60 protein-coding genes and 4 tRNA genes (1 of these 64 running past the window's edge) are annotated in these 57,671 nt (G+C 39.7%); 33 read left to right on the top strand and 31 right to left on the bottom strand.

Annotated features, from left to right (window positions below):
• Positions 1–661, top strand: the 3' portion of a protein-coding gene (locus FWE23_04025; GenBank protein ID MCL2844603.1) for a prephenate dehydrogenase/arogenate dehydrogenase family protein. Its footprint begins 434 nt before the window's first position; 661 of the gene's 1,095 nt are visible here — the last part of the coding sequence; its start codon lies beyond the left edge, outside the window; it ends in the stop codon at positions 659–661.
• 15 nt (positions 662–676) lie between these two features.
• On the top strand, positions 677–1,246 hold the full coding sequence (locus FWE23_04020; protein MCL2844602.1) for a hypothetical protein: 570 nt from the start codon (positions 677–679) through the stop codon (positions 1,244–1,246).
• Positions 1,247–1,254: 8 nt separating this feature from the next.
• Here FWE23_04020 and FWE23_04015 read toward each other — a convergent pair whose 3' ends face one another.
• Positions 1,255–2,232: a hypothetical protein gene (locus tag FWE23_04015; GenBank protein MCL2844601.1), complete on the bottom strand. Its 978-nt coding sequence runs from the start codon at positions 2,230–2,232 to the stop codon at positions 1,255–1,257.
• Between the two features lie 221 nt (positions 2,233–2,453).
• Between FWE23_04015 and mgtE the strand changes: the two genes are divergently transcribed.
• Positions 2,454–3,788 carry a magnesium transporter gene (gene mgtE, locus FWE23_04010; GenBank protein ID MCL2844600.1) on the top strand — a complete coding sequence of 445 codons (1,335 nt, stop codon included), beginning with the start codon at positions 2,454–2,456 and terminating at the stop codon, positions 3,786–3,788.
• 15 nt (positions 3,789–3,803) lie between these two features.
• On the top strand, positions 3,804–4,868 hold the full coding sequence (corA, locus tag FWE23_04005) for a magnesium/cobalt transporter CorA (GenBank protein ID MCL2844599.1): 1,065 nt from the start codon (positions 3,804–3,806) through the stop codon (positions 4,866–4,868).
• A 22-nt stretch (positions 4,869–4,890) separates the two neighbouring features.
• On the opposite strand, the gene FWE23_04000 is transcribed toward corA, so the two are convergent.
• The 3 genes from FWE23_04000 to yajC are packed head-to-tail and all read right to left on the bottom strand — an operon-like array spanning position 4,891 to position 7,259.
• Complete coding sequence (locus tag FWE23_04000; protein MCL2844598.1) at positions 4,891–6,378, bottom strand: SpoIID/LytB domain-containing protein; 1,488 nt, start codon at positions 6,376–6,378, stop codon at positions 4,891–4,893.
• Positions 6,375–6,896: a peptide deformylase gene (gene def, locus FWE23_03995; GenBank protein MCL2844597.1), complete on the bottom strand. Its 522-nt coding sequence runs from the start codon at positions 6,894–6,896 to the stop codon at positions 6,375–6,377. Before def ends, FWE23_04000 begins: the two co-directional genes overlap by 4 nt.
• Before the next feature lie 3 nt (positions 6,897–6,899).
• Positions 6,900–7,259: a preprotein translocase subunit YajC gene (yajC, locus tag FWE23_03990; protein MCL2844596.1), complete on the bottom strand. Its 360-nt coding sequence runs from the start codon at positions 7,257–7,259 to the stop codon at positions 6,900–6,902.
• A gap of 167 nt (positions 7,260–7,426) precedes the next feature.
• On the opposite strand from yajC, the gene FWE23_03985 reads away from it, so the two are divergent.
• From FWE23_03985 to FWE23_03975, 3 genes are read left to right on the top strand one after another with little or no spacing between them, the layout of a single operon-like run.
• Positions 7,427–8,008, top strand: a complete 582-nt coding sequence (locus FWE23_03985; protein ID MCL2844595.1) for a hypothetical protein — start codon at positions 7,427–7,429, stop codon at positions 8,006–8,008.
• A 23-nt stretch (positions 8,009–8,031) separates the two neighbouring features.
• Positions 8,032–9,345 (top strand): homoserine dehydrogenase, encoded by a 1,314-nt coding sequence (locus FWE23_03980; GenBank protein MCL2844594.1) that lies wholly within the window; start codon positions 8,032–8,034, stop codon positions 9,343–9,345.
• Between the two features lie 48 nt (positions 9,346–9,393).
• Positions 9,394–10,107 (top strand): hypothetical protein, encoded by a 714-nt coding sequence (locus tag FWE23_03975; protein ID MCL2844593.1) that lies wholly within the window; start codon positions 9,394–9,396, stop codon positions 10,105–10,107.
• A 131-nt stretch (positions 10,108–10,238) separates the two neighbouring features.
• Here the strand turns inward: FWE23_03975 and FWE23_03970 are convergent, their stop codons facing one another.
• Genes FWE23_03970 through FWE23_03960 form a run of 3 tightly spaced genes read right to left on the bottom strand, consistent with a single transcriptional unit; the run spans position 10,239 to position 13,318 of the window.
• Entirely contained in the window at positions 10,239–11,249 is a 1,011-nt protein-coding gene (locus FWE23_03970) for a D-alanine--D-alanine ligase (protein MCL2844592.1), read from the bottom strand.
• 58 nt (positions 11,250–11,307) lie between these two features.
• Positions 11,308–12,276 (bottom strand): response regulator, encoded by a 969-nt coding sequence (locus FWE23_03965; GenBank protein ID MCL2844591.1) that lies wholly within the window; start codon positions 12,274–12,276, stop codon positions 11,308–11,310.
• A complete protein-coding gene (locus FWE23_03960; protein MCL2844590.1) occupies positions 12,266–13,318 on the bottom strand; it encodes a response regulator in 1,053 nt (350 codons plus the stop codon). The genes FWE23_03965 and FWE23_03960 overlap by 11 nt, the downstream gene beginning before the upstream one ends.
• Before the next feature lie 108 nt (positions 13,319–13,426).
• On the opposite strand from FWE23_03960, the gene FWE23_03955 reads away from it, so the two are divergent.
• From FWE23_03955 to FWE23_03920, 8 genes are read left to right on the top strand one after another with little or no spacing between them, the layout of a single operon-like run.
• Positions 13,427–14,341 (top strand): fumarate hydratase, encoded by a 915-nt coding sequence (locus FWE23_03955; protein ID MCL2844589.1) that lies wholly within the window; start codon positions 13,427–13,429, stop codon positions 14,339–14,341.
• Positions 14,342–14,358: 17 nt separating this feature from the next.
• Positions 14,359–15,141, top strand: a complete 783-nt coding sequence (locus tag FWE23_03950) for a site-specific DNA-methyltransferase (GenBank protein MCL2844588.1) — start codon at positions 14,359–14,361, stop codon at positions 15,139–15,141.
• Positions 15,138–15,806: a restriction endonuclease gene (locus FWE23_03945; protein ID MCL2844587.1), complete on the top strand. Its 669-nt coding sequence runs from the start codon at positions 15,138–15,140 to the stop codon at positions 15,804–15,806. Before FWE23_03950 ends, FWE23_03945 begins: the two co-directional genes overlap by 4 nt.
• A 3-nt stretch (positions 15,807–15,809) precedes the next feature.
• Complete coding sequence (locus FWE23_03940; GenBank protein MCL2844586.1) at positions 15,810–16,814, top strand: DNA adenine methylase; 1,005 nt, start codon at positions 15,810–15,812, stop codon at positions 16,812–16,814.
• Between the two features lie 13 nt (positions 16,815–16,827).
• Positions 16,828–17,358: a Fe-S-containing hydro-lyase gene (locus FWE23_03935; protein ID MCL2844585.1), complete on the top strand. Its 531-nt coding sequence runs from the start codon at positions 16,828–16,830 to the stop codon at positions 17,356–17,358.
• Positions 17,359–17,364: 6 nt separating this feature from the next.
• Positions 17,365–18,639, top strand: coding sequence for a U32 family peptidase (locus FWE23_03930; protein MCL2844584.1), 1,275 nt, complete (start codon positions 17,365–17,367; stop codon positions 18,637–18,639).
• Entirely contained in the window at positions 18,627–19,964 is a 1,338-nt protein-coding gene (locus FWE23_03925) for a dihydroorotase (GenBank protein MCL2844583.1), read from the top strand. Before FWE23_03930 ends, FWE23_03925 begins: the two co-directional genes overlap by 13 nt.
• Positions 19,961–20,812, top strand: coding sequence for a glycosyltransferase (locus FWE23_03920; protein MCL2844582.1), 852 nt, complete (start codon positions 19,961–19,963; stop codon positions 20,810–20,812). The genes FWE23_03925 and FWE23_03920 overlap by 4 nt, the downstream gene beginning before the upstream one ends.
• 52 nt (positions 20,813–20,864) lie before the next feature.
• On the opposite strand, the gene FWE23_03915 is transcribed toward FWE23_03920, so the two are convergent.
• The 6 genes from FWE23_03915 to rho form a co-directional block, all read right to left on the bottom strand.
• Positions 20,865–20,939: transfer RNA gene (locus FWE23_03915), tRNA-Cys, on the bottom strand.
• Between the two features lie 12 nt (positions 20,940–20,951).
• Positions 20,952–21,026: transfer RNA gene (locus FWE23_03910), tRNA-Gly, on the bottom strand.
• Between the two features lie 5 nt (positions 21,027–21,031).
• Positions 21,032–21,107 (bottom strand) — tRNA-Met (locus FWE23_03905).
• 13 nt (positions 21,108–21,120) lie between these two features.
• A tRNA-Gly gene (locus tag FWE23_03900) sits at positions 21,121–21,195 on the bottom strand.
• 67 nt (positions 21,196–21,262) lie between these two features.
• Complete coding sequence (locus FWE23_03895; GenBank protein ID MCL2844581.1) at positions 21,263–21,544, bottom strand: hypothetical protein; 282 nt, start codon at positions 21,542–21,544, stop codon at positions 21,263–21,265.
• A complete protein-coding gene (gene rho / locus FWE23_03890) occupies positions 21,545–22,795 on the bottom strand; it encodes a transcription termination factor Rho (protein ID MCL2844580.1) in 1,251 nt (416 codons plus the stop codon).
• Positions 22,796–22,980: 185 nt separating this feature from the next.
• Here rho and FWE23_03885 point away from each other — a divergent pair, with 185 nt between their 5' ends.
• The 5 genes from FWE23_03885 to larE are packed head-to-tail and all read left to right on the top strand — an operon-like array spanning position 22,981 to position 27,824.
• On the top strand, positions 22,981–23,193 hold the full coding sequence (locus tag FWE23_03885) for a hypothetical protein (protein MCL2844579.1): 213 nt from the start codon (positions 22,981–22,983) through the stop codon (positions 23,191–23,193).
• Between the two features lie 24 nt (positions 23,194–23,217).
• Entirely contained in the window at positions 23,218–24,975 is a 1,758-nt protein-coding gene (locus FWE23_03880; GenBank protein ID MCL2844578.1) for a hypothetical protein, read from the top strand.
• A gap of 6 nt (positions 24,976–24,981) precedes the next feature.
• Complete coding sequence (gene larB, locus FWE23_03875) at positions 24,982–25,734, top strand: nickel pincer cofactor biosynthesis protein LarB (protein MCL2844577.1); 753 nt, start codon at positions 24,982–24,984, stop codon at positions 25,732–25,734.
• 1 nt (position 25,735) lies between these two features.
• Positions 25,736–27,076, top strand: coding sequence for a nickel pincer cofactor biosynthesis protein LarC (gene larC / locus FWE23_03870; protein MCL2844576.1), 1,341 nt, complete (start codon positions 25,736–25,738; stop codon positions 27,074–27,076).
• A 1-nt stretch (position 27,077) separates the two neighbouring features.
• Positions 27,078–27,824: an ATP-dependent sacrificial sulfur transferase LarE gene (larE, locus tag FWE23_03865; GenBank protein ID MCL2844575.1), complete on the top strand. Its 747-nt coding sequence runs from the start codon at positions 27,078–27,080 to the stop codon at positions 27,822–27,824.
• A gap of 6 nt (positions 27,825–27,830) precedes the next feature.
• Here larE and FWE23_03860 read toward each other — a convergent pair whose 3' ends face one another.
• From FWE23_03860 to FWE23_03840, 5 genes are read right to left on the bottom strand one after another with little or no spacing between them, the layout of a single operon-like run.
• Positions 27,831–29,123: an MFS transporter gene (locus FWE23_03860; protein ID MCL2844574.1), complete on the bottom strand. Its 1,293-nt coding sequence runs from the start codon at positions 29,121–29,123 to the stop codon at positions 27,831–27,833.
• Entirely contained in the window at positions 29,120–30,076 is a 957-nt protein-coding gene (locus FWE23_03855; GenBank protein MCL2844573.1) for a DUF4340 domain-containing protein, read from the bottom strand. The genes FWE23_03860 and FWE23_03855 overlap by 4 nt, the downstream gene beginning before the upstream one ends.
• 2 nt (positions 30,077–30,078) lie before the next feature.
• A complete protein-coding gene (locus FWE23_03850) occupies positions 30,079–31,773 on the bottom strand; it encodes a GldG family protein (GenBank protein ID MCL2844572.1) in 1,695 nt (564 codons plus the stop codon).
• Positions 31,774–31,776: 3 nt separating this feature from the next.
• Positions 31,777–32,493 (bottom strand): ABC transporter permease, encoded by a 717-nt coding sequence (locus tag FWE23_03845; GenBank protein ID MCL2844571.1) that lies wholly within the window; start codon positions 32,491–32,493, stop codon positions 31,777–31,779.
• A complete protein-coding gene (locus tag FWE23_03840) occupies positions 32,490–33,386 on the bottom strand; it encodes an ABC transporter ATP-binding protein (protein MCL2844570.1) in 897 nt (298 codons plus the stop codon). Before FWE23_03840 ends, FWE23_03845 begins: the two co-directional genes overlap by 4 nt.
• 234 nt (positions 33,387–33,620) lie before the next feature.
• Between FWE23_03840 and FWE23_03835 the strand changes: the two genes are divergently transcribed.
• Positions 33,621–35,000, top strand: a complete 1,380-nt coding sequence (locus FWE23_03835) for an O-antigen ligase family protein (GenBank protein MCL2844569.1) — start codon at positions 33,621–33,623, stop codon at positions 34,998–35,000.
• Positions 34,987–36,252, top strand: coding sequence for a glycosyltransferase (locus tag FWE23_03830; protein MCL2844568.1), 1,266 nt, complete (start codon positions 34,987–34,989; stop codon positions 36,250–36,252). Before FWE23_03835 ends, FWE23_03830 begins: the two co-directional genes overlap by 14 nt.
• Before the next feature lie 129 nt (positions 36,253–36,381).
• Here FWE23_03830 and FWE23_03825 read toward each other — a convergent pair whose 3' ends face one another.
• The 5 genes from FWE23_03825 to FWE23_03805 all read right to left on the bottom strand — a co-directional run bounded on the left by FWE23_03825 (position 36,382) and on the right by FWE23_03805 (position 40,755).
• On the bottom strand, positions 36,382–37,197 hold the full coding sequence (locus FWE23_03825) for a glycosyl transferase (protein ID MCL2844567.1): 816 nt from the start codon (positions 37,195–37,197) through the stop codon (positions 36,382–36,384).
• 1 nt (position 37,198) lies between these two features.
• Positions 37,199–37,642 (bottom strand): hypothetical protein, encoded by a 444-nt coding sequence (locus FWE23_03820; GenBank protein MCL2844566.1) that lies wholly within the window; start codon positions 37,640–37,642, stop codon positions 37,199–37,201.
• 406 nt (positions 37,643–38,048) lie between these two features.
• Positions 38,049–39,554, bottom strand: a complete 1,506-nt coding sequence (locus FWE23_03815) for a lipopolysaccharide biosynthesis protein (GenBank protein MCL2844565.1) — start codon at positions 39,552–39,554, stop codon at positions 38,049–38,051.
• Positions 39,555–39,598: 44 nt separating this feature from the next.
• Entirely contained in the window at positions 39,599–39,778 is a 180-nt protein-coding gene (locus FWE23_03810) for a hypothetical protein (protein MCL2844564.1), read from the bottom strand.
• Positions 39,775–40,755 (bottom strand): glycosyltransferase family 2 protein, encoded by a 981-nt coding sequence (locus FWE23_03805; protein MCL2844563.1) that lies wholly within the window; start codon positions 40,753–40,755, stop codon positions 39,775–39,777. Before FWE23_03805 ends, FWE23_03810 begins: the two co-directional genes overlap by 4 nt.
• 136 nt (positions 40,756–40,891) lie before the next feature.
• Here FWE23_03805 and FWE23_03800 point away from each other — a divergent pair, with 136 nt between their 5' ends.
• Both FWE23_03800 and FWE23_03795 read left to right on the top strand, forming a co-directional pair.
• The gene (locus FWE23_03800; GenBank protein MCL2844562.1) at positions 40,892–41,329 is read left to right on the top strand and encodes a hypothetical protein; all 438 of its coding nucleotides are present in this window, start codon (positions 40,892–40,894) and stop codon (positions 41,327–41,329) included.
• A 152-nt stretch (positions 41,330–41,481) separates the two neighbouring features.
• Positions 41,482–41,829, top strand: a complete 348-nt coding sequence (locus FWE23_03795; GenBank protein MCL2844561.1) for an FkbM family methyltransferase — start codon at positions 41,482–41,484, stop codon at positions 41,827–41,829.
• A 22-nt stretch (positions 41,830–41,851) separates the two neighbouring features.
• On the opposite strand, the gene FWE23_03790 is transcribed toward FWE23_03795, so the two are convergent.
• The 4 genes from FWE23_03790 to FWE23_03775 are packed head-to-tail and all read right to left on the bottom strand — an operon-like array spanning position 41,852 to position 45,391.
• Entirely contained in the window at positions 41,852–42,931 is a 1,080-nt protein-coding gene (locus FWE23_03790; GenBank protein ID MCL2844560.1) for a hypothetical protein, read from the bottom strand.
• Positions 42,932–42,944: 13 nt separating this feature from the next.
• Positions 42,945–43,778 carry a polysaccharide biosynthesis protein gene (locus FWE23_03785; protein MCL2844559.1) on the bottom strand — a complete coding sequence of 278 codons (834 nt, stop codon included), beginning with the start codon at positions 43,776–43,778 and terminating at the stop codon, positions 42,945–42,947.
• Positions 43,775–44,593 carry a polysaccharide biosynthesis protein gene (locus FWE23_03780; GenBank protein ID MCL2844558.1) on the bottom strand — a complete coding sequence of 273 codons (819 nt, stop codon included), beginning with the start codon at positions 44,591–44,593 and terminating at the stop codon, positions 43,775–43,777. Before FWE23_03780 ends, FWE23_03785 begins: the two co-directional genes overlap by 4 nt.
• A gap of 39 nt (positions 44,594–44,632) precedes the next feature.
• Entirely contained in the window at positions 44,633–45,391 is a 759-nt protein-coding gene (locus FWE23_03775) for a glycosyl transferase (GenBank protein ID MCL2844557.1), read from the bottom strand.
• Between the two features lie 257 nt (positions 45,392–45,648).
• Here FWE23_03775 and FWE23_03770 point away from each other — a divergent pair, with 257 nt between their 5' ends.
• The gene (locus FWE23_03770) at positions 45,649–47,208 is read left to right on the top strand and encodes an AAA-like domain-containing protein (protein ID MCL2844556.1); all 1,560 of its coding nucleotides are present in this window, start codon (positions 45,649–45,651) and stop codon (positions 47,206–47,208) included.
• A gap of 89 nt (positions 47,209–47,297) precedes the next feature.
• Entirely contained in the window at positions 47,298–47,708 is a 411-nt protein-coding gene (locus tag FWE23_03765) for a VanZ family protein (GenBank protein ID MCL2844555.1), read from the top strand.
• On the opposite strand, the gene truA is transcribed toward FWE23_03765, so the two are convergent.
• Genes truA through FWE23_03750 form a run of 3 tightly spaced genes read right to left on the bottom strand, consistent with a single transcriptional unit; the run spans position 47,626 to position 50,536 of the window.
• Positions 47,626–48,492 (bottom strand): tRNA pseudouridine(38-40) synthase TruA, encoded by an 867-nt coding sequence (gene truA / locus FWE23_03760; GenBank protein MCL2844554.1) that lies wholly within the window; start codon positions 48,490–48,492, stop codon positions 47,626–47,628. The two genes, FWE23_03765 and truA, sit on opposite strands and share 83 nt — an antisense overlap.
• A gap of 1 nt (position 48,493) precedes the next feature.
• Entirely contained in the window at positions 48,494–49,615 is a 1,122-nt protein-coding gene (locus FWE23_03755; protein ID MCL2844553.1) for a hypothetical protein, read from the bottom strand.
• 27 nt (positions 49,616–49,642) lie between these two features.
• Entirely contained in the window at positions 49,643–50,536 is an 894-nt protein-coding gene (locus FWE23_03750) for a homoserine O-succinyltransferase (protein ID MCL2844552.1), read from the bottom strand.
• A 159-nt stretch (positions 50,537–50,695) separates the two neighbouring features.
• On the opposite strand from FWE23_03750, the gene FWE23_03745 reads away from it, so the two are divergent.
• Together FWE23_03745 and FWE23_03740 are read left to right on the top strand one after the other, a co-directional pair.
• Positions 50,696–51,868, top strand: coding sequence for a glycosyltransferase family 4 protein (locus FWE23_03745; GenBank protein ID MCL2844551.1), 1,173 nt, complete (start codon positions 50,696–50,698; stop codon positions 51,866–51,868).
• A complete protein-coding gene (locus FWE23_03740) occupies positions 51,856–52,398 on the top strand; it encodes a pseudouridine synthase (protein ID MCL2844550.1) in 543 nt (180 codons plus the stop codon). Before FWE23_03745 ends, FWE23_03740 begins: the two co-directional genes overlap by 13 nt.
• Positions 52,399–52,468: 70 nt before the next feature.
• Here the strand turns inward: FWE23_03740 and FWE23_03735 are convergent, their stop codons facing one another.
• A complete protein-coding gene (locus tag FWE23_03735) occupies positions 52,469–53,191 on the bottom strand; it encodes a hypothetical protein (protein MCL2844549.1) in 723 nt (240 codons plus the stop codon).
• Positions 53,192–53,556: 365 nt separating this feature from the next.
• Between FWE23_03735 and FWE23_03730 the strand changes: the two genes are divergently transcribed.
• From FWE23_03730 to FWE23_03710, 5 genes are all read left to right on the top strand, one after another.
• On the top strand, positions 53,557–54,573 hold the full coding sequence (locus FWE23_03730; protein MCL2844548.1) for a virulence RhuM family protein: 1,017 nt from the start codon (positions 53,557–53,559) through the stop codon (positions 54,571–54,573).
• Positions 54,574–54,612: 39 nt separating this feature from the next.
• Complete coding sequence (locus FWE23_03725; protein MCL2844547.1) at positions 54,613–55,323, top strand: SagB/ThcOx family dehydrogenase; 711 nt, start codon at positions 54,613–54,615, stop codon at positions 55,321–55,323.
• A 7-nt stretch (positions 55,324–55,330) separates the two neighbouring features.
• Positions 55,331–56,578 (top strand): tRNA 4-thiouridine(8) synthase ThiI, encoded by a 1,248-nt coding sequence (thiI, locus tag FWE23_03720; GenBank protein MCL2844546.1) that lies wholly within the window; start codon positions 55,331–55,333, stop codon positions 56,576–56,578.
• 149 nt (positions 56,579–56,727) lie between these two features.
• Positions 56,728–57,135: a hypothetical protein gene (locus FWE23_03715; GenBank protein MCL2844545.1), complete on the top strand. Its 408-nt coding sequence runs from the start codon at positions 56,728–56,730 to the stop codon at positions 57,133–57,135.
• Complete coding sequence (locus FWE23_03710; GenBank protein ID MCL2844544.1) at positions 57,129–57,461, top strand: type II toxin-antitoxin system PemK/MazF family toxin; 333 nt, start codon at positions 57,129–57,131, stop codon at positions 57,459–57,461. Before FWE23_03715 ends, FWE23_03710 begins: the two co-directional genes overlap by 7 nt.
• Positions 57,462–57,671 lie beyond the last annotated feature (210 nt).

Raw genomic sequence — 57,671 nt, 5'->3', positions numbered from 1 at the left:
GGTTTGGGTTTTGCACTCCGAAGATAAGCGCGCCGCCGAAGAACTTAGTGATTTTTTAGAGAAATATTTGCAGTGTAAAGTAAAATTTATCGCTCCCGAAACACACGATGCAATGGTAGCTATGGTTAGCCACGTTCCTCATATTGTAGCCGTGGGTTTGGTTAATACGGCTGAAAAAATCAATGAAAAAATATGCGGAACGCTTGACCTTGCCGCAGGTGGTTTTAAGTCCCTTACTCGAATAGCTTCTTCGCCTTATAAAATGTGGCACGATATTTACAATACAAATCAGGGCGCAAACATCGAAATTTTGGACTGTTTTATTGAAGAAATGAAAGAACTTCGACAAAATTTGAAAAAAGGAACGCTTGAAGGCGCATTTGATAACGCTGCAAATGTGCGCGCGCAACTTACTGAAAATCAAAAGGGCTTTGTCAATAAATTGTATAGAATAATCGTTATAGCGGAAGATAAAAAGGGCTTTTTGGCGAAAATATTTACAATTTTGGCAGATAACAATATTAACGTCAGCGATATAGAATTGCTTAAAGTTCGCGAGGGCGACGCGGGTAGTTTTATGTTTGCGTTTGCCGACGAAGCGATTGCGCAAAAAGCGATTGGTTTATTGCAATCGGCAGGCTTTTCGGCTCGGTTAGGATAAAAAAAGGAAAAAATTATGCAAACAGCAAAGACTTTAATCTTTATTTTTATGGTGTTTTTTTTAGCTTCGGCGCAAGTTTCTGTCGGCGGTTTTTCGAGTATCGGCGCATTTGTCGAAAACACGCCCGATATTATTGACAGCACGTTCATACTTTCCGTAATAGCAAAATCTACCGACATAAACGACCCGGATTTTCGCTTGGAACATCATAACGAGCGTGGGAGAATGCGCCTTTTTCGAGGCGATATTTTTGCTTTTACCGACGGAACGCATTTTTATATCGCCGATGGAACGCACGGACTTGGCTCGCCGCGATTTCGTCGTCTGACGAGGTGCGAGGACTTTTCGTATTTTCGTCGAGTGCAAAAAATGCCTGCGGGAACGGAAAGGCATTCCGAAAATAATACCAGCGAAGTATGGGTAATCGTCGAGCATTCAAACGGAGAATTTGCGTCGCTTACCGACAGAGCGACGAGGGCGTTTCTGATTAGGCGCAATCCGATGCTTTATCACGAATTCAGCGACAGAAACAGGCGCGACGGCAGTATAATTGATTATGTTCGACGAGTTTGCAACAACAACTAACATACATTTTAAACGTGTTCCCGCAAAATTTGTTTCATAATATTTGCATAACTTAAAGCTTTGGCGTCTTTTTCGCCGTTATCTTCAATTGTTATATGGGTTAAGGTCTGCTGATTTTCGTCTATTTTTTTGTTTAATCTTGCCAAAACAGCCTTTAAACCGTCGCTTTTGGTCATCGGAAGAATTATTATCGCTATGTCTTTTCCTCTGATATGTATAAATCCCGAAATATCCAAGAAGCGAAAACCTTTTGCTATAATATCGGAAATGCTGTCGCTCAACGATGAAATACTGTCTTTGCTTTGCACTTTGTCCGAAATTACGAGTATTGAAAAAGGATTTTTGTGCCTGAAAAACTCCTCAATGTAGCGTTTTATGAAATATACGGTTGCTTTGTGCGACAAAAGCGGATAGTGGTTATTGTGATTTTTTTCCTCTTCTTTTTGCACGATTTTCTCTTGCGCTTTTTTGGTTTTTTGTTCCGGTTCGGGCTCGGACTTAGGCTCGGCTGGCTTGACGACTGTTGTTTTAACGTCGTCGTCGGCATTGTTTAGGGCAATACCTTTTTGCCCGTTTTTTTCCATTTGCGCCATTATTTTATTCGCGTTGTCGCCTGTGTTAAGCGCTTCCGAATAAAAAAGCGCAAAAGCCGTTAGGTTCCAAGGCAAGGTGTTTGACATAAAAGAAATCGAGTCTATACGCAAAGTTTCAAATTCTTTTGCAAGGCGCGCCTGATTTATTTGTTTATCTACAAGATATTTTTCAATATAGAACGAATTTCCCGATTTTTTTAACGTAATCGCAGTGAGATTGTCTGTGAATTTCGTTATTTTTTGGCACAATTCGTCTGCCGCGTGTCCTGTTGACGGGTGTTTTGAGCCAAACATTTTTACGTTGCCCAAGAGTAAGTTTATTGACATCGCGACGGATTCAGCGTCCTTTTTCGACAATTCCTGCCCGAGTGAATTGCTGTTTGTGTTCTGCATTTTGTCCCATTCTCCAATTTTTTATTTAACCTTGCTCAATAAATATTGCGTGCGAAAATACGTTTTGTCAAGGTGTAAAATATATTTTGCCTTGTGAAAATGCTGTAAAATTTTAAAAAACCTTGATTTTTACGTGAAAGAATGATTATTTTTCGGGCGAAGTAATCGTTTTTTTAGGTTTTCAGAGGCAATGCGTGAAAAATTTTGAAATTTACGAAGAAATGTTTGACAAGAAGCAGTATCGTATGCTTCAAAGCGAGTTTGTCGAAGAAAACGCGGCGGACATAGCGCAGCTTATCGAAAATTTTCCGATTGACAAGGCGGTGCTTGTTTTCCGTATATTGCCGAAAAACAAGGCGGCGGACGTTTTTGCCGATTTGTCTTCCGATGTGCAAATGTCGATTACCGAGAAACTCAGCGACAAGGAAATCAGTTTTATTATAGAGGAACTTTTTCTTGACGACGCGGTAAGTTTCATAGAAGAAATGCCGGCGAACATAGCCAAAAAAGTTCTCTTGGGCGCAAAACCCGAAACGCGCGAGCAAATAAATCGTCTGCTGAACTATCCCGAAAATTCCGCGGGAAGCATAATGACGATGGAATACGTGTATTTGAAAAAAGATATGACAGTGCAGGACGCGTTCTACAAAATACGTAAAAACGGCGTTGACAAAGAAACCATTTACACCTGTTATGTCATTGACTCGAAGCATAAATTGGAAGGCGTTGTAAGCGTAAAAACTCTATTGCTTGCCGAACAGGACGAAATTGTCGGCAATATAATGGACGATACCAATATTATCACCGTAAAAACCTTTGAAGACCAAGAAGATGTTGCGCATAAGGTAAAAAAATACGACCTTTTAAGTATTCCCGTCGTTGACGCGGAAAATAAGATGATGGGTATTATCACAATCGACGACATTGTCGATGTTATTCAGGAAGAAACCACCGAAGACTTTGAAAAAATGGCTGCTATGGCGCCGTCCGAAAAACCGTATCTCAAAACAAGCGTTTTTACTCACGCGAAAAAGCGCGTCGCTTGGTTATTGTTTTTGATGTTGGCGGCTACCGTTGTAGGTTTTATAATAGAAGTATATGAAGACGCTATAATGAAAATGGCGATTTTGGTGTCGTTTATACCTATGCTTATGGGGACGGGCGGTAATGCGGGGGCTCAAAGTTCAACGCTTATTATACGCGGTATAGCCGTGTCCGAAATACGCCCGGGTGATTTTTTGAAAGTTGTTTGGAAAGAATTACGCGTAAGTTTATTGGTCGGCGGAGCGCTTGCGCTTTTTAATTTTGTGCGTATATGGCTTCTTTACGGCGGCAGAGAGGGCGTTGAGAGCGGAATAAGATTAGGCGCGGTTGTAGGCGGAACGCTTTTATTTACGGTTATTATTGCAAAAATTTGCGGAAGTATGCTTCCTTTACTGGCGAAAAAATGTAAAATTGACCCTGCGGTTATGGCGGCGCCGCTGATTACGACAATGGTTGACGCCTCGGCGCTTATTGTTTATTTTGCGATAGCCACCGCTTTGTTGGGACTGTAAAAAAAGGAGAGTATAATGTCGGATAAATTTACTGAAAATATGTCGGAAAAAATCGGAGAAATGCCCGAAGATATTGTGTTTATCGGTGAAAAAAAGGTAGAACAATTGTCAATAGAAGTCATAGAATACTACAGAAACGGCAATGTTAAAGATTTCAAAATAGAAAACATTCGCGAAATTCTTCCGCTTAACAACGATTGCATAACTTGGATAAACATTACGGGCGTTCACGATGGCGAGCATATTAAGGAAATCGGCGCGCTTCTTGAGCTTCACCCACTTATAGTGGAAGACATTCTTAACACGACCCAGCACCCGAAGATGCAGGATTACGGCGATTGCATTTTCTTCATAACAAAAATGCTTTATTACTACGGCGGAGAAATTACGAGCGAGCAGGTAAGTTTGGTTTTAAGCGATAATTACGTTCTTAGTTTTAAGGAAAGCAAAGAAGATATTTTTAAGCACGTTCGCCAAAAAATCCACAGAAAAAAAGGCAGAAATTTCAAAAGCGGCGCAGATTATCTTGCGTATCAGTTGATAGACGCCGTAGTTGAAAATTACATTGGAATAACCGAGCAAATAAGCGACAAAATCGAAGACCTCGAAGACGCAATCGACGGCAAAGATTTGCGGCAGGACTCAATCGACGAATTGGGTAATTTGAAGCGAATTCTTAACCGTTTGCGCAAAACCGTCCGTCCGACAAACGATTTTATCGTCCATATAAACACGCTTGATACCGACCTTATAAAAGACGAGACCGAGCCGTTTTTCCACAACTTGCTCGATATTTCGGCGCGCGCAAATTCGGCGATAGAAAGCTGTCGCGATATGCTTGCCGATAATCTGCAAATCTATAATCTGAGCGTTGCCAATCGTTTCAACGACACCTTGCGAATGCTTACGGCGTTTTCGCTTTTGTTTATTCCGATAACTTTTATCGCCTCTCTTTACGGAATGAACTTTGAACACATTCCCGAGCTCAAATGGGAGTACGGCTATTTTGTCGTTCTGGGAGTTATGCTCGCCATATCAGTTGGAATGATGGTGTATTTCAGAAGAAGAAAGTGGATGTGATATTATTGTTGTCGGTTGTCGGTTAATCTAAAAAATCATTTACTTGCGCTAACTTTATGTTGGTGTAATAAGCGCTCAGAATTTGGGTGAAATCTTGACCTCTGCGCGCTCGCTCCAAGGCGCCGTTTTGGCACATTCCTATTCCGTGTCCGAAGCCTCTGCCTGTTGCGCGAACTTGTCCGCCGTCTATTCTGATTTCAAAATTTGCGCTTCTCAAAATTCCTTCGTCTCTTGTGGGGCGGCGCAAAACAAAGCGCGAACGGTCTCTTCCGTAGGTGAATGTGCCGCTGTTTGAGCGGATTTCCAAGACGTTTACGCGACCGCTCGGCGTTCGGGAGGCGATGTTTACTGCGCGCACAGTTCCGTCAAACGGCGCCTCGCCTATCGTGCTTCTCGAATATTTATGCAGGATTTGCGAAAATTGCGCTATGCTCCAAGTTTCCGTCCAATTAAACCAATTTGCGGTGGCGCAAAATGCTACGCCGTTTTCGTCCAAATCGCTTCTCGATACAAGCGACGGGTTTGGTTGCGAGTTCCATACTTCGTTAACGGCGGCGGTTTGTCCTCCGCAAATTGCGTGGAAAAAGGTTTCCAAAAGCGCGCCGTTTTCTTGTTTAGCAACAACAATTCCGCGGGTTTTTGCTATTGCCAAGTCCGAAAGAGCGTATTCGTTGCCGCTTCCGCCGTAAACTTGATCCATAACCGTTGCCACCATATCAAATTCGCGGTTTCGGCTTGCGAGCATTCTCGATAAAGCGAAAGTTCTTGCGGCGATTGCCTGCGCTTTTAACGCCTCAAATTCGGGCTCTCCGCGAACACCGATTTCCAGAGGCAAAACTCCGCGCAGATAATCTTCGAGACCAATGTAATTTATTAGGGAAAATCCGTTTTGTCCGCTCGTGAAAATTATTTGTCCCCGATATTCGTTTGCACCGTCCGAAAATCTCATTTTGCCGCTGACAAAGGAGAGCGTGCAGGGAAGCGCTATTTGCTGTCGTCTGCCGTGCGCCGAAATTTGGATTGTGTTTTCGTTTATAAAGGAGATTTCGAGCTCTCCGTCCGATACGCGAACGCTCGTGTTTTTGGACGAAATATCCGCGTGCCCGTGAATTCTTATTCTGTGCGATTTAATATTTCTGTGAAGCATAATCCGCAGATTTGGGTCTTGATAATCTTGGTTTATTTGCGGGATTGCAAGCGTGCGCTCAACGCTTATTTGCGGGCGCGTTTGTTCTCGCGGCTGTTGCGGTCGCGGACGCGCTTGTCTGTGCGTCGGCAAAATCGCAATGACCGTGTCTGCCGTGCGGCTTTGCCGAATTTCGTTCGCTTCTCGCGTTGCAATTACTTCCGTTGTTGATTGTTGGCGGCTTTGGCGACCTTGGTTTCTTTCGGCGGTGCTCTCAAATGTGGGCATTCTTGACGGACGAACAGGAGCGGTCGATGTTTGTTGCGTAGCGCAAGCCGACAAAAACAGCAAAGCAAAAGCGCTGATTACAAGAATTTTTCTCATTTGTTTTTACGCTCTTTCGCTATTTTTTTGAGTTTGCCCGCAATAAACGTCTTTTTTACCGGGTCTATTCTGTCTGTGAATAAAACGCCGTTTAAGTGGTCGATTTCGTGCTGAATAACTCTTGCGAAAAATCCCGAAATCTTATCTAAAAATATCGGTTCGCCGTTTGGGGATACCGCTTTTACGCTTATATTCATAGAACGGGCAACATTGGCGCGGACATCGGGAATGCTGAGACAGCCCTCGCTGTCGGTTTGCGTTTCGTCGTCGCTCCAGACTATTTCGGGGTTTATTAAAATAATGGCTTCTTTTTCGGTATCGGGTATGTCTATTACGGCAATTCGCAGAGGGACTCCCACCTGAACCGCCGCAAGACCTACGCCGTCGAATTCATACATAAGTTCGCGCAATTTGTTTGTGAAATTTACGAGCTCGTCGTCAAAAACCGATACCTCCTTGCAAGTTTCTCGCAGGAGTTTTGAGCCGTAAATTTCCAAGTCGTCTTTTTGCGGGTTCACAACTTATTTATCCGCTTTTGTTTCCGTTGCGCTCGGGTTTACGTTTCCGACAGAAACCGTGAGAATTGTCATCATCGCTTTTTCGTCGATTTTTATAACGATTTTTTTGTCGTCGATAATTTTATGCACGGTACCGCAAATTCCCGCCATAGTAACAACTTCGTCGCCGACTTTGAGCGCGGTGCGCATTTTGTCCATTTCTTTCTGCTTTTTTTGCTCGGGTCTTATCATAAAGAAATAAATGACCACGAAAAATAAAATCATCATAGGCAACAAGCTTGCCATTCCGCTTCCGGGGTTCATTGCCGCGTCCTGAGCAAACACGCTCGCCGCCAATACCAAAATAACTGCCAAAGTTTTCATAAAACACTCCTGATATAATAAATTTTCGGTGTAAAAATACCATTTGCCGCTTGCATTCGGAAGTCAAAAAGGAAAAATTTACAAATATTTTCTCTTTTACGTTTCGCAATAAATTATTTTAGATTTGGAGTTTTATAAAAATCACAACAAATCAAAGGAGTTTTTTGATGTTTAGAATTAAGAGTATTTTTGTATTGTTTATTGTTGCGGCGGCTTTGTTATTGGTTGCTTGCGGAGGAAAAAGACCGCCGAATATGGGAGATGTGGAAGAAGCGAGAGGCGTTTATCCTGCAGAAATTCAGCGTTTGATTGACGGTCCTTTCAGAGAATCTGTTTGGGCAGTAGGTATGGCGACTGCAACCGACCAAATCGCGGCATTAAGACGTGCGCGCTTCGAGGCAACTCAGCAGATTGCAACACAATTTGAGCAGGAAGTGGCTTCTCAGCAACGCGCGTTTACTTTGGATATACAAGGAAATGTGGACAATGACGTATTTGAAACCGTTCAGGAAATTTTTGTTTTGACCACAATTAACGGCGACAGAATTGTCAGAGAAATGGTATCGCGTGGTCCCGACGGTTTTACTGCTTACGTATTGAGAGCGCTTGACGCAAATGTTCTCAGAGCATTGCTTGAAGCACAACAGAACGCAGAAAATCTCAGACAGGCAAGAACAGCTTGGGGAAATCTTGAAGAAAGAATAGCGCGTGAAAGAGCGGCAAGAGCCGGAACGGAATTTGCGGAATAATTTACTTACAGAACCGAGGGCAAATGCAAACAAAAGAAAAAATAAGAATAGGACTTGCGGGAGCTGGAACGGTCGGTGGCGGGGTAATTAAAATCCTCGCCAAAGAAATGGGCTTTTTCAGAAAAAACTTACAACTTCCGCTCGAACTTACAAAAATTGCTACTATCGAGCCTGAGCGATTAAAGGATTTTCCAATAGGAAACGCTGAAGTTGTCGGCTGTGGGCTTGAGATAGCAAACGACCCGAATATCGATTTGGTAATAGAACTTATCGGTGGAACCAAAATTGCTAAAGATGTCGTTATGACTGCTATAGAAAATGGAAAACACGTGATAACCGCCAACAAAAAACTGATTGCCGAATATGGTCCGGAAATTTTTACGGCGGCTGAAAAAAAGAAAGTGTCGGTTTATTTTGAGGCGGCGGTTGGCGGTGGAATGCCTACCATAAAGACCGCTCGCGAATCTCTTGTCGGTAATAATCTTATGTCTTTCTACGGAATAATAAACGGCACCTGCAACTACATTTTGACGAAAATGACTGAAGAAGGCGGTGATTTTACCGAAACTTTAGCAAATGCGCAAAAGCTCGGTTATGCGGAAGCCGACCCCACGCTCGACATTGACGGCGGCGACACAGGGCATAAAACGGCGATTATGGCGTCGCTTCTTTTTGATTGTTTTGTGGATTACAACAAAATGCAGATTGAAGGCATACGCAATATTACTCTCGACGACATAAATTTCGCAAAGGATTTGGGATATAAAATCAAACTTTTGGGCATTGCAAAAAAGCGTCCGCACGATGATACTGTCGATGTTCGGGTAAATCCTGTAATGCTTCCCGATACTCATATTTTGGCGAATGTAAGAGACGTGTTTAATGCCGCGCTTTTTACAGGAGATGCAGTCGGTCAAATTATGCTTTACGGCAAAGGCGCAGGTGAACTCCCGACGGCAAGCGCCGTAATAAGCGATATTGTCGATGTAGCAAGAAACATAATTTCGGGCGATGTAAATCGTGTTCCTATGGAAGGATATTCCCGCAAAAACGAGGTTATGCTGAAAGGCGCCAATGATATAGAAAGCAGGTTTTATCTGCGTTTTTCAGTGAAAGACGACCCGGGAGTAATAGGAGTTATTGCGACGACGCTCGGAAAATACAAGGTTTCGATAGCGTCAATCGACCAGAGTGAGCGCCACGACAACAATTTTGTTCCGATAATTTTTACTACCGACAAAACAAACGAAGCGCAGGTAAAAAATGCTGTCGCTGAAATTGAAAAGAACTCTTTCATAAAGGCGGCAACGCAATTTATCAGAATTGAAGACGAATAGTTTTCCAAAAATTGTTTTTCGTCAGTTAATAATTAAATAGGAGGTTATATGAGCAATGAATTTGAATTAGAACTTGATTTGGGTGGCGATAAGCCCAAACAAAAGTCGGCAGAACCGACACCTGTAAAGGCAGAAACGCCTGTACAAGCCGCGCCTGCAACACCTGCGGCGCCCGTTGCTGAAGCAAAAGCAGAGCCCGTAAAAGTTGAGCCCGTAAAAGAAGTTGAGCCTGCACCTGTAGCATCCGTTGCGGAAGTAAAACCTGCGCCTGTTGCAGAGCCGAAACCTGCTCCTGTACCCGTTGCGGAAGAAAAGCCGCAACCCGCGCCGAGCAAAAAAGCGGCAGAGGAAGAAAGCGACCCTGTATTTGAACCACAAAAGCCGATTTTGGAGAGAGCGGAAAACTGGATAAAAGAAGAAAGCGGAATGAAATTTTGGCTTAGAGTAAAAATGATTACTTTTATCCCTGCATTGATTTTGCTCGTTCTTATCATAATTATTTTCTCTTTGGCTTTGGGCAATTCAAATGCGCAAGTAAGACAACTTACTCATCAGAGAGATTCTATAGACGTTCAATTCAGAGACAGAGTTGATGCGATGCTTGAAGAGCAGAACGAATTTAGGGCGACCATCGATAGCTTATCGGCGGCAAATTCAAGATTGACGACGGCAAACAGAAATTTGACTACAGAAAATCAAAGATTAAGAAGACCGCCTGCACGACAACCCGCAAGACAACCTGCAAGACAACCTGCAAGATGATAATTGATTTTTGAAAATTGATATTTAATAAAAAAGGCGGCTGATAAAACAGTCGCCTTTTTTGTAGGGGCAGGGTTTGCCTGTCCAATTATTGTTCGCATTTGATTATTTTGGGCGGGCAGACCCCGCCCCTACGCGTTTTCTATAATTCTGTCTAAGAGACCGCTGAAATTTCCGCCGTCAACACTAAACGCCAACGGAAAAAGTGAGGCAGATGTCATTCCGGGAAGCGTGTTTACTTCCAAGACAAAAGCGCACTCGTTGCTTACTATAATATCTGTGCGCGAATATCCGTCGCATTCAAGCGCAGTGTGAACGGCAACAGCTACTCTTTTTACCAAATCGATGGTTTCTTTATCGTGCGGCGGCGGACAGATTTCTTCGCTTTCGCCCAAATATTTTGCATTGTAGTCAAAATACCCCTCGGCATTTTTCGGCTTTATGTATATCGGAGTAAGCGCGGCAGGGACACCGTCTTTTTCGAGGACGGGGCAAGAAAATTCGTCGCCTTTAATGCCTGCTTCTACAAGTATTGATTTGCATTCGTCTTTTAATTTTTCTATCGCCTGCCTTAACTCTTCTTCGGTTTTTACGCGATACATAAGTTTGCTTGAGCCTGATTGCGGAGCTTTTACAAAAAGCGGAAATGAATATCTTGCTAAAATTTCCCTTATTTTGTTATCCCCGTCGCCTTTTCGAAAAACCGAGTAGGAGGGCGTTGGTATTCCGCTTGATTCAAATACCTTTTTCGCCAAAATTTTGTGCATTCCTATAGCTGATGACACTACGCCACAGCCCGTATGTTTTATTCCGAGCGTTTGTAAATAACCTTGAATAACGCCGTCTTCACCGAATTCGCCGTGAAGCGCCAAAAATGCAAGGTCTGTGCCTTCCCACAAAGAGGCGCAGTCGCAAGGGGAGCGCCCGCTGTCAAAAAGCGGAGAATTTTCAAAGTTTTCTATATCGTTAGCTGAAAGTTCCTCTGTGTTTTTTGCAAAGAAGAATTTTTTATCAACGCTGACGACTATTGCTGAAACGTCATATTTTTTTCTATCTAAATTGTTCACAATTTGAAAGCCTGTTTTGAGCGATATTTCGTGCTCAGCCGAAGGACCGCCCATTATTACTGCAATTTTTTTCATTTGAAAAGCTCCTATTCGTTTTTACCTTGTATAATTTAAGGTTTCCTTTTAATATTATTTATTTGGAAAAATTTTTAGCTAAACCCATCGCTTTTTCAAAATCGCCGTCCCAAAGGAGTTTTTGAATTTCGTCAAGCATTTTCTTGGTTTCTGCCGACCATATTTTTTGATTTAATTCGTTAAGCAGATGTTTTGCGGTTCTTTTATCATAAATTTCGCAAGCGGTAGCTATTTTTTGTAAATCTTCTTGTAAAAGCTCAGTGTCCTCGTTTTTAGAATTGCAGGTTTTTATTTGCACAGTGCCTTCCATTTTTTCGATTACTTGTTTTAATGATTTAATAAATTGTGGCGTACTTTCTATAACAATATCCTTGCATTTGGCACAAATATCTTCCTCCAGTTTTAGAGCGAATGCGGAAAGTTGCTTCTCGCCGATAATTGCAAGCGCCGTTTTCATAGCGTGAACATTTACATTCAGAAGCTGCCAATCATCCTCCGAAAAATATGGACTTTTTGACATTGTTTTTTCTATGATATTAACTGAATTTTGAGCGTCCGAAACGAAAATCGCGGAGATTTCGTTTGCCTTGTTGTCTATCGGTTTTTCGCAGTCGGCGTTCTTTGTCCGTTTTTCTTTGCAGATAAATCTATTTAGTATCAAGTCCAAATTATTTATTTCTATGGGTTTTGAAAGTAATGCGTCAATGCCGTTTGCCTGAAAAAAGTCTTCTTGGTTTGACAATGTGTTTGCGGTCAGCGCTATAATCGGTTTAGTATATCCTAAATCGCGAATGCGTTTTGTCGTTTCTATTCCGTCCATTTCGGGCATCAAGTGATCCATAAAGATAATATCGTATGTTTTGCCTTGTTTAATTTTTTCTATAGCGTCAAACCCGCTTAGTGCGGTTTCTACTTTTAATTTATAGGGAGACAAAAGTTCTTCGGCTACGTAAATATTCATTCTTATATCATCTACTATTAAAATACAAGCGTCGGGCATTGTTGTATGTTGCGGTTCAATCGTCATGATTTTCTCTTACTTCTAAAAATTTGTAGTTAATTTCCCCAAATAGCTGAGTAAGTTTCGGGTCAAAATGCTTGCCAGCTTCGCTCATTATTATTTCTACGGCTTTTTGGTGGGTAAACGCTTTTTTATACGGTCTGTCCGATACAAGCGCGTCATAAACGTCGGCTATTGCCATAATTCTGCCTTGCAAAGAAATTTCCTCTTCACGCAAGCCGCGAGGATAACCCGTGCCGTTCCATTTTTCGTGGTGTTGTCCTGCAAACAATTTGGCATTATGCAAAAACGCGTCGCCTACTCCTGTTCTTGATATAATTTTTTCTATAATATTTTCGCCTTCCATAGCGTGTTTTTTAATTTCTCTGAATTCCTCGTCGGTAAGCTTTCCCGGTTTGTTCAGAATTATATCCGAAACCGTTATTTTTCCTACGTCGTGCAACGCTGCCGAAGTACACATAGTTGAGATAATCCAGTCCTGTATTTCTTCGGAATAATATCCTTTTTCAATTAGTCCTTCAATTAAGATACGGGTGTAATCGGCAGTTCTTGTGACGTGTCCGCCCGTTACTTCGTCTCTGCTTTCGATTAGTTCCGACAATACTGATACTATTTCGTTGCGAATATTTCGGATTTCTCGCTCCCTTTGCTTTAAGGTGTCTGTTCTCTTACGGATGAGCGCGTCTATGTTTATGTGGGTTTTTACGTGATTTATAAGTCGTTGTTTGGAAAACGGTTTTGTAATAAAGTCCACCGCCCCCAGTTGAAACCCGAAATCTTCGTCTTCAGGGTCGGTTTTGGCGGTCAAAAATATTACAGGGATTTTTGAATATTCTTTGTCGCTTTCCTTTAATTGTTTGCAAATGTCAAAGCCGTTTGTTTCCGCCATTTGAATATCTAAAAGTATCAGGTCAGGTTTTACTTTCTCAAGAAGCGCAAAAAATCTCTCGGCGCTTGTCGCTGTAAGCACGTTAAAATAATCTTCTAACGCCTGTTCTATTTTTATTAAACTGAGATATTGGTCATCTACTGCGATAACGGTCTTCATAAAAAATCTCCATAATTTTGCCCAATTTACGATTTATAAGCACTTTTGCAATTTATCGTATATTAAATATACTATATTTGTATAAGAAATGTTTGGGAAAACTGAAAAATGCGAAAGATTACTTGTAATGAAATTTTGACGGCGGTCGAAAAACTGTGTGCCGAAGCGGCTTTTAACTTGCCGTGCGATGTTTATCTCGCCCTTAAAGAAGCGGCAGTTCGAGAGGACGGCGACTTATCGCGTTCGCTTATTTTCCAATGTGTCAAAAACGCCGACATCGCCGCAAAAAATCGGGTACCTATATGCCAAGACACAGGATTTGCCGTTGTTTTTGCAGAGGTTGGCAGAAATTTGACCGTTGAGGGTGAAGACGATTTATGCACCGCTATCCAAAAAGGTGTTCGTTTAGGCTACGAAAAACACTACCTGAGAAAATCAATAGTAAGCGACCCTCTTTTTGAGCGAAAAAATACAGGCGACAACAGTCCTGCAATAATTCATTCAGACATTGTTGAAGGCGACGGGCTTAAAATTATCCTCGCGCCAAAGGGCGGCGGTAGCGAAAACTGCTCCGCGCTGAAAATGCTGAAACCCTCCGACGGCGAGCAAGGCGTTATCGATTTTGTGGTAAACACGGTAATATCCGCAGGCGGAAACCCCTGTCCGCCCGTAATTGTAGGCATAGGAATAGGCGGCACCGCCGAGAAATGTATGGAAATTGCAAAACGGGCGTTGTTGCGCCCAATCGTAGGGGCGTATTGCATACGCCCAAATGACGGCGACACAAATGACGGCGACAATAATTTGGGCGTATGCAATACGCCCCTACAAAATAAATACAAAAATCTGGAACAAAAAATCCTCGAAAAAATAAACGAAAGCGGAGTAGGCGCGCAAGGATTGGGTGGAAAAACAACCGCTCTTGCCGTACATATAGAAACGCACCCAACGCATATTGCCTGTTTGCCTGTAGCGGTGGCGATAAATTGCCACGTGGCAAGGCATTCGGAAGTGGTGTTATGAGGAGAGGGGAAATTTGGATGTCAGAAGATTGGAAGACCTCGGAAATAAACACAGATAGTCTATGGATTATAAATGAACGAGACAAGTCGGGAAAACATTCAAATGTTTACCATGGTAATTTTATCCCACAAATTCCCCGACAACTTATAAAAAGATACACTAAAGAAAACGATACAGTTTTAGATGTTTTTATGGGAAGCGGAACTACGCTGTTTGAATGCGAAACTCTCAATCGAAAGTTTATAGGATTTGATATTAATTCGGAGGTTATTGAGCAGGTTAAACAAAAAATGGAAAAATCTGACAATAGCCGATTTAAGATAAACGAATGCGATGTTTCAAATGAATATTTATTTTGTCCTACTATTCAAAAATCACTTAATGAATTACAAGCAGAAAAAGTACAATTTTTTATAGCTCACCCGCCTTATATGGATATTGTGAAATTTACTGATAAATCAGAAGATTTATCTCAAATAGGAGATTTGAAAGAGTTTTTGAGAAAGTTTTTGCTTGTGATTCAAAATGCCTTGTTATTTTTAGAGAACAAAAAGTATTTTAGCGTCATTGTCGGCGATGTTTACAAAAAAAGTGAAGTTGTGCCGCTTGCGTTTTATGCATTAGACGCAATTAAACGAAATTTCAACGTAAAGTTAAAGGGCATTGTGGTAAAAAATATCGAAGGTAATCGCGGGAAATTGGGAGTTGGTGATATATGGAAATACCGAGCGATGAAAAGCGACTATTTTATTTTTAAGCACGAGTATATATTGGTATTCAAAAAGGAGAACAATGAATGACAAAGACGGAATTATTTTTACAACTTGCAAAACCTGATCAACGTGGAGAAAGTCGTTGGGTGCATGTAGAAGAATTTGTCGGAATATACAAAGATCTTCAGCTTGGCAACGGAGGAAGTTGGTGTAGAGCAAGTTCAAGTTTGGCAAAAAAATATATTGTTGATTTTGATAAAGGTAAAACATCGGGGAATTCTATTGATGCCGTAAGATTAAATGGGTTTAACAACAAAGAAACTTTTAATCAAAATATAAACAAGGAAATAAAAGATTTTTATAAAAACAAGAATTGTGTTATGCTGGGAATTAATGGCAAATCCGAGAATACAATAATAGAAATTGACCATAAAGACGGACGAAAAAACGACAGTAGAGTTTCAAATTCCGGAACACAGGTTTTGGAAGATTTTCAGCCGTTATGTAAAGCTGCAAATGATATAAAGCGGCAAATTTGCAAACAATGCAAAACTTCAAATAAGCGCTGGAATGCAAAAAACATAGAAGGAAATCCGTATTCTTTTTATGTCGGCGATGAGAATTACGACGAGAAATTAGGTTGTAAAGGCTGTTATCAGTATGATCCCGTTGAATATCGCAAAACAAGCGTAATGAAAATCAGTAAAGAAGCGTCTGATTTTATTATGAATAAATTATATGGAAATGAGTGAAATATGAACTACATCGGCTCAAAATATAAACTTATAAATTTCATAAAAAACGCCGTTAATGACGTTGTAGGTGATGATTTGTCTCAAAACACACTGTGTGATATTTTCGCAGGAACGGGAATTGTCTCAAGAGCGTTAAAAACAAAAGCAAAAAAAGTCATTGCTAATGACGTTGAGTATTACAGTTATGTGTTAAATAAAAATTACATAGAAAATCACACAGATATTCCACAAAAGCAGAAATATATTGATGAATTAAATTCTCTTCCTTTAATTGACAACGGTTTTATTTACAAAAACTATTGTTTTGGCAGTGGTTCGGAAAGGCTGTATTTTTCTGATTATAACGGAAAGAAAATCGATACTATTCGTGGATGCATAGAAATGTGGAGAAAAAACGGCAAAATTGACGATAATTTATATTATTTTCTTTTAGCAAGTTTGCTTGAAAGCGCGGACAAATTGGCAAATACAGCCTCTGTTTACGGCGCATATCTAAAACATCTCAAAAAAACGGCGCAAAAAGAAATGTTGCTTGAAGCAGCAGAATTTGAAATAAACGATAACGACCATCAAGTATTTAACGAAGATTGTAATACGCTTATACAAAAAATACAGGGAGATATTTTGTATTTGGATCCACCGTATAATGAACGTCAATACGGCGCAAATTATCACTTACTTAATACTATCGCAAAGTATGACGAATTTGTTCCGAACGGAAAAACAGGATTAAGAAAATACCAAAAATCCGCTTGGTGCAGTCGAAACAAAGTTGTTGAAGAATTTGATTTTTTGCTTAAAAATGCAAAGTTTAAATACATTTTTTTGAGTTATAACAACGAAGGCTTAATGTCTGTTGAAACGGTACGAAAAACAATGCAAAAATACGGGAAATACGAATTATTTGCAACTGATTATCAGCGATTCAAAGCCGACAAAACCGAAAATCGAAATCATAAAGCCGACAAAACCGAAGAATATCTACACGTTTTGGAGAAACAATGATAGGAGGTAACCGTTGCCAAAAATAAACGCAATACTCGATAAAAAAACAATAAAAAACCTAACCGTAGGTGAGCAAATCTTAATTTCGGGCGAAATCTTTACCGCCCGCGACGCCGCGCATAAACGATTTTGCGACCTTATTGAAAAAGGCGAAAAACTTCCCATAAATCTCGAAAACAGGATAATCTTTTTTGCAGGACCGTCGCCCACTCCGCCAAACGCGATAATCGGCTCAATCGGTCCCACCACAAGCGGAAGAATGGACGCGTATTCGCCTGTCTTAATAAGAAAATGCGGACTTGCAGGAATGATTGGCAAGGGGGCTCGCTCAAAAGAAGTTGTTGAAACAATGAAAGAATGCGGCGCGGTGTATTTTGCGGCGACAGGCGGCGCGGCGGCGCTTTTGGCGCAAACTATTGTCTCTTGCGAAACCGTTTGTTATGACGACTTGGGAGCGGAGGCGGTGCGAAAACTTGTTGTTAAGGATTTTCCTGTAATTGTGGCGATAGATGCGAATGGGAATTCGCTTTATGAAAGAGGGTGATGAACAATGAAAACCGAACTGCTTTTACCTGCTGGGAATTTGGAGAATTTATACACCGCGCTTCTTTACGGGGCTGACGCGGTTTATTGCGGAATGCCGTCGTTGTCGCTTCGGGCGAAAGCGGGATTGTCGCAGGACGAATTAAAGCAGGGGATTGACTTTGCGCACAAAATCGGCAAAAAAGTTTATTTGGCTATGAATTTATTCGCGCATAACAGCCAAATAAAAGCAATAGAAAATGCAGTGGAAACCGTAAATTCGCTTGCTCCCGACGGGCTTATTGTTGCCGATGCCGGCGTGTTTTCAATTCTGCGAAAAGCGCTTCCGAATAAGCATATTACCATTTCTACGCAAGCGAATATAAGCAATACCGCGGCAGTGCGGTTTTGGAAAAACGCGGGTGCAAATCGAATAGTTCTTGCAAGAGAATGCACGTATAACGACATCTTGGAAATCCGCGAAGAAAACAAAGACATCGAAATTGAATGCTTTGTCCACGGAGCAATGTGTATGGGCGTAAGCGGCAGGTGCTTGATAAGCAATTTTTTGAGTAATCGCGGGGCAAATCAAGGCGAATGTTCGCAAAGTTGCCGCTGGGACTACAAAGTTTTTTTGGAAGAAAAAACACGCGAAGGCGAATTTTTTGAGATTTACGAAGAAGACGGATATTCGCACATTCTCAGCAGTAAAGATTTGTGTTTAATGCCCGTTCTGGACAAATATCAGCAAATCGGTATTGATTCTTTTAAGATTGAGGGGCGGCACAAAAATGCGTTTTACATTGCAAGCGTTGCGCGGGCGTATCGTTTGGCGATTGATAACGCGCAGTGCAACTATATGGAAATGCTGAATTCCGTGAAAAATCGCGGCTATACACTCGGATTTCACAACGGCAGTCCGAGCGACTTATCGACCGACTACGAAAGCACAAAATCGCTCGGCGAATATCAATTTGCAGGAATTGTTCGCAGTTGCGATGCGAATTATATTATTTTAGAGGTGCGAAATACGCTGGATTTAGGTGATGAACTGGAATTTCTGTGCCCGAAAAGCTGCGAAAACATAAAAATTACGCTCGACAAAATCATTGACGCAAAGAGCGGAAAAGAAATAGAGCGAGCAAGCGCAGGGCAGGGTTTTTGCATTAAAATCAGCGATGAAAAATTGAAAAATATAGAGCCGTTCAGCGTTGCAAAAATTGAGTGTACGGAAAAAGACGTGGAAAAAACATTAGAAAGAAATACGCAATTCGGAAGGGAAATAGAGGTATGCGAGATTTAGGACAAGCAAAAGTATATTTGCGAAACGAGGCGTTCGCCGACGATTTTGTACTCCAAAACGGGCGAGTGATAAACCCGAACGGAAACATCGACCAAATTTGCGATATTGTCGTGTCGAACGGAAAAATAGCCGCAATCGGCGACCTGAAAAACGAGTTTGCGCAAGCAAGAAAAATAGATTTGAGCGGTTGCCTCGTCTTTCCCGGAATGATGGATTTGCATACAAATCTGCGCGAACCGGGGCGCGAAGACAAAGAAACCATAAAATCGGGAGCGGAAGCGGCGGTTGCGGGCGGTTTTTGCGCCGTTGCCTGTATGCCCAACACTGACCCGATTTGCGATGCGGAGCAAAAAGTGCGCTACATAGTGCAGAGAAGCGAAAACGTAAGTTGTCGCGTTTATCCTGTCGGCGCGGCAACCAAAGAACTTGCAGGAGAAGAAATCGCCCCGTTTTATGAAATGATGTCCGCGGGCGCAAAGGCGTTTTCGGACGGAACGCAATCCATATCCAGAAGCGATATTCTAAAAAACGTTATGAATTACGCGAAATTATTTGACGCGCCGCTTTTTTGTAATTGCCAAGACAAGAATTTCAGCAAAGGCGTTATGAACGAAAGCAAATATTCGACGATTTTCGGACTTCGCGGTATTCCTGCAATAGGGGAGGACATCGACATTACGCGGCATCTGATAATAGCCGAATACACGGGGTGCAAAATACACATAACACGGGTTTCGTCGAAAGGCGCAATCGAAAAAATCCGCGAATACAAGCAAAAGGGCGTGGCTGTTACGGCGGCGACCGCTCCGCATTATTTGTATTACAGCGACAAAGATTTGGCGACTTACGATACAAACTTAAAAGTGAGCCCTCCAATCCGCGGCGAAGAAGACAGAGACGAGCTGATAAAAGCGCTTGCCGACGGAACAATAGACGCAATTGTAAGCGATCACGCGCCGCACACAAGCGAGGAAAAAAACATAGAGTTCGATAACGCAAGTTGCGGCGTAGCGGGTTTAGAGACATTGGTCGGCGCAATATTTACCGAAATTATCAGCAAAAATCGGCTTACTCTTATGGAATTTGCGCAAAAAATGTGCATAAATCCATATAAAATAATTGGAGTTAACGCTCCAAATATCGCCGTCGGAGAAAAAGCGGACATAAGCGTAATTGCGCCAAACGAAAAATGGACGGTAGAAAGCAAAAATTTCTTTACTAAATGCGGCGGAAATTCGGCGTTTTTAGGCAAAGAATTTGTCGGTCGCCCCGTTCTTACGGTGGTTGACGGAAGAATTGTTTTTGAAAGAGAGTTCGTTAAGTGAGCAATGCTTACGAGAACATTTTAGTGTCGGTTGTTATGGCTTTTTATAACGGCGATAATACTGAGATTGCAAAAATTACAATCGACAGTGTTTTATCGCAAACGCATAAGAATTTTGAGTTTATCATATCTGCAGGCGGAAATCTCAGCGACGAAAAAACGGAAATGCTCAAAATTTACGCAGAAAAAGACAGCCGCATAAAAGTTTTACGAAGCGAAATAAACGTCGGTCCCTCAAATTCGCGAAACAGGGGAGTGGAATTTGCCGCAGGAAAATATATTTCTATAGTTGACAGCGACGACATATTTTTTGAAGAAAAAATAAAAAAACAGTTAGAGCAAATAATTGAGAAAAACTTAGATTTTGTCGGATGCGGATATATTGAATTTCGCAACGACCACAAACAAGAGCTGGGAAAAGTGAGAATTCTGCCTAAAACCGGCAAAGATATAAGAATATCGCTTCCGTTTGCCAATCCTATAGCAAATTCGGCGCTGTTCATTAAAACCGATGTTTTAAAAGCGCTCCTTTACGATGAAAAATTCAAACCGGGCGATGGCGAAGATTATGATTTAGTAATACGCCTTGTTAAGAGAAAATATACAGGACAGAACTTGTCGGAACCATTGTTTTATTACAGATTAGGAAATAATTTCGAGAAAAAACACGCAAATTTAAGATGTTCAATAAAAGATTTACAACACAAACTAAAAGCATCATCGGTATTACCGTTTTGGTGTTTCCCTTTTATATTTGCTTCTGCGATTGTGGCATTTTTCTGCCGTATTTTACCCCCGAAACTTTTCAGTATTATGCGAGATTTTCGTCATAAGATTTTTGGTGGATAGTTCCGTCCTCAAAAATAAACAAACCAAGAAAAAAACATTTGAATGAAAAAAATGGAGGTGGCACCCGGATTTGAACCGGGGAATCGCGGTTTTGCAGACCACTGCCTTACCACTTGACTATGCCACCAAAAAGAAAACCTGGAGCGAGAGACGGGACTTGAACCCGCGACAACTACCTTGGCAAGGTAGGGCTCTACCACTGAGCTACTCTCGCATTTATGGTAGCGGGAACCGGACTCGAACCGATGACCTCCGGGTTATGAGCCCGGCGAGCTACCAACTGCTCCATCCCGCGATAAAATCTATTCTGGAGCGAGAGACGGGACTTGAACCCGCGACAACTACCTTGGCAAGGTAGGGCTCTACCACTGAGCTACTCTCGCAATTTTTCTATTAAAACGCAGACAAATATACGTTAATGTACAAATGAAAGTCAAGGGTAATCTGAAATTATTCGGGATTTATTGTAGAAACGCTTGTCATACTCAATCCTGCGAATAGCATCATCATCACTGCGCTCACCACTATATACCTGTGATTTCTTACTCTTTGCGCCTTTAATTCAAGTAAATTCGTGTTTTCTTCAAGCGAAATAAAATCTAATTGTTCTGTCCTTTGCTCTGTTTCTTTTAACGAAATTTCTTGTACATCAGTTGGCGCTTTGTGCAAATCTTGCGCAAAAAGCAAGGAGCACAAAGCAAAAACTGCAAAAAACGTTAAAATTTGCTTCACTTATTTACTCATCGAATCCAAAAAATCAACGTTTGCTTTTGTTCCCATAAGTTTTTCGCGCATAGTTTCCATTTGTTCTGTCGGAGTTCTGATGCCCGAAAGCCATTTCCGCAAAATCCACATTCTGTTGAGGACTTCTTGCGCCAAAAGAAGGTCTTCTTTACGCGTTCCCGATTTCATCAGGTCAACTGAAGGGAATACTCTTCTGTCGGCGATGTCGCGGTCGAGAACCAGTTCCATATTTCCCGTACCCTTAAATTCTTCAAAAATAACTTCATCCATTTTGCTGCCTGTTTCAACAAGCGCCGTTGCCAAAATGGTGAGAGAGCCGCCGTTTTCAATGTTTCGAGCCGCGCCGAAAAATCTTTTTGGTTTGTATAACGCCTGCGAATCCACACCGCCCGACAAAATTCTGCCCGAATGCGGAGCAACCGTGTTATACGCTCTTGCCAAACGGGTTATGCTGTCAAGAAGAATTACTACGTCCTGACCGTGTTCCACGAGACGTTTTGCGCGCTCTATCGCTATTTCGGCGACTGCTACGTGTCTGTCGGCAGGCTCGTCGAATGTAGAAGATATTACCTCGGCGTCAACCGAATATTTCATATCGGTAACTTCTTCGGGGCGCTCGTCAATCAAAAGGATTATCATTTTTACATTCGGGTGATTTTTGCGAATTGAGTTTGCAATATTTTTCATAAGAACTGTTTTACCTGTTCTCGGAGGCGCTACCAAAAGTCCGCGTTGTCCTTTTCCGATTGGTGTAAAAAGGTCTATCAAACGACCTGAAATATCGTTTGGCACTCCGCCTTCAAGTGTAAATTTTTCGGTAGGAAAAATTGGAATTAAATCCTCAAAAGAAACAATCTTTTTGTGCACATCGGGAGCGTCGCCGTTTATGGTATCTACTCTCATAAGCGCAAAATATCGCTCTGTTTCTTTGGGCGCTCTAATTGTTCCTCGGACACAGTCTCCTGTTCTGATACGCAGTTTTTTTATTTGTGCTGGAGCGACGTAAACGTCGTCTTGTCCTGCAAGGTAGCAGTTTTCTTCGGAGCGCAGGAAGCCGAAACCGTCCGGCATTACCTCTAAAACTCCTTCAGTTGTGATTTCTTCGCCTGCGGCAAATTTTGCACGTAAAATACGATACACGAAGTCGCGTTTTTTGTAGCCTGTTCCATCTACATCAAGTTCGTTGGCAAGAGCTGTTAACTCTTCTACACTCTTTGATTTAAGTTCATTGACATCCATTGAACCACCTAATACTAAAAATGTTATTGCTGTTTTTCAAAAAAAATTCTCATAAATTGGATAAAAAACCTGTGAAAAGAAGATTTTTGACAATTAAATCGGTGATAATATAATAAAATGTACAAACAATGTGCGGAAAAATATTATATTTATGTGAAATTTTATTTATTCGGAGAGGTGAAAACGTGGATATTTCAACAATTTTAATAAAAATAACAGGCGTGGTAATCCTTATTTTTACCATAAAAAATTTTATAGCGCACATAAAAAGAGAAAGCAAGGAAGCAAAAGCGTCCGCATCGCAGTCCAAGGGCGAGCGTTTCTTAAACGGTATCCTTTTTTATCTGTTTTTGGCGTTTATTACGGCGCTGTCGCTGGGAATGATTTTTAATAATTAACAATTAAAATGGCGGGGCAATCAAATGAAAGATGCACAAGTTTTTTCTCAAATATGGCAGGCAATCAATAAAAAAAATTTGGAATTGGCAGAGCGGCTTCTAATTTCGGCACAAAAAAATTTCGGTGAAGAAGCGGAGTTCTTTTTCGCAAAAGGAATGCTGGAAATACTTAAAGGTTCGGATAAAAAAACAGTCGCTTTACCGCTTTTAAAAAAAGCTTATGATAAAGGGTTTGAAAACGATGTCGGCTTTCTACGCATTTATTCTATTTTGTTGAGAGATTTGAATTTTCGCTCGGATGCGTTATGCGTATTGCAAAAAATAATAACTATTGAGCCTGAAAATATTGAAGTGCTTAATGATATAGGAAATATTTTCAGGGTTATGGGAAACCCGATTTCTTCTGCAAATGTATTTAAATTGATTCTGAAAATAAATCCGGATTGGCCGCATGTTTATAATAATATGGCACTTGCTTTTTCAAATGCCTGTTTATACAAAGATGCGTATGCTGCATACAAAAAGGCGTTGGTTCTTAACCCTAAAAATGAAAATTTTGCGTCGAATCTTGTATCGTTTTCCAATTATATTGAAATAAGCCGCGAAGAATGTTTTGTATATTATCAAAAATATCGAAATATTTTTGAGGGAGAAAGCGTTGTGCAACGTTCTGTATTTCCGGCTACAGATAAAATAAAACTCGGATTTATTTCGGCGGATTTTTGTAATCATTCTGTTTCATATTTTGTAAGAGGCTTTTTCAAAAATTACGATAAAGGCAAGTTTGAAATCCATCTTTTTGCGCATGTAAGAGTGTTAGATAATATTTCGAAGGAATTTAAGGGTTATGTACATTCTTGGCATGATGTTACAAATATGAATCATCTGCAAATTGCGGATTTGATTAAAGAGGAAAAAATTTCTGTCTTCTTTGATTTGTCGGGGCATACGGGAAATAATTCTTTGAACGTGTTTGGATTGCGACCTGCGCCGTTGCAAGTAACATATTGCGGATATCCGAACACTACCGGATTAAAATCGATTGACTATAGAATTACTGATGATGTAAGCGAGCCGACTGACGCACAAAATTTCCATAGCGAGAAACTATATAAAATCGACGATTGTTTTTTGTGTTATTCTCCGATTTTACCGTTTGCTTCTTGTGATTTTCGGAGTTTTGAAAACAGGGAAATTGTTTTTGGCTCTTTTAATAACCCTACAAAATACACAGATAAAACCGTTAAATTATGGGCGAGAGTTGTAAATTCCGTGCCGAATGCAAAATTGTTTTTAAAGTATAGATCTTTTAACGATCCTGCGCTTTGTCAGTCTATGCTTTCCCGCTTTGCGGAGTTTGGGCTTGATAAGGAAAAAATAATTTTTAGAGGACTTACAGTAGGAATTGTAGAAAAGCATTTAATGCAATACGCAAATATGGATATTGCACTTGACTGCTTCCCCTACAACGGCACAACAACAACTTGTGAAGCGCTTTTGATGGGCGTTCCCGTAATAACAATTTTGGGCGACAGGCACGTTTCTCGCGTAAGTGCAAGTATTCTTACCGCCGTCGGGCATCCCGAGTTTATAGCAAAAGATGAAGATGATTTTGTAGAAATCTCAAAAAATTTGGCGTCCGATACAAAAAAGTTATTGGAAATTAAGCAAAATCTTCGTGAAAAAATGCTGAATTCCGTTCTCTGCGACCAAATAGGCTTTACAAAAAAGTTTGAAAATGCAATTTTAAATATGATAGACGAGGTTAAAAAAGAAGGATAGAAATTTATGGATAAAGCAAAAATTTACGAAACATTATTGAGTGTAAAAGATGGAAAAATGTCGATTGACGAGGCAATGCTTCAACTGAAAATGTCGCCATACAGCGATTTAGGATTTGCCAAAATCGACAACCACCGCGAAATACGCCAAGGGATTCACGAAGTAATTTTCGGGCAGAGCAAAACAAGTGAACAAATTGTCGGGATTGTAGAAAAAATGCTCGAAAACGGCAGAAAAAATATCCTTATCACTCGCTTGACAGCCGAAAATGCTACAGAAATTCAAAAAAACATACCCCTCGAATATAATTCTGAGGCGCCGCTTGGAATTGTCGCAAGAGCAGAAGTTCCAACCGCAAATGGCTACGTGGTCGTTGCGACGGGCGGAACAACAGACATTCCCGTTGCGGAAGAGGCGGCGATAACGGCGGAAGTTTTAGGGTGTCGCGTTGAGCGAATGTACGACGTCGGCGTTGCGGGGCTTCATCGACTTTTGTCAAAACTTGATATTCTTATGGACGCAAAAGCGGTTGTTGCGGTGGCGGGAATGGAAGGCGCTTTGGCGAGCGTTGTCGGCGGTTTGGTGGATTGCCCTGTTATTGCAGTGCCGACTTCAATCGGCTACGGCGCGTCGTTTGGAGGTGTTTCGGCGCTTTTGACAATGCTTAATTCTTGCGCGAGCGGCGTTAGTGTTGTGAATATTGACAACGGTTTTGGCGCGGGATATTTGGCGAGTATGATAAATCGAATAGGCAGTTAAAATGAAAAATTTGTATATAGAATGCGATATGGGAGCGGCAGGCGATATGCTTATGGCGGCTTTAATGGAACTTTGCCCCGACCCGAAAAAATTCATAGAAAAAATGAACGCAATCGGTTTGGAAAACACTGTTGTAAAAGCGGTAAAAAGAGAAAAATGCGGCATAGTCGGTAGCGGAATAGACGTTATTGTAAATGGCATTATTGAAGGCGATGCCGTAGGGGCGACCGCCTCTGGTCGCCCGCACAACGCAAACAATCGCTATCACGACCACGACCACAAACATCATAACCATCACGAAGAACACCATCACCATAACGAACACAATCATTCGTCTTTGGAATGTATAAAATCGCTCATTTATTCTTTGGATATTCCTGAAAACGTTAAAGAAAAGGCGACAGAAGTTTATTCTGCTTTGGCTGAGGCGGAGGCATTTGTTCACGGCAGAGAGGTTTCTCACGTTCATTTTCACGAAGTCGGAACGTTGGACGCAGTTTGCGATATAGTCGGCTGTTGTCTTGCTCTTGATACGATAAAACCCGACAAAATTACAGTTTCACCCGTTCACGTGGGTTTCGGCAGTGTTAAATGTCAGCACGGAGTTTTGCCTGTTCCTGCTCCTGCGACGGCTTATCTTCTTAAAGGGATACCCGCTTACGGCGGCGAAATAAAAGGCGAACTTTGCACTCCTACCGGTGCGGCGCTTCTTAAAACTTTTGCGCATTCCTTTGGCAATATGTCTGTAATGACCGTCGAAAAAATTGGCTATGGTATGGGAAAACGAAGTTTCGAGCGATTAAATTGCGTTCGAGCATTTTTAGGCGAAACCGAGCAAAACAGCGACGACGTTTACGAAATATCCTGTAATTTGGACGACATTACCGCAGAAGAATTGGCGTTTTCCTACGATTTAATTTTTGAAGCGGGCGCTCTTGACGTTTTCGCAACCCCGACAGTTATGAAAAAAGGACGTCCGGGACACATTTTGACCGCGCTCGCCAAAGCCGACAAAAAAGACGTGGTTGCCAAAGCAATTTTAACGCACACAACAACCCGCGGCGTAAGAATTTCGCAAAAAAATCGTCTTACACTTTCATCAAAAACTGAAACCGTAGAAACAAAATACGGGAACATAGTCATAAAAGTATCAAGCGGCTACGGAATAAGCAAGACAAAACCCGAATACGAAAGCGTAGCAACGGCGGCGAAAAAACATTGTGTGAGTTTTGCGGAAGTTAAAAAATGCGCGGTTTTGGAGTTTGCGATAACCGAAACCGATAACGATAACGATAACGTAAGGGCAGGTTTCAAACCTGCCCCTACACAGGTGTTCGAATAAAATGCAATTATCCGAATTTTTTAACGACCCCCCCGCCTTCGCCGTTGCCGTTTCCGGCGGAGTAGATTCTTCATATCTGATTTGCGCCGCAAAAAAAGCAGGCGTTTCAGTAAAAGGATATTACGTAAAATCGCAATTTCAGCCGCAATTTGAAACCGAAGACGTTTTACGTTTGGCAAAAGAATTTTCATTGAATATCGAAATAATCGAAGCCGATGTTTTAAGCGACCGCACTGTTTGCCAAAATCCGCCCGACAGATGTTATTATTGCAAAAAACTGATTTTTTCAAAGATAATTCAAAAAGCAAATGCCGACGGTTTTTCGCTTGTCTGCGACGGCACAAACGCCTCTGACGATATTGCCGACCGTGCAGGAATAAGAGCGCTCCAAGAATTCGGCGTAAAGTCGCCATTAAGAATTTGCGGTATTAGCAAAGACGAAATTCGCGAATATTCGAGGGAATTGGGTTTGTTTACCGCCGAAAAACCTGCATACGCCTGTCTTGCGACAAGGGTGAAAACGGGGCAAAAAATCGACGAAAAAGTTCTTAAAAAAATAGAAAACTGCGAAACAAAACTTTTTGCTCTCGGTTTTACGAATTTTAGAGTAAGAGTGATAGGAGATTGTGCTCGTTTACAGATAAACAGCAGAGATTTTTCGCTTTTGGCAAGCAAACAAGAATATGTCTCACAAATTCTTTGCGAGGAGTTTTCTGATGTTGTTCTTGATTTGAAAATAGTCAGGTGAGTTTTTTTACCTTCTGTCTTTCACCTTAAACAGCAAAATGAAGCCGATAGTGAACGGCAGGACAAGCGACGAAATGCCTATTCTTTGCGGAGTAATACCTTCAAAGCCTAAATTTTGCGCCATTACTATGCTGACGGCTATTAAAAGAGGACCTGTAGCTACGGCGAAGCGTCCTATCATATTGAATAAACCGAAGAGCTCGGTTTGTTTGTCTTGAGGGATAATTATTGAAAAATATGAGCGCGATACTGCCTGAATTCCGCCTTGTACAAGTCCAATCAGCACGGAATACATTGTAAATTGCCATTCGTAGTTCATCGTCCAGGCGGCGCTTAGGGTTATTGCAGTGTAAATAGCTATTGATACAAAAAGGATTTTTTTCGCGCCGAATTTGTGCGCGGCAAGTCCTGCGATTACGGCAAACGGAAAGGCTGTTAGTTGCACGACCAAAAGTGAAACCATAAGCCGCTCAGGCGAAAAACCTAATGTTAAACCGTAATCCGCCGCCATCATTACAAAAGAGTGAACACCGTCTATGTAAAACCAATATGCTATCAGAAAAATGCGGATTTGCGGTTTTTTCCACGCAAAAATTGCTGTTTCTTTCAGGCTTTTCCAAAAAGAATTAAGCGCGCTGTTTTCTATATTTTGCGGCTGACGGGGAATTTTTGAGAAATAAATCGGAAGTGAAAATACAAACCACCATAATCCTGCTATAAGAATGCAGAATTTCGCCGCACTTACAGTATCGTGAAAACCGAAAAACGACGGATTTGATACCATAAAAATGTTCAGTGCAAAAATTATTGCGCCGCCCAAATATCCCGCCGAAAAACCGATTGCCGAAATTCTGTGTCTGTTTTTGGGGATAGCTACGGCAGGTAAAAGCGTGTCGTGGCACATATTTGATAAGCGATAGAAAATATTGGCGATAATAAAGAGAATGAGCGCTTGAATGTGCTCGCCGATTTGCACAAAATACATTAAAATAACCGAAAAAATTCCTAAAAGCGAAAATATGGCAAGCGATTTTTGGCGGCTGTCTTTTTGTGCGATTATTGCGGCAAAAACAGGGCAGAGGAGCGCGGCGATAATTCCTGAAATTCCGTTTGCAAAGCCGAGTTTTGCGGTGGAGTCTGCGACAAGTTCGGGGGATAGGTAGTAGTTTCTGAAAAGTATCGGGAAAAATCCCGCTAAAATACAAAGGGCGAAAGCTGAGTCCGCCCAACTGTAAAGTATCCAGCTTTTTACAGAAACGGACTGCTTAATTTGTTTCGTCGAATTGTCTTTTTGGGTCAAAAACTATCCCTGAAATTGAAATCAGGTTGCAACCTCAGGCGTAAAATAGGCGACCTTAAAATAAACGCTACTTGCGGACTATTGTTATATCTCACAAAAAAGCGTGGTCTTTCGCCATCGATATTACCCACTGCAAGCGTATGAACCGTGCCGTCTTTAAGGGTGAAAGTATATTCGGCGCTCGGATTGTTGAGACCTGCCATTTGGTCGGAAATCATATAGCTGTAATCCCAATCGTTTGCTGTCAGTTGCATAAATTCTCCAATCATATTAACAACATCCTGTTGATTTGCGATAGTGGAGTCTGCGGCAAAAATCCAGTTTTCCTCTTCGTTCAGCGCCAGTGTGTAATTTTGGTCGGTGTGTCGCGCCGAAATTTGCACGATGTCGCTTGGGTTAAAGTCGAAAATTCTTCTTATTCGCCACTCGTTTGGGTCAACATTAAAGGCAAAACCAATTCCGCCGCTTACAAGAAACACGTTGTTGTCGCCAATTCGTCTAAAGAAATTTAAGCGCCAATTTTCTGCTCGGTTTCCCAAAATGAAATCTCCGACAAGCATTCCGTGAACATCATATATCTGAACAAAGTACGTGCTGTCATTTTCAAAGCCGAATTGTGCAAAATTTTCTTGGTTTGAGCCGACAAAATTATCGGGCGTCATTTCGGCGATTTTTGTTATTATGCTCATAACTTTAACGCTGTCCGCAGGATAGAGATTATCAGGTCTTTGTCCGATAGATACAAACCACGCGCCGTTTTGTCGGGTCAGAATTGCGGTTTGTCCGCCTTGTGTTAGGACTATTCTTCCCGCGTTTTGTGCAAAGTGCGGAAAAAACGGAATAAGTCGTCTTTTTTCTTGCGTATTTGCCAAAAATGACGATAAAAGCATTGCTCCTGCAACCAATGCGAGAATTGCTCCCGAAAAAAGCACTTTTTTAATAATCGGCGACATATTTATTTCCTTTCATTTTGTTGTTTTTTACGTTTAATGAACAAAGCAAGTCCTACAATTACAATGATAAGCGGCATAAGGACGATATTTAAAACTCTTATCAAAGTTGCATTGTTAAAATTTGCGCCGCCCATCATATTAAATTGCTGAAGCGAGCGGTCAATCATATTTCGCGAACGCACGGTTATCAGGTCGTCGTCCAAGGTAAGCCAATCTACCAAATTCATAAGCAAGGGCAAATTTTGTGGTGTTCCTACTTCGGCACTTAAAAAATCGGCATTTCCGATAATTATCGCCGTGCCTCTTGTGGTGTAGAGAAGCAATTCTCGTTCATCTAAAGGTTGTATAAATGTAGTGTCGCTGAAAACTGAGTTTATCCTCCCCGACAAGCGAATTGCCATAGGATAGCGCATAAGTGTGCCGTCTTGCATTGCTCTTTCAAAGAAGAACTCCCAGTTTTGATTAGGGGCAATTCTCAGCGGCGGCATATTTTCGTTTAGCGGCGCTGCTCGCAATACCGAATATTGCGACGACATAATTAAAGTGTCGGCTATTGTTGCGCTATCCAAATTTGGCGACACCATAACAGGCGACGCCCACGGGAAAATTATCGACCTCATTGCAGCAAGCGGCGCTACGTTTCTGTTAAATCCGTCTTCGTTTACGCGCACCCAAAACGGGTATTCAGTGGGAACGTTTCGCACTCCGCCGCCTACTTGTGTGGGAACAAGGATAGTTCCTGCCGAAGCGTCTTGTATAAGTTTCGGTTCTACAACAACTCCCCACGCTTCAAGCATATTGTATAAAAGAGTGTTGCTTAAGCTTACGTTTTCGTCTCTCTGCAAATTTACTGCAAATCTTTGTGCTAAAACAATGACGTTTCCTCCGCGCATCAGAAACTGGTCTATTGCGTAAATTTTCTGCGGATGGACGAAATAACTTGCCTCGTTTTCGCCGGGGACTATTATTGTTGAGATATGGTCTCCGATGTTTTCAACTTGGGTGAGGTCTATATATTCTACGTTGTAAAGTTGTTCGAGCGCGTGAATAAGCGCTCTGAAACGCCTGTGTGTGATGTCTTCGGGGATTTCCATCGCATACCATTGTGCAATTTCGGGCGGTACATACATTGCAGTGTCGGTTTTAATAATTCCCACGGTCGGAAGTTCCCGTTTGGTTAGCCTGATTATGCGCTGAACTATCTCAAACTCGATATTGTCGGTTGTCTGGACAAAAGGAATGCTCTCTGACTTTGCACCGTATCGAAGCGCAATTCCCATATATCCTTGCACCATTTCCCGTCTGTCTCTTTGGATTGTTTGGACTTCTACCGCAGGAATGCGCAAAGCAAACGCTTCTTCTCTGTCGCGCGTGTTTCTGTCGGGCTTTCTATGAACAACTCTGATGTTTCTTCCTGCAACACTTCTGAATTCGTCTGTCAGGTCAATGATCTCGCTTTGTACTTGTCTTAAATTTTGCGGTAAATTGTCCGAAAAATAAAGTTCTATCGTCAAAACGTCCTGCAAACCTCTAAGGCGATTTCTTGTCGTTTCGGAAATAGAGAAAATCTTATTTTCGGTTAGGTCGGTGCGCACAAAAAAATTACTTGATACAATATTGGCGGCAATTACGTATCCTAGCGCAATTAAGGAGGATACAATCGTTATAAATTTCAAACTTTTTCTTTTTTTCTTCATTTTTTACTCCCACTTTCTGCTTTGAAGCGATTGAACGTTAAGATACAGGAAAAACGCTATTACGCTGACATAATAAATGATGTCGCGGCTATCAATTACTCCTCTGCCGATACTTTCAAAACGTCCCGAAAGTCCGATGAAAGAAAAGATTTGCGCCAATTCGCTCGGCACAAAACTAAGCACAATCGGATGTCCTATCATCAGAAGCGTCAAAATTACAACAATTGAGCCGATAAGCGCGACAATCTGGTTTTCGGTTAGCGAGGAAATCCACATTCCTATAGAAATATATGCCGCGCCAAGCAATATTGCTCCGAAATATCCGCCGATAATTACGCCGACATCGGGATTTCCTATTACCGCTATGGTGATGGGAACGGTAAGCGAGCACGCGAGAGTAATTGCCAAGAAAGCAATCGCCGCAAAAAATTTTCCCGCCACAATTTGCGTATCTTTGAGCGGTAAAGTAAGCAAAAGCTCGAATGTTTTATTTCTTTTTTCTTCCGCCCAAGTTCGCATTGTTATTGCAGGTACGAAAATCAGGAAAATATAAGGCAAAAACTCAAAATAACTTCTCATTTCCGCCTGATTGTTTAGAAAGAACGTCTGAAAAAACAGGAAATTTGTCAAAAGCAGATAGACAATCATAAAAATATATGCAATCGGCGAAATGAAATAGGTTTTCAGTTCTTTTGCGAAAATTGTAAAAATTCCGTTCATTTTGCCTCCTTTGCGTTGTTCGCTTCTGTTTCTGCTGAAGGGCGCATGCAATACGCCCCTACGGTATCGGTGTCTTTTTTAGTTAATTTTGCGAACACATCCTCTAACGAATAATTTACGCTGATTTTTTCTATTTCGACTATTTCTCGTATTTTTGCTTCGATTTCGGCGTTGAAATTTTTTAGCGTAATTTGATACGAGGTATTTTCTTCGCGCGATTTTTCTATAACTTCGTCGGGAGTTCCGACTGCTGCGGTTTCGCCGTTGTTTATTATAAGAATTCTGTTGCAGGTCGCGGCAACTTCGGGCAAAATGTGCGAGCAGTAAACCACTGCTTTTTCTTTGCCGATTTCTTTTATGAGTTGGCGAATTTCAATGATTTGGTTAGGGTCAAGTCCGCTCATCGGCTCGTCTAAAATCAAGAGTTCCGGCTCGTGTATCATTGCCTGTGCAAGCCCTGTTCTTTGGCGATAACCTTTCGACAAATATCCGATAGGTCTTTTTCGCATTTCTTCGAGTCCGCAGACTTCTATCATTTTATTTACTTGTTTTTTCAGTTTTTCGCTCGAAAGTCCGCGCAGTTTTCCTATAAATTCCAAGTATTCGCAAACGAACATATCTGTGTAAAGCGGGGTTGTTTCGGGCAGGTAGCCGATTTTCTTTCGCGCTTGTAAATCATTTAGTGTTATGTCCATTCCCGCGACTTTTACGCTACCTTCGGACATCGGCAGAAATCCTGTGATTATTTTCATTGTGGTGGTTTTTCCTGCACCGTTTGGTCCTAAGAAACCGAACACTTCACCTTTCTTAACGGAGAAACTCAAGTCTTTTACCGCGGCGACTTTTCCGTAATTTTTGTATAAATTGCTCACTTCAAGCATAATTTCTTTCAACAAAACCTCCTAATTTTCGGTTGTTTGTAAGAGAAAATAGTTTTTGTGCACAAGAAAAATCAAATCCATACGTGCAATTTAGTATTTTACGGAAAAATAAGTTGTTTTACGAGAAATAATTAAGGATAAAAAATGCTCGGAATAAAACCGAATGATAAAATTATAAGCAATAGTTTGAGTGAAGGAGTGAATTCACTTGTGCTTGTTTTGTCGAAGATAAATATAAAACTTGATTTGTTGATTGCTGTTTTTGTTGTAATTACTTTGTTTTTTGGGGTAGCAGCTGATGCTGCAATTATGTATTACGTATTTTCTTTTGTACCGATAGCTCTTGTCTTTTATGCAATTTGCTTTATTCTTAACCACAAAATTACGGCAATGTTTTATTTTGTGGCACTTTTTGTAGGGATGGTAAATTTTAGTCCAGCGAACTTAGTCAATATTATGTTGGCTGATTTATTGTTTCCAGGATTAGTTCTGTCTTTGCTTTTTTCAAACAAATTAACTAAAGAAGATATTTGTTCTCCGATTTTCATTTCACTTTCAGTGCTTTGCGGATTTGCAATACTCAGCGCTTTGTTTGGTATTTTCTTTACGCCAAACTATTTTCCCGAACTCTTAAACACAAATTATACAATTGCTTTTCACATTTATCGTTTTTTGCAATTGCCGGTGGTTTATTTGTTTGTAATCAATTCAATGAAAGTAAGCAATTCCGTAGAAAAAATCATAATATATTCAGTTTTATTTCAAATGTTTCTTGTGTTTTTGCAGTTGTTTGTATTTCAAACAAATTCTGATGGTCGAATGCGTGCGACCGGAACTTTGTTTGAAAATCACATGGTTATCGGATTGTATATAATGACATTTATTCCGTTGCTTATAGTATGTTTAAGAAATAAAAAAGATTTCCGAGCTAAAGTTTTTTGGTTAACTCTTGCTGTCTATTCGGTATATATAATTATTGCGGCATCTGCACGCAGTGTGTTATTGGGTTTAACAGCTGCGGTTGCAGCATTGGTTTTTTTTAATCTTCGTTTTAACAAGAAGGCAATAGGAATAGTTGTATCTTCTGTAATTATAGCGTTTTTTGTTTTTCGATTTATGCCGGTACAAGAAACGATAGACAGAACGTTTAGTGGTGGCAATGCTAATGTGCGGTCGTTAGATGTAAGCTCTTATTCTCGTCTTTTTATATGGCGTGGTTCGTTAACCGTTTTTGAAAATAGTTCATTGTTTCATAAAATTACAGGTAAAGGTCCGGGAACTTTTGCCGGATTGGATTTGATTATTATGCAACTTGACGGCAGAAGGCAAGCAACGGCGGCACACAATAACTTTTTACACACGTTGATAGAAATCGGAATTATTGGCACAATTCTTTTTTTAGCCCATTTTGTAATTATAATTTTCTATTTTTTGAAAAAGAAAAACTTTACGGCACTTGTTTTTGCTTGTGTAACGATAGGGCTTTTAGTTTCAGGTTTCACGCAGGAATCTTTTTGGGTAAATGGAGGGAATCATTATTGGATGTATTATATAACAATATTGGCTATTTTTGTTTCAATGTTTGAAAGTAAAAGAAAGGAGAATTATGTGTTTGGCGAAAGATAACTGCCAAGTAATCCACATCAGTATATCAGATAATTGTGGTGGTAGTTCTTTGGCGGGATTACGCTTGCATTCGGCAATGTTAAGTGCCGGAATTGATTCAAAATATTTGGTTTATGATAAATTAATCGCAGATAGAAACGATATTATACAAATCACAAAAAACCGATTTGTTAAATATTTCAGGGCAATCATAAAAAGAATATTTGAACGTGCAATATATCTTGTTTCAGGAAAACTTAATAATCAAAGAGGTTGTTTCTATTTTTGTTGCGGATACGATGATATACTAAAACACGATGATTTGAAAAAATGTGATGTGATTTATTTTCACGGTGTTTTGGATGAATGCATAAATTATAAATCTCTGAGAAAAATATTGGCTTTAAATAAAAAAACTTATTGGTTTTTACACGATTGCTTTTCTTTCACAGGAGGGTGCGCACATCCGTTTGAATGCGAAAAATATACAAGTGAATGCCGAAATTGTCCGTATTGGGGCGGTTTTTCGCTTTTTGACTGTGCCCAAAATGAGTATAGGCAAAAGTACAAAATTATCGGCAGGGTGAATAATTTGGCATTTATCGCTCCAAGTTCTTGGATGCTGGGCGTCGCAAAAAAATCCGCTATCGTCAAAAATAAAGCAGTTCACCATATTCCCAATATGGTAAATCCTCGAAATTTCAAGATAATTGATAAAACAGTTGCCCGTTCATTATTTTCGATTGACAGTGCAAAAAAAATCATTGGTTTTGGGGCGGCAAGTGCGACCACAAATCCCTATAAGGGCTGGGAATATATGAAAAACGCGCTTAACATTTTAGCAAAAAAAAGCAATTCGCCTCAAGATATTGAGATTTTAATTTTTGGATGTAATTACCAAAAGGAGATAGCTGATTCTTTGCCGTTCAAAACGCATTTTCTGGGTTTTCTGCAAGACGAATATTCTGCGGCAATGGCGTATAATGCTATGGATGTGTTTGTGGTTTCGTCATTGGCTGAAAATTTTCCGCAAACAATAATTGAAAGTTTGGCGTGCAATGCTCCCGTAGTTGCTTTTGATGTTGGCGGAATACCCAATATAGTAAATGGGAAAACAGGGTATTTGGCAAAATACAAAGACTGCGACGATTTAGCGCACGGAATAAATCTTATATTGTCTGAAAAAGAAAAACTTAATGTTCGGCAATACGTTGAAAAATATTTTCCCGAACCAATTTTGCAGAAACATTTTGAGATTTGGAAAACCACCTAATATTGACTTCGATATTTTTTGTTATCTTCACAATTTGCTCGTTTGTAGTTCTGTCTCCGTATGGCTTATCGCGTTTGCCATTTAAATTGCTTTTTTCAGGGCGCGTGCCGTAAATAGACAAAATCTTTTTCATCGTATTTCCACGTCTTTTTTATCGCAGTCAATTAGTATTTTTGCGACAAACTCTTTAAGTCGGAATTTTATAATTACCCTAAAAAGTAATGATGAAAAAACATTATCACCCCAAAAACCAAAAAATTTATTCCGAAAAAGCAACTCCCTTTTGTGTGCATCTGTTATCCACGAAACTGAATTTTTTTCATCTCCAAGCCAATAATGATGCATAGACACTGTTTTTGGAACTATTTTGGTGACTAATGTTTGCGGATTTTGTGGGGCAAAATATTGAGGTGGATAAATTGTAAAACCTGCGATTTTTTGTAAGCCTTTTTTCTTTGTATCAAACCCTTTTTCGGTCAATATCTCAGTAATGCGAAGAACAACGGTTTTAAGATTTATTCCGCTATCGGATAAAAAATGGTCATTTCTGTAGTGTTCTAAAATTTCATTCACAACTTCAAGTCCTGCATTGCATCCCATCCCAAGCCCTGCAGCAATGATGCCGCGTGATTCTGTTCCCATAAATCCAGTATCATTTAATATTTCACCAAACGGTTTAATCACTTCTACATCTACATCAAAATAAATTCCGCCGAATTCGTATAATACATCAAATCTCGCATAATCGCTTACAAATGCGTATTTTTTGGCATTATATGCCTCTGAGGTATAGGGTATCTTATGAACGTCGTAATTGTTTTCATTCCACTCTATTATTTTATAGTCGGGAAAATATTTTTTCCAAGTTTCAATGTATTTTACGGCGTAATTAGGCAACGGATTGCCACCAAACCAACAGTAATGAATTATTTTGGGTATTGACATTTCAAAGAATTCCGCCTATATCTTTCAAATCAAACAAATATTCGGTTTTATCTGTTTCGTAATTCGATGGAATGCCAATAAATCCATTATGTATTTTACTTATTGGGTGGGGTAAATTAAACGGCTCTATTAGGAGGTTAATCGGTCTGAAATCACCGTTATTAATGTCCCAGTTTTGGGAAGTTAGTGGATAAGATGTCGCCAATAAATATTTTGCGCCGCTTTTTTTGAAATTACGTAGTGCTTTAAGCACGTTCTCATTCGACAAATGGCACAAGCAATCTCGGCAAAGTATCATATCTACTTTGGGCAAATCGTCTTCTGTTATGTCTAAAACTTTAAACGAAATGCTTTCATTGCCATATAATTCGTTGTTGTTTTCAACTATTTTTTCGACGATGTCGCCGCCGATGTAAGTTATTCCGTCTTTGTTTATGGTTTTCATCCAATTAAAATCGCCGCATGGAACATCTAAAAAAGATTTTATTCCATATTTTTTCCATAATAGTGGGAGTTTTTTACGTATATTTTTAGTTGCAACCAATTCTGAGCCGGGACCCGAACGTGACTCGTTTGAACCCCAAAAGTTTTCCTCGTATATATTGGCAAAATTTTCTTTGAAATTTAACTCGTTTCCGTTTTTATGTTCTTGGTTTGCAATCACTAAGCGTTCCAACGTTATTTTTTTTGCATAAAGGCAGTAAATCCCGTACGGCGTGAACAATTTAAATACCCAATTGAGCATCTTGAATATTTTTATCTTAAAGCCCCCTAAAATTCTTCTTACGGCAGACATATAATTTCTCCTTAAATTCCAAATAACTTCCCATAAAATACTATTTGCCGTATAGCTAAAACAAAATTAAAAACTTTCGTTTCAAAAAAGCAAAAATTTTAACTCGCTCATTTTTTGTTAATCCTATGAATACGACAAGAATAACAGTCCATAACATGCTTGCCGCTATTGTGATAAATGAGCGGAGAGTCGACTCCGCAAACAGTTTGTCGGTAAAATAAAAAGGTAAAAACGCTACTACGGAAACCCTCAAGATAGGAACAAGTGCTCTTTTGGCAAAAGATTTTATCGGAAACCCGTATAGTTTTTTTGACGCGAACAAAAATACCGGCTGATATAATATTAATATCACTGCAAGATTAACGCCTAAAACGTAATGCGGCGGATAACCTATTACGCAAGCCAAATAGGAAAGCATCAGAATAAGTCCGTTGAATATATAGCTCAAACAATATATTAACTTAACTTTTCCGGAAGCATGAACTACCGACCAACAGGTCGAAGATATGCTCAATACCAAGACGTGAATAATCATGAGTTTGGTAAATATTGCCGTATGTTCGGGAACGTTTCCGAGCCAGAGTTTTAGTATAAATTCCGTTTCCGCTAAAACCGGAAGAGAAAAGACAAAAAGCAGGAAATAATACATTCGAGTTCCGCGCTCAACCAATGTCCAAGTCGCTTCCGTATTGTTTGCGGCATACGACATTGTTATTTGCGGAGTTAAGGTTTGCCTGAAATTGTTTCCGAATGACAATAAAGCGACACTAATAGAATTGGCTAATCCTCTTGCAGCATTTATTGCCGGACCAAAAAAGATATTCATCATAATATTTACCCCTTCAATTACTAATATAGCAGAAATATTTCCTCCGAATACGTATCCGCCGAATTTTCCTAAATCTTTTATCAGCGACTTGTCATAAACAAACGAAAATCTTGCTTCTTGGTAGTTTTTTCGACAGTAAATAAAATAAAAAAGCCATACCGAACAAGTAACCGCAAAACCGAACAGTGCAAAAAGTATAAGTTTATCCGCATTTATAATCACCAACAAATAAACCGTAAGAAGTCGTGCCGCCACATCAAAAATTCCCATATATCCGTATATGTGCATATCTTCGTGAGAAACTATAAGAGCCATAAGCGGGGCATTCAGCAACGACATCACAAAACTCAGAACGGCAAATTGATAAACCCAGTTAGCAGCAAGCATCCTTTCTTCGGGGATTACAAGCATGTTATTCAAAAACCATACCCCCGCAGTTTGTGCAAGAATAAGGACTATAACGGCGGCTCCTATGTGTAAAATCATACTTGTAGAAAATATTTTTTTCAACACGCTCAGCTCTCCGCTTTTTCCTAATTCTACCGAAATAAATCTTTGCGTTATGTTCATTAGCGTACCGCTCATAAATCCGAAAGTTGCCACGACTCCGGCTACAACATTATTTATTCCGAAATCGGTAACTCCGAGCGTTTGTAAGACGATTCTTGAGGTGAACAATGCGACAAACATCGTTATTATTTGACGAAAATACAAAGCAAGAGTATTTTTCAATATTTTTTTGTTATTTATCGAATTTGAAAACAAATTATTTAACCTTATATAATACTTGTTTTTTTGTGTTTTTTTAAACGATAAAATTCATTTTTTTTTATTTTAAAACGCGCAATATTTTTACAATTAAGTTCAAGTACGCTTTTTAAGCATTCCGGCAAAACTTCTGCACTGCTCCGGTTTACAATAAGAACTGATACAAGATTATTATTATTTACTATCAACGAATACCTCCCGCATTTCTTAACAAATCTTTGGCTACGCTTAAAAAGCCGTTTGTAAATTTATGATAATTTCCGCAAAGCATATTAGAAAAAATCTTTGAACTACGTATTAACCTGTTAGGTATAAGATTTTCGCGGAATGAATAAAATTTAATTTTATCAATAAAAATTTTGCGTTGCTCGTCTGTTAGGTGAAATCTTTTATTGAGCTCTTTAATTGTGATTTCTGCCTTGTTTATTACTATATTATGGTCGCATAAATTATTAATGTTAATTTTTTTTATAAGTTTTTTGTTATTAGTGTCAATTTCTAATCCTAATTGTTGTGATGGATGTATGCGATAGTTTATTGTAATTACATTACTGAAAAACAAACTTTTGTTTAACACTGCTATTGTAGCTAACCAATGGTCGTGCACTAAATCGACAGGAAAAGGTCGCGTTTTTTCGAAAAAAGACTTTTTCACTGCCGATGCGGCGCCTGTAACAACATTTTCTCCGGCAAAGCATCTTAATCCTTTTCCATTTTTCAGCAATTTTTGTTTTTTTTCATTGAAACGGAAGCAAGACCACAACAATTCGTTCAACGGCTTTCCTGTTTCGTCTATTGTCATAGCGTTTGTAAAAGCCATTTCGCAATTCGGATTACTTAAAAACATTTCTTCCAGTATTTTAACTTTATCCGTTAGCCAAACATCGTCTTGGTCGCATAAAATTATAATATCGCCTTCGCAGAGAGCCATGCATTTTTCAAAATTTTTTGTACTACCTAAATTTTTTTCATTAATAATAACTTTTACGGGAAACGGCGCAGTATTGTAAAATCCATTAAGGATATTTACGGTATTGTCGTTAGAACCGTCATCACAAACTATAAGTTCATCAACTTGCCGCGATTGTTTAGTTATGCTGTCAAGTTGTTTTTGCAAAAACTTTTCGCCGTTATATGTCGTCATAGCGACAGATATTTTACTCATAGATAGATTGTTTCCTTAAATGACTTTATTTTTTAATCATAAAAATAGTTTTTTTATAAGTGAGAATGCAAATTTTTTGTATATAATGCGTACAATTTATTATTTTAGTATTAAATTAAACAAGAAGGTGATATTGATGAGAATATTAAGGCAACTTATAGGTGCTATAAGAAAAATAGTTGAATTTTGGACGCCATCGGGAATAGCAGATAGAAAATATAAATGGCAAGGAGCGGGATTTGCAGGGGATGGTAGTGAAAGCGAAGGTGCAAAATCAGCCAAACGTTATTTTCTTGGCTTAAATATTGATGAGCAAGAGCCCGAATTACGAAATATAATAGAATATTTCAAAAATGATGATAATCCAATTACAATGTTTCCCGGTAATTTTACAAAAAAATATCGTATAGATTACGACAAGGCGTGTAAAATGAATTATGTATTTTATGAAAATAAAAAAATGTTTTTTCCAAAGGGATGGAGCACTGCAAGTATTCGTAGATATTATGATGAATTACGTATGGAACAGGACCAAGATTCACCACATAGATATGAACAAAGGATTTTATTGTAAAAAATGGCGATGTTATTGCCGACATTGGCGCAGCAGAAGGGATTTGGGCGCTAAAATATGTAGAAATAGCGAAAAAAATTTACCTGTTTGAGTCTAATCCCGCTTGGATAAAGGCATTGCAAAAAACATTTGAACCTTGGAAAGAAAAAGTTGTGATAGTTAATAAATACATATCGGATGTAAACGATAACACAAATATAACTCTGGATTGTTTTTTTGAAAATAAAATTATAAATTTTGTAAAGGCGGATATCGAAGGCGCAGAAGTGAAATTGGTAAACGGCGGTCAAAAAATACTCGCAAGTCAAAAAGATATAAAATTGCTTTTGGCAACATATCATCTGAAAAATGCTGCGGAAGAATTAAAAGAACGTTTGGAAAAATTAGAATTTACAACGGAATACTCCAAAGGATATATGATTGTTTGGTGGCAAAATGTAGAGAAAGAGACTGCTAATCCATATATAAGACGTGGAGTTATAAGAGCAAAAAAAGTTTAGAAAAAAGCAACAATGAAAAGTTTCATTTTCTTGTTCTTTTTCCCGACAATTCTTCATAAAAGCGCTTCCATTCTTCGCCGAAACTTACATTGTCGGGATATATTCCCAAGTCGTGAAGATGTTCAAATTCAAAGCCGTCGCTCATAATCTTCACAAGAAGTGAACCACCGGTGATGCCTCCCGTAAAGCATGCACATTTTGAAAGAATGAACATTGACGCAAGATATGAAAATGCGATTTCTTTGCGTTCTTTTGGGACAGATAAATCAGACAAAAAAGTTTGCCCTTCAATATCTTTTTGGCAAAATCTTTTTTGCGGTATAGATAAAAGAACATCCCCAAATTTCTCAAAAAACAAATCGTAAATCTCGTTATCTTCAGTTGACAAAAAAATATGACTGCAACCGTATTTCTTCATTATAATTTCCGCTTCCTCAATAATATCTTGCGCGTTTGGTTGAATTGGATGATTAGCCGGTTTCTGCTTTGAAAAATCTGTGCCTCTGCACATTATTCCCAAGACTTTTTTGTCGCCTATAATACTGTTTTGCAAATTTTGTATTTTCATTAGCGTGTTATCATTGAATTTTATGTGTTTTTTATATATGGATTGTAAATTTTTTATATATGTTTCATTTTTATAGTCCCAGTATTTGAGTTGGTATTTGTAATTTGGGAACGAGCTTTTTCTGCTTTTAATAATATTCTTACAATTTGTAATAGCCGACAGTTCGTATTCTGTCGGTTGTATAAACCAATATTCCCACAAGTTTTCCTTGTCTATATTTTCAGGAGAAATGTATTGGCTACTGAAATTTTGTAAATCGACAAGCGGAATATAATTTTTATCTTTTGCATACCTGATGTGTTCTATAACATGAATAATTATCCAAGCAATTCCGGTCCAACCTGCGTTAAATCCGATTATATAAAATTTAGAATTGGGATTTTCATTTCCGTATTTGGTTTTTATTTCTCGGTGTTTAACGGCATAAATAATATCTTCGCAGTTTCTTAAAATTGCTCTGAAAAAAATGTTCGGTTTTTTTATGTATTTTACACATTTTTGCAATATTTTAGAGATGTTTTTTTTTGTTGCCATAGTTTGATTTTCTTTATTCGGTAATTAATTTTTTTACAGCGTCAAAAGCCTGATTTTTATTTCTGTTCTTGAACACATTTTTCAATTTTGAAATATTATTTGCAAAGACTCTGTACATGTAATAAAAAGAGAGCTTTGGCACCCAACCACCCTTACATAAATGAACTGCATACGTTTCTTTTGTAGCAACGTTCGGGTCATTAGGAAAATATTTCGCAGGAAACACAACCATGTTTTTTCCGAAATACTGAACTTGCGGCGTATCATATTTGAAACCGTATTTTTGGGCGATTGAAGAACAAATGTCTGGTCCTATTCCTATTGAAAATTTGTCTCTTAATGTTCCGTCCGGAAGTTTGAAACTATGTTCTTCATACCATTTCAAACAGTCTCCGATAAATTCATTTTTTGCTTTTGCGCCCATGACTGCTATTTGAAATCCGTAAGTATTTGAACTTATTTTAGTTTCTGTTTCCTCTGATAATTCGTTGAATGTTTGGCATACGGTTTCGCTTTGTCTTCGTTTTTTTTTGTTTTCCAGCGAAGTGAAAAAATCATAGTTTAGAAACGCATCAAACCTTTTTCCCACCAAAACATCTGTATCCAAATAAATTCCTCCTTCATTATACAGAGCGTAAAGACGAATATAATCTGACGCAAAAGCATATTTTTTCGCTTCGTATGCCTCTTTTACCCAAGCAACGGAATTTACATCGAATCTATTCTTATCCCACAAGACAAATTCGTAATCCGGCATTATGTCAGTCCATGTTTGCATACACTTTTTTATGTCGTCGGGATATTCTTCACCACTTAACCAGCAGTAATGAATTTTTTTCGGTATCATTTTTCCTCCTTGCATTCTTGCCAAACAGGGCTGTTTTGGACAAATTCATACTCGTCTTTTATTACAGGTGGACGCTTAACTAATTTTCTAACCAAAGTGTTGTTCGTGATAAGTTTGCCCCAAAAAGATTTGCTGCGCCAACCTCCAACAGCACAATGAATTGCGAAAGAATTTTTTGTAAATCCCCATACATTCGATGCTAAAATTGAAGATGGGAAAATTATCATTCCGTGCGCCAAGTTCTGCTCCTCGTTTTTGTAGCGAAAACCATACTTTTGCGCAATAGTTGCACAAATATCGGGGGATATTATTTTATCGGCAAAAGAGCCGTCGGGAAGAATAAAATGTCTGTCTTTATAAAAATTCAAGCAGTCTTTCAGAAATGGGTGCCCTGCAACCGAGCCGAAAATTGCAGATTGCAACGCATACCCCGAAATTCTTTGCATTACAGTTCCGTCATCATAAAGGTCAATAAAATTTTTGTTGCCTATGTAGGGAAAGAATTCTATGGCGGAAAAAAAGTCGTGCTCAAGAAAACCGTCGAAAGATTTTTTTACAATAACATCTGTGTCCAAATAAATTCCACCTTCAGTATAAAGCGCGTGCAGGCGAATGTAATCGGAGGCAAACGCCCATTTTTTTACGTTAACCGCTTCTTTTACAAAATCAGCAGAATTTATGTCAAATCTGTCCATATCCCACAAGATAAATTCGTAATCGGGCATTATATCTTTCCACGTCTGCATACATTTTTTTACTTTGTCGGGAAATTCTTCGCCGCTTAACCAGCAGTAATGAATTTTTTTAGGTATCATTGTTAATTACCTTCCATTGAAAAAATAAGTTTTCGTAATTCAGTTTTCTACTTCTTTTTTAATTCTTTTATAGAGGTGTCGGAACAAAATTTCGTCGTACTTTCTCTTTCCTAATATATATACTAGCAATAAATTCTTGTATCTGTTTATTGTTTTTCGTCCGCCATTGCACCAAGAGCCAACCGAATGATGTATGCAATATGTATCAGAGTTAACATTTATGCGGTTTTTATATGGATCTCTTGGTGAAAAATATTGATACGGATATAAATCAAGGTCATCAAAATGTTGTATCGACGATGTATCCCTTATTTCTTGCTTATAAAGTTTTTGCAAATTTGCTTTCATCATAATAGGAACAGCCAAATTTCTTATATTTCCATTTTCATCATAAAAAGATTTACCATTGTAATATTCCAAGCATTTTTTTATCCAGTTGACGCCTGCTTCTGTGCCGATTACTGCGGCTTCCGGTGTTGAAATATACTCAAATCCCATAAAACTTTTGTTGCTTAAAAGCGGATCAAACGTTTTTAATACTTCGACATCTGTGTCCAAATATATTCCACCGTAATTGTATAAGGCATAAAATCTTATATAATCGGCAGCAAAAGCGTATTTCTTTGCATCGTACGCCTCTTTTACCCAACGAACGGAATTTACATCAAATTTACTCTTATCCCACAGTATAAATTCATAATCAGGCATTTTTTCTTTCCAAGTTGCCATACATTTTTGCAACATTTCGGGAATTTCATCGCCGCTTAACCAGCAATAGTGAATTTTCTTTGGTATCATTTCGATATTTCCTTCCTTCTGCAATGAAAATACTAAATGCCACTCGTCAAATGTGTGAATATGAAAACTATTTTTTTTTCTAAATATCGAAAATACTATATTAAGCAAATCTCTCGTAAGCAAGTATCTAAAATATGTTTTTTAGTTCACAAGCAATATACAACCTTTTTTCGTATTTCGCTTGTTTTCTTTTCAACACACCATTTCCACCCACGGCAAAACGTATTTTTACACATAATTATGAAAGGGAAGACAGTATGCGTAAATTTAATACAACAGGACTTTGCGTGCCTAATTTACATTATATGGCAGATGTCAGTGAGAAAATTGAGCAAATTTCACAATTGGTCGAAAACGGAGGATATTTTTCCATAAATCGCGGCAGACAATACGGAAAAACGACAACGCTTAGGTTGCTCGCAAAACATCTTTCTTCAAAATATACTGTAATCTCTTTAAGTTTTGAAGTTACAAGCGATATAATGTTTGAGTCGGAAACAGGTTTTTGTCAAGGATTTCTTGAAAAATGCGCATACTATTTTACTGAAAGAAAATTGCCGGGAGCAGATGACTGGAAGGATGATTCGGTTGTTACATTTAAATCTCTCGACATCTTTTTGAGTAAAGTTTGCAAAGAAAAAAACTTCGTTCTAATGATAGACGAAGTAGATAAATCGTCAAATAATCTTCTGTTTTTAAAGTTTCTCGGAGTGCTACGAGATAAACACCTTAAAAGAGCGGATAAAGTTGGTGCGACATTTCAATCTGTAATTTTGGCAGGTGTTTACGACATCAAAAACCTGAAAGTAAAGATGGTATCAGCCGGAATACACGAATTAAAAGATGGTGAAAAACGCCTAAACTCGCCTTGGAATATAGCCATAAACTTTACTGTTGATATGTCGTTGAATGTCAAAGAAATAGCGTCAATGCTTACCGAATATGAAAACGACTATAAAACAGGAATGAATATCGAAGAAATTGCACAAGAAATTCGCAAATATACAAGTGGCTATCCTTATCTTGTTTCGCGAATTTGTCAATGCTTAGAAGTAAGTAAAAGCTGGACAGTTGCAGGCGTTCAAGAAGCAGTAAAAATAATTCTTCAAGAAAAAAGCACATTAATTGACGATTTGGGTAAAAATATTGACAGCAACAAAGAACTTGCCGATTTGCTATACGACATAGCAATAAACGGGAATTCTTATGTTTACAATACTGCAGAACCAGCGATGGATTTAGGCATAACATTTGGCTTTTTGCGCAATAAAAATGGACAAGCAGTAATAGATAATTTGATTTTTGAGACTGTTATTTGTTCTTATTTTTCAATAAAAAAACAATTGAAAGGTATTAGCATAAATCGGGTGCTTCCGGAAGATATAATCGAAAACAGCAAGTTTGATATGGAGCTTTGTGTCCAAAAATTTACGGAGCATTACTACGAACTTTTCAAAGAAAGCGGCAAGAACTTCTTAGAAGACGAATGTCGAATGTTATTTTTGACATATATGAAACCCTTGATTAACGGAAAAGGGTTCTATCATATAGAAAGCGAAACTCGTAATGCTCGACGAATGGACGTTGTTGTCGATTATTTTACCGATCAATTTATTGTGGAACTCAAACTCTGGTATGGCGAAGCGGCACACGAAAAAGCATACGACCAACTTTGCGACTATTTAGAAAGCAAAAACAATAATCTGGGCTTTTTACTTACTTTCGATTTTCGCAATAATGAAAATATCGGGAAACCACAATTCAAGTGGGTAGAGTATAAAGGTAAAAAGATTTTTGATTGCATGGTTGGGTATTGAGAATGGTTATAAAAGAACAGAAAAAAGACCATTTACTATTTGGAAATTAGTATTTTACCGCGCAGAATAGCGTTGAAAAAAGGAGCAAAGTGAGCAAAAATATAATAAGAAAAATTCCCGCAATTCTGATAATGATAGTCATTTTCACTCTTTCCTCTTTGCACGGAGACAACGAGTTTTTGAATGCTTTTGAACTTAACGACAAATTAAAACACATTATTGCCTATTTCACTTTGGGAACATTTCTTTGTTTATGGATACCTCGTGAAAAATGGCTTGCAAAACCTCTTTTTTGGGGGGCGTTGGTTGTTATTACAGGTACGGTTTTCGGAATTTTAGACGAATTTCATCAATCTTTTGTTCCGGGGCGTTCGGGGAATGACATCGGGGATATAATAGCAAATTTTATCGGTAGCCTTATTTCGCCTTTTGTGTATTTTGCGGTAATTTATTATCAACGGCGGCGTCATACCGAACATCCTCCAGAACCAACCCCTTAGCAGGTGCGGTTGTTCCTGCAAATTTTCTGTTTTTTTGCGCCAATATTTCGCTCATTGTAATATTTAATTTCCCGCGTGAAATATCAACAAGCGTTCCGACAATAGAGCGTACCATATTGTAAAGAAAGCGATTTGCGGCGATTTTTATGTAGAAAGAATATTCGTCGATTTTTACAATTTCGGCTGAATTTACAGTGCAACGAAAATGGTCGAGTTGATTATTCGACGAGCAAAATGACTCAAATGAATGTGTGCCGATAATGCTTTTCAGTTCGCTTTCCATTTTTTGCAAGTCCATTTTGTAGCCGAAAAATACCGAATTATTAAATGAAAGCGGATTTTTTTTCAGCGATATGTGATAATGATAAATTCGCTCAGTTGCCGAAAATCTTGCGTGAAAATCGTCTGCAACTTTCTGCATATCAAAAACTGCGATAGTTGGCGGTAAAACACTGTTTATTTTGTATGCGAATTTGTCGAAATTTGTAATTTGTAGGGGCGGGGTTTGCCCGCCCAAATGCGTAAATGCGGCATAAATATCAGGGCGGACAGAAGGGCGGGCAGACCCCGCCCCTACGGTGTTATCGTCTATGTTAAAGTGAAAACCTTGATTTTTTGCGTGAACGCCTGCGTCTGTTCTTCCTGCGCCGACAATTTCGACTTTTTGTCCGACAATCTGCGAAATTGCTCTTTGCAATTCCTCTTGAACAGATATTGCGTGCGGCTGAATTTGCCAACCTGCAAAGTTTGTGCCGTCATATTCTGCTCGTGCGAAAATCCGCATTCTATTTTCCGGTTCTGACGATTTGGCGACACATTTCTTTTATTGTTTCTTTGTGTACGTCTGACTTTATTTCGCCGTTTTTTATTTCGCGGTCATATTGTGCGAGCATTTTTATTATTTCAAACAGGTCTTTTTTTGTGTAGAAACTTGCTTGCTCTAGCAATTTTGGCTTTATTACTTGAGGAAACACCGATTTTTGTTGTGCTTCTTTAAGTATTCCGCAGGCGACGGCAATATCGAATGCTGCTTGATTTTTTGCTTTGTAGTCGTGCATCTTAAAATAAGCATTTGCTTTTTCGCGATTTTCGTCGGCAAAGAGGCGAATTTTAAGCAAAACCCAAAATTTTCGATATAATTCCGACAGAAAAGGTATTGCAAACCCGCCGTCTTTTCCTGCTAAATCGTCGAAAGCCTCTACCGCTTCATCGTTCCATTTGCGTAAGCCTATAAATTGCGCTATTTCTTGCGTTGATACTTGTTTGTTATTACCTGTAAGTTCGTAAATATCATCTTCGGTAATTTCCTTTTTTTGGGGGAGCGTCGCGTCGAATTTGCGCAGTTCACCATCTAAAACTCCTAAGTCTGCACCGCTTAGTTTTACGAGCAATTCGGCGTTTTCTTCGCTAATGTACCTGTCGTAATATTCGCGCACTTTTCCGATTATCCATTTTGGGATTTCATAGTCTTTCATTGTCCAAAATTCTGCAAAACTGCCGCTGTGTTTTTTAGTAAGCCCTTTTAGGCTTTCCATCAATTCGCTTGACGAAAGGCAACCTTTGGGTGTTTTTTCTGCGGCTTCTACATTTAGTTCTGCAAAAACGAAGACCTCTTCTGCGCAAAGTAGCATTGTTTTTTCAAAAGTTTCGTAATGATGCTTGTTTGCGAGGACATTTTTGTTCTCGGCGTGGTTCAAAAATAAAATTTTTGTGTCGCCGAACATCGAAGGGGATGCAATTTTCTGAATAAATTCACCGAACGTTATTTCGCCCGTTCCGTCAAAATATTCGCTTGTGGAATTTGGAAACAATTTCTCGCATTTTTCGACAAACGCTCCCTTTACGTTGCGCATTTCAAACTGATTATTGCCCGCAATTACGGTTATTTTCGGAAGAGATTTACTCAAAATTTTCCCCTTAAAGTGAAAAAACGGTTAAAACGGCGTGTTTTCATAAACATATCTTATCCACTGCGAGAAAAATTCCAGATTTTGTGCGCGCCATTGATTTACGGGATTTTTTAAATCAACATTTTGCGGCGCGACAACGTCCGTTCTGCCTTTTGCAACGTCGCGTTCGTATTCTTTTACCAATCTGTTTGCGTCGTATTCAAAATGACCCAAGTGCATAATAAAGCGCTTGTCGGTCGATTCGAATATTAAATATCCCGCCTCTTTTGAGTGAGCGAGTAAGTTTACAACATTTTTGCGCGCCGCTTCTTCCAAATCTTCATCGGCAATTCCTGCGTGTCGGGAGTTGGGACACCAATAAATGTCGTCCATTTCTCCTGTTATCGGGTGTTTTGTGTCAATGTTTCGCGTTTCAAACACTCCGAAAAGTTTGCGTTCATAATTGATTTTCGGTATTCCCACGAACCCTGCAAGCGCCATTCCGCCCCAGCAAATTCCGAGGGTCGAAGCAATATCGGTGCGCGCATAATTCATAATTTGAGAGAGTTCGTTCCAATATTTTACATCCTGATAGGGGAGATGTTCGACGGGAGCGCCGCTTATTATAAGTCCGTCCAGATGTCTGTGCTTTACGGCTTCCTCAAAACTCACGTAGTGTTTTTCCAAATGCGCGTTATCGGACGACGAATAATGGTGATTGTGAAGCTTAATCCACACGGGTTCAATCTGCAAAATGCTTCTGCCGAGCGGAAACAGGAGGTTAAATTCGTAGTTTTCCGCTTCGGGCATAATGTTCAGAATGCCGATACGAAGCGGTCTTATATCCTGTTTGTGGGCGACGGCTTCAGGGACGCAAAGTATTCGCCTTTGCGCCAATGCTTCGCGCGCGTGGTAATCATTAGGTATTATTATGGTCATATTTTTTTCCTTTGTTTTTGCAGATAAAATACTATTTGCCGAACTCTTTTTCTTTACTAAATTTTCATTTTCCGTCGATTTAAATAAAAACTTGGCTTTTCATATATATAAATATAATATTTTTACCTGTAAAATTGCGAAATTTTTGAAAGGTTAAGCGTGAACATACTGATTTTCAACTGGCGCGACATAAAACACCCGCGGGCGGGTGGCGCGGAAGTTCATTTGCACGGCATTTTTGAGCCGATAGCGGCGGCGGGCAACAATGTTTTTGTTGTTTCGTCAAAATTTGACGGCGGTTTGGCGCGCGAAAACGTAAACGGTTTAGAAATTATTCGCGTAGGAACAGAGGCGACATATCCGCTTTTGGTTTGGAAAAATTTCAGAAAGTGGGAAAAAGAATTCGTCCCCGACGTTATTTACGAGGATTTCAACAAACTGCCGCTTTTTACGCCGATTTTAACAAAAAAACCGCGCTTAATTCAAATGCACCATCTTTGGCTGACTTCAATTTTCCGCGAAGCCTCTGTTCCTGCGGCAAGTATCGTGTGGCTCGGCGAACAGACGCTTCGATTTTTTTACAGAAAAGAGCAATTTGCAATCGTAAGCAATTCGGCAAAAAAAGAACTGAAATCATACGGAATAAAAGACGAACAAATCCACGTAATTCACAACGGAAGAAACGACAAATTTTACGTCCCAATTGGAGATAGGGCGAAAGATTTTTCGCCCCTAGATAAACCAGCAAAATGTAGGGGCGAAAAATCTTTCGCCCTAAATGACGCCCCATATCTACTTTATATAGGACGTCTGCAAAAATACAAAGGCGTTTTGGATATTTGCGCCGCCTTTGGAAAAATATCGGCAAAATTTCCCGACTTAACCCTGAAAATTGCAGGAAGCGGACCTTTTCGTCCGAAATTAGAAAAATGGATAAAAAAACGCAAACTCGGCGATAAAATCACCCTCTTGGGATTTATTTCACAAGAAGAAAAACTGCGCCTTTTGCAACACGCTTTTTTGCTTGTTCAGCCGAGCTACAAAGAGGGCTGGGGGCTTACCGTTATCGAAGCAAACGCCTGCGGAGTTCCCGTTGTGGCAAATAACGCACCCGGACTTTGCGACAGCGTTCAAGACGGAAAAACAGGGCTTTTATACAAATTCGGCGATGTAAACGACGCGGCGGCAAAGATAAGCGAACTCTTAGAAACTCCCGAAAAATACGCCGAAATTTCTGCGAATTGTCGAACTTGGGCTGAAAATTTCAAGTGGGAAAACACCTCTGCCGAGACCTTTGAACTCTTAAAAAAAGTGATAAAATGTCAAAGTTGATTTTGCTGAACAAGCCGTATATGGTACTTTCTAAATTCACCGATAACGAGGGGCGAAAAACGCTTGCCGATTTCGTGAAAATCCCCGATATTTATCCTTGTGGTCGGCTTGATTACGATAGCGAGGGGCTTATTTTGCTCACCGATTGCGGCAAATTGCAAAATTATATTTCCTCGCCGAAATTTAAGCAACCTAAAACGTATTGGGCGCAAGTCGAGGGCGAAATTACCGACGAAGCGATTAAAAAATTGAACAAAGGAGTGATTCTTAAAGACGGAATGACTTTGCCCGCCATTGCAAGAAAAATAGAGGAGCCGCCCAATCTTTGGGAGAGAAATCCGCCGATTCGTTTCCGCAAAAATATTCCCGACACTTGGCTTGAACTGACAATCCGCGAGGGCAGAAACCGTCAAGTTCGCCGAATGACTGCGGCGGTTGGTTTTGGGACTTTGCGGCTTATCAGAAAGTCGATTGGGGAGTGGAGTATTGACGGGCTTGGGGTTGGAGAGTGGCGGGAGGTTAAAGTTTGATTATCTCGGTTTCTCCCGCCACTATCACATTATAATAAAAACACCCGTAAAAACGGAAGTCCATTCGTTTCTATTCGCCACCTTGCCAAGAAGAACTTTGAAGCAATTCCCATCGTGCGTTATTTATAGCATAGCCCATAGATACAGTAATCGTGCGTGGAGTAGTGCTACGGTCTTGCTTAAAGTTAATTATATTCCAGCCATTTTTGAGGTTGAGTGTAAAATCTTTGGTTATTTCACTTGAAGTTGTTTTACCTGTGGCTGTTATAGAGACATTTCTGTCAACGAACATATACAGTTCAAAATGAAAATCAATTCCTCTGAAAAATTCCATAGCGCCTTCCGCGTCAGGATACAGCATAGCCGCTCTTGTTTCCTGATTACTGACGACAATATTCTCATAATCGCTTTCAAAGAAAATGAAACCATGATCTTCCTCATAGAAGAAATCTAAAATGTTCCTTAACCTCGAAATGTTAGGGGTGCCGATACTAAAATTCAATTGTCCGTTCTCAATAGCTCCGCTACCGCCGATGTCATCAAAATAATAAAGACACACGCCATTAACAGCGCGGTTCCCAGCAAATTCAGTCCACACACTATTGTCCATAAACTCTCTTATCCATACCTGTCCACTTAGATTTAATGTTTGTATTCCTGAAAATACACCATCGCCCCCGCCGCCATTGTCGTTGCCACTGTTTCCATTACCGCTATCCGAACATCCCGCCCAGAACACCATACCAACCACTACCGCCAAAATCCCAAATAACCGTTTTGTTTGCATTCCCATAATGCAACCCTCCTAATAAAAATTGTTAAAAAATTAAACAGAAACAGCAAGGGCTGTCCTGCCACAATCATAGATTGTTTGCGATAACATATGAATTCACTTGTATCTTAATAAAAAAAGAGGCAAGATAGGCAGAACAACCCATAAGGGAGTTCTAACTCTTTTTTTACTAAGAAAAAACAAAGAACACAAATGAAAAGTCGGGTATTATTCCGACAAATCATATGTTATCGCAAGTGAAAAATAGTATTTGCCTATGGTGAAGTTGGGAAGTTTTTGTTTTTTGGGGAAGATTTTTTTTGTTTTTTAGAATTATTTCTTTTGGCAAAACGTATTTTTCTCCTTAAAAAACAGGGAGAACAACCGTGGAAAATAAAGAATTATCTGTAAATAACTCGCAATTTATTATATACGAAAACGACGGCGCGGCAAAATTAGACGTCCGTTTTTGTAAAGACGATGTTTGGCTTACTCAGCAGCAAATAGCGGAATTATTTGACTGTTCAAGAACGAATATTGTTGAGCATATAGGTAATATTTACAAAGAAGAAGAATTATCGGATATGGCAACCTGTCGGAATTTCCGACAAGTTCAAATTGAAGGCAGAAGAGAAGTTGCAAGAGAATTGCCGCACTATAATCTCGATATGATAATCTCTTTGGGCTACCGAATAAACTCGAAAATCGCCACTCAATTCAGAATTTGGGCGACAAAACGGCTTCACGAATATATACAGAAAGGGTTTGTTGTCGATAAAGAACGATTGAAAAATCCTGATACGCCGTTTGATTATTTCGAAGAATTAGAACAAATTATTCAGGATATTCGCACTTCGGAACGCCGATTTTACCTCAAAATTACGGATATTTATGCGACCTCTGTCGATTATGATAAAAATGCAAATATTACCAAGAATTTCTTTGCTACTGTGCAAAATAAACTTCATTGGGCTACATCGGGGCAAACCGCGGCAGAAATAATTTACGGGCGGGCGGACAGCGACAAAGACAATATGGGACTTACATCGTGGCGTGGACAGAGAATACGAAAATCAGATGTTGCGGTTGCTAAAAATTATCTTGAAAAACAGGAATTGCAAGCATTAAACGACTTGGTTGAACAATATTTGGTTTTTGCTCAAACGCAGGCAAGGGCAAGAATTCCGATGACTATGCAAAAATGGATTGAAAAACTAAACGGTTTTTTAACATTAAACGACAGAGAAATTTTAGAACACGCGGGAAACATTTCTGCTAAACTTGCCAAAGAACACGCCGAGGCGGAATACGAAATTTTCAGAATTAAACAAGCGCAAATCCCATATAATACAGATTTTGAAGAATTTGCAGGGTTATTGGAAGCGGCAAAACGTATTTTATAACAGTATTATTATATACCATAATCAAAAAAGGAGAAAAAAATGAAACTTTTTACATTATTGATACTTGCATTGACGGCAACTTCGGTTTTTGCGGGGGATATTCAGCTTCCGCAGCCTAATCGCGCGGGTGGAATGCCGCTTATGGAGGCGCTTAACAATCGCAGGAGCGCTCGCGAATTCTCGCCTGAGAATATTTCGCAGCAAAAACTCAGCGATTTGCTTTGGGCTATGTGGGGAATAAGCCGCGAAGACGGCAGAAGAACTGCGCCGACAGCCCGAAACGATATGGCTATCGAGCTCTATGTTATGAAAAACACGGGGATTTTCAGATACAACGCTCAAGAAAATATCTTGACCCTTGTATTGGAAGGAGACCACCGAGACAACGCAGGAACTCACGGCTGGGTCAGAGGCGCGCCGCTCAATATTTTTATCGTGCATAATTTGAACAAAATGAGAGTAGCGGAAGAAATCAGAGTCGGCGTTGCAAATATGGACGCGGGCTTTGTGGCTCAAAACGCATACCTTTTTTGCGCTTCCGCAGGCTTAAACACAGTTGTAAGAATGATGATTCCGAGAGACGAAATAAGAGCGCTTATGGGCTGGGACGAAAATATGTACCCGTCATTGGCGATGACCGTCGGATACCCTGTCGGCGGACCGCAGGTAGCAGCGCCAATAGTCGAAAAAGCCGCTCCGACAGTCGAAGAAACGCCGCCCGCTGAGCCGTCCCGTCGTCGCGGCAGATAAAGATAATATGAAATACGACATAATCTACGCCACTTTCGGCGAGGTTTTTCTTAAAGGGAAAAACAAAATGGCGTTTGTAAAGCAGATTGTTAAGACATTTGCCGTGAAAACTGCCGATTTTCCGACGATTACTTACAGTTATACGGACGACCATTTGCTTATTGAACTCAACGGTGCTGATTGGCAAATGGTCGCTCAAAAACTAGATAAAATCGTCGGGATACATTCTTATTCTTTGGGAAAAAACTGCAAAAGCGAAATCGAAGATATTTGCAAAACCGCGTTGGAACTTGTAAAAGCAGACGTGAGCCCTAACGAAAAAATTAAATTTGAAACCAAGCGAAGCGATAAGACCTTTGCTATGAAAAGCCCTGACGTGTCTAAGTTTGTCGCGGATTTCGTCGGCAAAAACAGCGAGGTTTTGTTTAATATTCCAAATCCCGACAAAACTGTTCTGATAACAATAAGACCGCGTTATACTATAATTTCGGCGAAAAAAATTATGGGACTCGGCGGACTTCCCGCAGGAATTAACGGACGGGCGTTATGCTTGCTTTCGGGCGGAATTGACTCTCCCGTCGCGGCATTTTTGCTTATGAAACGCGGTCTGATTGTCGATTGCCTGCATTTTGAGTCGCCGCCGCATACGTCTGTTAGGGCAAAGCAAAAGGTTTTGGATATTGTCGAGAAATTGGCGCATTTTATGCCGAACGGGCGCGTAAATTTGTATTTTGTGCCGTTTACCAAGCTTCAAAAAGAGATTTTTGCAAACGTTCCGCAAAACTACGGAATGACGGTTATGCGCAGAATGATGCTCAGGATTGCCGACAAACTTGCGCGCCTCCACAAGGTTGCACTGATTGCCACGGGCGAGAGTATCGGACAGGTCGCAAGCCAAACTCCGCACAGCATAAACACCATAAACGCCGTTACCAATATGCCTGTTTTGCGCCCGCTTGCTTGTATGGATAAGCAGGAAATCACCGAAATCGCGCAAAAAATCAAGACATTCGATATTTCGATACGTCCTTACGAAGACTGTTGCACGCTTTTCGTGCCGCCCAACCCCGCAACCGCGCCGAATGTAGAGAAAGCCGAAAGATTTGAAAACCCCGAAGAGCCGAGCCGCGCGTGGAATTGGCAGGAATTAGTTAACGAATGCGTGGAAAAAACGGAGAAAATCAGAGTTTTGGCGGGAAATCCCGTTGTTTTGGATAAAGAGACTAATGATGAAATTTGTAAATTATTCGACTGAATTATGAAATAGAAGATAAAAAATTGCAACATTTGATACGGGTTTGCAAAAATTGGTTGCTAAAATAATCTGAATTTCCCACAAAAAACCACCAAACCACCACAGTGCTTCAAAACAAATAGTATTTTATCGTAAAAAAGGAGCGAATTATGGAAAAAAACATTGTTCGGGAGCGAAAAAACTTGCAAAACAAACCGTATTTATCCAATACGCTTATTGGAATGGTACCGAAAACCACAAACGAAAAACGTTTGAAAGCGTCTTTGCGGTCAGACGAATTCGGTAATTTACTTATTCCGAAAAACATTTGGACAAGCATAATCAAAAATAACGGCAAATCCGTGGAGATATTCGCCGACAATGTTTTTATATCCATAAAAAGAGAAGTAAACGTTAATCCGTTGGAAAGAAAGAAAAAACTCAAAGGTGAAAAATACCTTGAAGATTTTTACAAAAAAAACATATCCGAAATATGGAACGATTTTGAAAACGGCAAGATAAGATTGAACTCGGAAGAAGTCGATTGGGGAAAACCCGTCGGAAACGAAGTATGGTAATAAATCAGGGCGATATCATCATATTGAATTTTGACCCGCAAAGCGGGCACGAGCAGAGCGGCGTTCGTCCTGCGCTTGTTGTAAGCAATAAAATATTAAGTAAATCAAACGGTATGGCGATGGTTTGTCCGATAACAAATACGGATAGAATTTCGCCTTTTCGTATTCCGTTGGATTGGCGAACAAAAACAAAAGGTTTTATTCAATGCGACCAAGCGCGAATTCTTGATGTGTTTTCGCGAAATCCCAAGTTTGTGGAAAAATCACCCAAAGATATTATAAATAAATCTATTGATATTATTTCAATGTTTATCGAGAAAGAGTAAATTTTCTACATATTTCCACCAAAACCACACAAAAGCCCCCACCTCGTCGCCACCCAAATAGTATTTTTCTCTCTGTTCTTTGATACAAAAAAATGAATTTTTCATTTTCTCAACCTCGAATATAGCCAATATTCAATCTACGAGAAAATGAGAGAGAGCGTGTCTTTGTTGGCACACTCTTTTCTCGTGGTTTTCGGTAGATAGGGTTTT

Source organism: Chitinivibrionia bacterium (assembly GCA_009779925.1).
GTDB lineage: Bacteria > Fibrobacterota > Chitinivibrionia > Chitinivibrionales > Chitinivibrionaceae > WRFX01.
This window is presented reverse-complemented; position numbering and strand designations above follow the sequence as displayed.

What these genes read in the sequence shown, in the direction of transcription:
- FWE23_03955 (MCL2844589.1), top strand. Translation starts at nt 13,427, where the DNA reads ATGCGAAAGATTACTTGTAATGAAATTTTGACGGCGGTCGAAAAACTG.
- mgtE (MCL2844600.1), top strand. Translation starts at nt 2,454, where the DNA reads ATGTTTGACAAGAAGCAGTATCGTATGCTTCAAAGCGAGTTTGTCGAA.
- FWE23_04015 (MCL2844601.1), bottom strand. Translation starts at nt 2,232, where the DNA reads ATGCAGAACACAAACAGCAATTCACTCGGGCAGGAATTGTCGAAAAAG.
- FWE23_03725 (MCL2844547.1), top strand. Translation starts at nt 54,613, where the DNA reads ATGAAACTTTTTACATTATTGATACTTGCATTGACGGCAACTTCGGTT.
- larC (MCL2844576.1), top strand. Translation starts at nt 25,736, where the DNA reads ATGAAAAATTTGTATATAGAATGCGATATGGGAGCGGCAGGCGATATG.
- FWE23_03775 (MCL2844557.1), bottom strand. Translation starts at nt 45,391, where the DNA reads ATGATACCAAAGAAAATTCACTATTGCTGGTTAAGCGGCGATGAAATT.
- FWE23_03735 (MCL2844549.1), bottom strand. Translation starts at nt 53,191, where the DNA reads ATGGGAATGCAAACAAAACGGTTATTTGGGATTTTGGCGGTAGTGGTT.
- FWE23_03965 (MCL2844591.1), bottom strand. Translation starts at nt 12,276, where the DNA reads ATGACGATTGAACCGCAACATACAACAATGCCCGACGCTTGTATTTTA.
- FWE23_03950 (MCL2844588.1), top strand. Translation starts at nt 14,359, where the DNA reads ATGTCAGAAGATTGGAAGACCTCGGAAATAAACACAGATAGTCTATGG.
- FWE23_04000 (MCL2844598.1), bottom strand. Translation starts at nt 6,378, where the DNA reads ATGAGAAAAATTCTTGTAATCAGCGCTTTTGCTTTGCTGTTTTTGTCG.
- FWE23_03960 (MCL2844590.1), bottom strand. Translation starts at nt 13,318, where the DNA reads ATGAAGACCGTTATCGCAGTAGATGACCAATATCTCAGTTTAATAAAA.
- FWE23_03825 (MCL2844567.1), bottom strand. Translation starts at nt 37,197, where the DNA reads ATGTCAATACCCAAAATAATTCATTACTGTTGGTTTGGTGGCAATCCG.
- FWE23_03930 (MCL2844584.1), top strand. Translation starts at nt 17,365, where the DNA reads ATGAAAACCGAACTGCTTTTACCTGCTGGGAATTTGGAGAATTTATAC.
- FWE23_03740 (MCL2844550.1), top strand. Translation starts at nt 51,856, where the DNA reads ATGTCAAAGTTGATTTTGCTGAACAAGCCGTATATGGTACTTTCTAAA.
- FWE23_03980 (MCL2844594.1), top strand. Translation starts at nt 8,032, where the DNA reads ATGCAAACAAAAGAAAAAATAAGAATAGGACTTGCGGGAGCTGGAACG.
- FWE23_03710 (MCL2844544.1), top strand. Translation starts at nt 57,129, where the DNA reads ATGGTAATAAATCAGGGCGATATCATCATATTGAATTTTGACCCGCAA.
- FWE23_03750 (MCL2844552.1), bottom strand. Translation starts at nt 50,536, where the DNA reads ATGACCATAATAATACCTAATGATTACCACGCGCGCGAAGCATTGGCG.
- FWE23_03785 (MCL2844559.1), bottom strand. Translation starts at nt 43,778, where the DNA reads ATGATACCGAAAAAAATTCATTACTGCTGGTTAAGTGGTGAAGAATAT.
- FWE23_03715 (MCL2844545.1), top strand. Translation starts at nt 56,728, where the DNA reads ATGGAAAAAAACATTGTTCGGGAGCGAAAAAACTTGCAAAACAAACCG.
- FWE23_03975 (MCL2844593.1), top strand. Translation starts at nt 9,394, where the DNA reads ATGAGCAATGAATTTGAATTAGAACTTGATTTGGGTGGCGATAAGCCC.
- truA (MCL2844554.1), bottom strand. Translation starts at nt 48,492, where the DNA reads ATGCGGATTTTCGCACGAGCAGAATATGACGGCACAAACTTTGCAGGT.
- FWE23_03945 (MCL2844587.1), top strand. Translation starts at nt 15,138, where the DNA reads ATGACAAAGACGGAATTATTTTTACAACTTGCAAAACCTGATCAACGT.
- corA (MCL2844599.1), top strand. Translation starts at nt 3,804, where the DNA reads ATGTCGGATAAATTTACTGAAAATATGTCGGAAAAAATCGGAGAAATG.
- FWE23_03855 (MCL2844573.1), bottom strand. Translation starts at nt 30,076, where the DNA reads ATGTCGCCGATTATTAAAAAAGTGCTTTTTTCGGGAGCAATTCTCGCA.
- FWE23_03770 (MCL2844556.1), top strand. Translation starts at nt 45,649, where the DNA reads ATGCGTAAATTTAATACAACAGGACTTTGCGTGCCTAATTTACATTAT.
- FWE23_03985 (MCL2844595.1), top strand. Translation starts at nt 7,427, where the DNA reads ATGTTTAGAATTAAGAGTATTTTTGTATTGTTTATTGTTGCGGCGGCT.
- thiI (MCL2844546.1), top strand. Translation starts at nt 55,331, where the DNA reads ATGAAATACGACATAATCTACGCCACTTTCGGCGAGGTTTTTCTTAAA.
- FWE23_04020 (MCL2844602.1), top strand. Translation starts at nt 677, where the DNA reads ATGCAAACAGCAAAGACTTTAATCTTTATTTTTATGGTGTTTTTTTTA.
- FWE23_03970 (MCL2844592.1), bottom strand. Translation starts at nt 11,249, where the DNA reads ATGAAAAAAATTGCAGTAATAATGGGCGGTCCTTCGGCTGAGCACGAA.
- FWE23_03845 (MCL2844571.1), bottom strand. Translation starts at nt 32,493, where the DNA reads ATGAACGGAATTTTTACAATTTTCGCAAAAGAACTGAAAACCTATTTC.
- rho (MCL2844580.1), bottom strand. Translation starts at nt 22,795, where the DNA reads ATGGATGTCAATGAACTTAAATCAAAGAGTGTAGAAGAGTTAACAGCT.
- FWE23_03790 (MCL2844560.1), bottom strand. Translation starts at nt 42,931, where the DNA reads ATGGCAACAAAAAAAAACATCTCTAAAATATTGCAAAAATGTGTAAAA.
- FWE23_03800 (MCL2844562.1), top strand. Translation starts at nt 40,892, where the DNA reads ATGAGAATATTAAGGCAACTTATAGGTGCTATAAGAAAAATAGTTGAA.
- FWE23_03925 (MCL2844583.1), top strand. Translation starts at nt 18,627, where the DNA reads ATGCGAGATTTAGGACAAGCAAAAGTATATTTGCGAAACGAGGCGTTC.
- FWE23_03880 (MCL2844578.1), top strand. Translation starts at nt 23,218, where the DNA reads ATGAAAGATGCACAAGTTTTTTCTCAAATATGGCAGGCAATCAATAAA.
- FWE23_03940 (MCL2844586.1), top strand. Translation starts at nt 15,810, where the DNA reads ATGAACTACATCGGCTCAAAATATAAACTTATAAATTTCATAAAAAAC.
- larE (MCL2844575.1), top strand. Translation starts at nt 27,078, where the DNA reads ATGCAATTATCCGAATTTTTTAACGACCCCCCCGCCTTCGCCGTTGCC.
- FWE23_03805 (MCL2844563.1), bottom strand. Translation starts at nt 40,755, where the DNA reads ATGAGTAAAATATCTGTCGCTATGACGACATATAACGGCGAAAAGTTT.
- yajC (MCL2844596.1), bottom strand. Translation starts at nt 7,259, where the DNA reads ATGAAAACTTTGGCAGTTATTTTGGTATTGGCGGCGAGCGTGTTTGCT.
- larB (MCL2844577.1), top strand. Translation starts at nt 24,982, where the DNA reads ATGGATAAAGCAAAAATTTACGAAACATTATTGAGTGTAAAAGATGGA.
- FWE23_03820 (MCL2844566.1), bottom strand. Translation starts at nt 37,642, where the DNA reads ATGAAAACCATAAACAAAGACGGAATAACTTACATCGGCGGCGACATC.
- FWE23_03850 (MCL2844572.1), bottom strand. Translation starts at nt 31,773, where the DNA reads ATGAAGAAAAAAAGAAAAAGTTTGAAATTTATAACGATTGTATCCTCC.
- FWE23_03780 (MCL2844558.1), bottom strand. Translation starts at nt 44,593, where the DNA reads ATGATACCTAAAAAAATTCATTACTGCTGGTTAAGCGGCGAAGAATTT.